Source organism: Mesorhizobium waitakense (genome assembly GCF_056431085.1).
Genome location: NZ_JBWKME010000089.1, coordinates 1 through 55,615 on the forward strand (window position 1 = coordinate 1; position 55,615 = coordinate 55,615).

The 55,615-nt window shown below is 63.0% G+C and carries 53 protein-coding genes and 1 pseudogene (1 of these 54 cut by a window edge); 29 read left to right on the plus strand and 25 right to left on the minus strand.

Going from position 1 to position 55,615, the window contains the following annotated elements:
* Positions 1-141: 141 nt before the first annotated feature.
* Together AC07FD_RS18495 and AC07FD_RS18500 are read right to left on the minus strand one after the other, a co-directional pair.
* Entirely contained in the window at positions 142-1,743 is a 1,602-nt protein-coding gene (locus tag AC07FD_RS18495) for an inorganic phosphate transporter (protein WP_478351022.1), read from the minus strand.
* 128 nt (positions 1,744-1,871) lie between these two features.
* Positions 1,872-3,086, minus strand: a complete 1,215-nt coding sequence (locus tag AC07FD_RS18500; protein WP_478351023.1) for an ROK family protein — start codon at positions 3,084-3,086, stop codon at positions 1,872-1,874.
* A gap of 209 nt (positions 3,087-3,295) precedes the next feature.
* Here AC07FD_RS18500 and AC07FD_RS18505 point away from each other — a divergent pair, with 209 nt between their 5' ends.
* The 6 genes from AC07FD_RS18505 to AC07FD_RS18530 all read left to right on the plus strand — a co-directional run bounded on the left by AC07FD_RS18505 (position 3,296) and on the right by AC07FD_RS18530 (position 9,378).
* Positions 3,296-4,534, plus strand: a complete 1,239-nt coding sequence (locus AC07FD_RS18505) for an extracellular solute-binding protein (RefSeq protein WP_478351024.1) — start codon at positions 3,296-3,298, stop codon at positions 4,532-4,534.
* A gap of 82 nt (positions 4,535-4,616) precedes the next feature.
* A complete protein-coding gene (locus AC07FD_RS18510; protein ID WP_477417350.1) occupies positions 4,617-5,501 on the plus strand; it encodes a carbohydrate ABC transporter permease in 885 nt (294 codons plus the stop codon).
* On the plus strand, positions 5,501-6,346 hold the full coding sequence (locus tag AC07FD_RS18515) for a carbohydrate ABC transporter permease (RefSeq protein WP_478351025.1): 846 nt from the start codon (positions 5,501-5,503) through the stop codon (positions 6,344-6,346). Before AC07FD_RS18510 ends, AC07FD_RS18515 begins: the two co-directional genes overlap by 1 nt.
* Positions 6,343-7,365: an SIS domain-containing protein gene (locus tag AC07FD_RS18520; RefSeq protein ID WP_478351026.1), complete on the plus strand. Its 1,023-nt coding sequence runs from the start codon at positions 6,343-6,345 to the stop codon at positions 7,363-7,365. Before AC07FD_RS18515 ends, AC07FD_RS18520 begins: the two co-directional genes overlap by 4 nt.
* Complete coding sequence (locus AC07FD_RS18525; RefSeq protein ID WP_478351027.1) at positions 7,365-8,303, plus strand: PfkB family carbohydrate kinase; 939 nt, start codon at positions 7,365-7,367, stop codon at positions 8,301-8,303. Before AC07FD_RS18520 ends, AC07FD_RS18525 begins: the two co-directional genes overlap by 1 nt.
* On the plus strand, positions 8,290-9,378 hold the full coding sequence (locus AC07FD_RS18530) for an ABC transporter ATP-binding protein (protein WP_478351028.1): 1,089 nt from the start codon (positions 8,290-8,292) through the stop codon (positions 9,376-9,378). The genes AC07FD_RS18525 and AC07FD_RS18530 overlap by 14 nt, the downstream gene beginning before the upstream one ends.
* On the opposite strand, the gene AC07FD_RS18535 is transcribed toward AC07FD_RS18530, so the two are convergent.
* Positions 9,369-9,935 (minus strand): TetR/AcrR family transcriptional regulator, encoded by a 567-nt coding sequence (locus tag AC07FD_RS18535; RefSeq protein WP_478351029.1) that lies wholly within the window; start codon positions 9,933-9,935, stop codon positions 9,369-9,371. The two genes, AC07FD_RS18530 and AC07FD_RS18535, sit on opposite strands and share 10 nt — an antisense overlap.
* A gap of 145 nt (positions 9,936-10,080) precedes the next feature.
* Between AC07FD_RS18535 and AC07FD_RS18540 the strand changes: the two genes are divergently transcribed.
* A complete protein-coding gene (locus AC07FD_RS18540; RefSeq protein ID WP_478351030.1) occupies positions 10,081-11,409 on the plus strand; it encodes an efflux RND transporter periplasmic adaptor subunit in 1,329 nt (442 codons plus the stop codon).
* Positions 11,406-14,489, plus strand: coding sequence for an efflux RND transporter permease subunit (locus AC07FD_RS18545; protein ID WP_478351031.1), 3,084 nt, complete (start codon positions 11,406-11,408; stop codon positions 14,487-14,489). The genes AC07FD_RS18540 and AC07FD_RS18545 overlap by 4 nt, the downstream gene beginning before the upstream one ends.
* A gap of 264 nt (positions 14,490-14,753) precedes the next feature.
* On the opposite strand, the gene AC07FD_RS18550 is transcribed toward AC07FD_RS18545, so the two are convergent.
* Complete coding sequence (locus tag AC07FD_RS18550; RefSeq protein ID WP_478351032.1) at positions 14,754-15,215, minus strand: L,D-transpeptidase; 462 nt, start codon at positions 15,213-15,215, stop codon at positions 14,754-14,756.
* Between the two features lie 245 nt (positions 15,216-15,460).
* Here AC07FD_RS18550 and AC07FD_RS18555 point away from each other — a divergent pair, with 245 nt between their 5' ends.
* Both AC07FD_RS18555 and AC07FD_RS18560 read left to right on the plus strand, forming a co-directional pair.
* Entirely contained in the window at positions 15,461-15,901 is a 441-nt protein-coding gene (locus AC07FD_RS18555) for a hypothetical protein (RefSeq protein WP_478351033.1), read from the plus strand.
* Positions 15,902-15,936: 35 nt separating this feature from the next.
* The gene (locus tag AC07FD_RS18560) at positions 15,937-16,104 is read left to right on the plus strand and encodes a hypothetical protein (RefSeq protein ID WP_478351034.1); all 168 of its coding nucleotides are present in this window, start codon (positions 15,937-15,939) and stop codon (positions 16,102-16,104) included.
* A 70-nt stretch (positions 16,105-16,174) separates the two neighbouring features.
* On the opposite strand, the gene AC07FD_RS18565 is transcribed toward AC07FD_RS18560, so the two are convergent.
* Positions 16,175-16,861 (minus strand): winged helix-turn-helix domain-containing protein, encoded by a 687-nt coding sequence (locus tag AC07FD_RS18565; RefSeq protein WP_478351035.1) that lies wholly within the window; start codon positions 16,859-16,861, stop codon positions 16,175-16,177.
* A 45-nt stretch (positions 16,862-16,906) separates the two neighbouring features.
* Here AC07FD_RS18565 and AC07FD_RS18570 point away from each other — a divergent pair, with 45 nt between their 5' ends.
* Both AC07FD_RS18570 and AC07FD_RS18575 read left to right on the plus strand, forming a co-directional pair.
* Positions 16,907-17,680 (plus strand): response regulator, encoded by a 774-nt coding sequence (locus tag AC07FD_RS18570; RefSeq protein ID WP_477227782.1) that lies wholly within the window; start codon positions 16,907-16,909, stop codon positions 17,678-17,680.
* 75 nt (positions 17,681-17,755) lie between these two features.
* Positions 17,756-19,843, plus strand: a complete 2,088-nt coding sequence (locus AC07FD_RS18575) for a GAF domain-containing sensor histidine kinase (protein WP_478351036.1) — start codon at positions 17,756-17,758, stop codon at positions 19,841-19,843.
* Between the two features lie 125 nt (positions 19,844-19,968).
* On the opposite strand, the gene AC07FD_RS18580 is transcribed toward AC07FD_RS18575, so the two are convergent.
* On the minus strand, positions 19,969-20,379 hold the full coding sequence (locus tag AC07FD_RS18580) for a hypothetical protein (RefSeq protein WP_477299900.1): 411 nt from the start codon (positions 20,377-20,379) through the stop codon (positions 19,969-19,971).
* 497 nt (positions 20,380-20,876) lie between these two features.
* Here AC07FD_RS18580 and AC07FD_RS18585 point away from each other — a divergent pair, with 497 nt between their 5' ends.
* The gene (locus AC07FD_RS18585; RefSeq protein ID WP_478351037.1) at positions 20,877-22,079 is read left to right on the plus strand and encodes an aromatic ring-hydroxylating oxygenase subunit alpha; all 1,203 of its coding nucleotides are present in this window, start codon (positions 20,877-20,879) and stop codon (positions 22,077-22,079) included.
* Between the two features lie 51 nt (positions 22,080-22,130).
* On the opposite strand, the gene AC07FD_RS18590 is transcribed toward AC07FD_RS18585, so the two are convergent.
* Positions 22,131-23,549: an aminotransferase gene (locus AC07FD_RS18590; RefSeq protein WP_478351038.1), complete on the minus strand. Its 1,419-nt coding sequence runs from the start codon at positions 23,547-23,549 to the stop codon at positions 22,131-22,133.
* A 273-nt stretch (positions 23,550-23,822) separates the two neighbouring features.
* On the opposite strand from AC07FD_RS18590, the gene AC07FD_RS18595 reads away from it, so the two are divergent.
* Genes AC07FD_RS18595 through AC07FD_RS18605 form a run of 3 tightly spaced genes read left to right on the plus strand, consistent with a single transcriptional unit; the run spans position 23,823 to position 26,672 of the window.
* Positions 23,823-24,740: an ABC transporter permease gene (locus tag AC07FD_RS18595; RefSeq protein ID WP_478351039.1), complete on the plus strand. Its 918-nt coding sequence runs from the start codon at positions 23,823-23,825 to the stop codon at positions 24,738-24,740.
* A complete protein-coding gene (locus AC07FD_RS18600) occupies positions 24,737-25,561 on the plus strand; it encodes an ABC transporter permease (RefSeq protein ID WP_478351040.1) in 825 nt (274 codons plus the stop codon). Before AC07FD_RS18595 ends, AC07FD_RS18600 begins: the two co-directional genes overlap by 4 nt.
* Positions 25,562-25,598: 37 nt before the next feature.
* Complete coding sequence (locus tag AC07FD_RS18605) at positions 25,599-26,672, plus strand: ABC transporter ATP-binding protein (RefSeq protein WP_478351076.1); 1,074 nt, start codon at positions 25,599-25,601, stop codon at positions 26,670-26,672.
* Here the strand turns inward: AC07FD_RS18605 and AC07FD_RS18610 are convergent.
* The 5 genes from AC07FD_RS18610 to AC07FD_RS18630 form a co-directional block, all read right to left on the minus strand.
* Complete coding sequence (locus AC07FD_RS18610; RefSeq protein ID WP_478351041.1) at positions 26,636-27,946, minus strand: flavin monoamine oxidase family protein; 1,311 nt, start codon at positions 27,944-27,946, stop codon at positions 26,636-26,638. The two genes, AC07FD_RS18605 and AC07FD_RS18610, sit on opposite strands and share 37 nt — an antisense overlap.
* The gene (locus tag AC07FD_RS18615; protein ID WP_478351042.1) at positions 27,943-29,019 is read right to left on the minus strand and encodes an extracellular solute-binding protein; all 1,077 of its coding nucleotides are present in this window, start codon (positions 29,017-29,019) and stop codon (positions 27,943-27,945) included. Before AC07FD_RS18615 ends, AC07FD_RS18610 begins: the two co-directional genes overlap by 4 nt.
* A gap of 114 nt (positions 29,020-29,133) precedes the next feature.
* Positions 29,134-30,216, minus strand: a complete 1,083-nt coding sequence (locus tag AC07FD_RS18620) for an ABC transporter substrate-binding protein (RefSeq protein ID WP_478351043.1) — start codon at positions 30,214-30,216, stop codon at positions 29,134-29,136.
* Between the two features lie 25 nt (positions 30,217-30,241).
* Positions 30,242-30,934: a transcriptional regulator BetI gene (betI, locus tag AC07FD_RS18625; RefSeq protein ID WP_478351044.1), complete on the minus strand. Its 693-nt coding sequence runs from the start codon at positions 30,932-30,934 to the stop codon at positions 30,242-30,244.
* Positions 30,935-30,961: 27 nt separating this feature from the next.
* A complete protein-coding gene (locus tag AC07FD_RS18630) occupies positions 30,962-32,365 on the minus strand; it encodes a GNAT family N-acetyltransferase (RefSeq protein ID WP_478351045.1) in 1,404 nt (467 codons plus the stop codon).
* 179 nt (positions 32,366-32,544) lie between these two features.
* Between AC07FD_RS18630 and AC07FD_RS18635 the strand changes: the two genes are divergently transcribed.
* The 4 genes from AC07FD_RS18635 to AC07FD_RS18650 are packed head-to-tail and all read left to right on the plus strand — an operon-like array spanning position 32,545 to position 37,227.
* Complete coding sequence (locus tag AC07FD_RS18635) at positions 32,545-34,164, plus strand: phytoene desaturase family protein (protein WP_478351046.1); 1,620 nt, start codon at positions 32,545-32,547, stop codon at positions 34,162-34,164.
* Positions 34,151-35,716, plus strand: a complete 1,566-nt coding sequence (locus AC07FD_RS18640) for a phytoene desaturase family protein (RefSeq protein ID WP_478351047.1) — start codon at positions 34,151-34,153, stop codon at positions 35,714-35,716. The genes AC07FD_RS18635 and AC07FD_RS18640 overlap by 14 nt, the downstream gene beginning before the upstream one ends.
* 3 nt (positions 35,717-35,719) lie before the next feature.
* Positions 35,720-36,979 carry an aminomethyl transferase family protein gene (locus tag AC07FD_RS18645; RefSeq protein WP_478351048.1) on the plus strand — a complete coding sequence of 420 codons (1,260 nt, stop codon included), beginning with the start codon at positions 35,720-35,722 and terminating at the stop codon, positions 36,977-36,979.
* 2 nt (positions 36,980-36,981) lie between these two features.
* Positions 36,982-37,227, plus strand: a complete 246-nt coding sequence (locus AC07FD_RS18650) for a hypothetical protein (protein ID WP_457153546.1) — start codon at positions 36,982-36,984, stop codon at positions 37,225-37,227.
* A 6-nt stretch (positions 37,228-37,233) separates the two neighbouring features.
* Here AC07FD_RS18650 and AC07FD_RS18655 read toward each other — a convergent pair whose 3' ends face one another.
* The 4 genes from AC07FD_RS18655 to AC07FD_RS18670 all read right to left on the minus strand — a co-directional run bounded on the left by AC07FD_RS18655 (position 37,234) and on the right by AC07FD_RS18670 (position 40,305).
* Positions 37,234-38,292: a dipeptidase gene (locus AC07FD_RS18655; protein WP_478351049.1), complete on the minus strand. Its 1,059-nt coding sequence runs from the start codon at positions 38,290-38,292 to the stop codon at positions 37,234-37,236.
* A 153-nt stretch (positions 38,293-38,445) separates the two neighbouring features.
* Positions 38,446-38,745, minus strand: coding sequence for a GNAT family N-acetyltransferase (locus AC07FD_RS18660; protein ID WP_095089283.1), 300 nt, complete (start codon positions 38,743-38,745; stop codon positions 38,446-38,448).
* Positions 38,746-38,747: 2 nt separating this feature from the next.
* A complete protein-coding gene (locus tag AC07FD_RS18665) occupies positions 38,748-39,368 on the minus strand; it encodes an alpha/beta hydrolase (protein WP_478351050.1) in 621 nt (206 codons plus the stop codon).
* A gap of 4 nt (positions 39,369-39,372) precedes the next feature.
* A complete protein-coding gene (locus tag AC07FD_RS18670; protein ID WP_478351051.1) occupies positions 39,373-40,305 on the minus strand; it encodes a VOC family protein in 933 nt (310 codons plus the stop codon).
* A gap of 187 nt (positions 40,306-40,492) precedes the next feature.
* Between AC07FD_RS18670 and AC07FD_RS18675 the strand changes: the two genes are divergently transcribed.
* Positions 40,493-42,100, plus strand: coding sequence for an alkaline phosphatase family protein (locus AC07FD_RS18675; RefSeq protein ID WP_478351052.1), 1,608 nt, complete (start codon positions 40,493-40,495; stop codon positions 42,098-42,100).
* A 66-nt stretch (positions 42,101-42,166) separates the two neighbouring features.
* Here AC07FD_RS18675 and AC07FD_RS18680 read toward each other — a convergent pair whose 3' ends face one another.
* On the minus strand, positions 42,167-43,504 hold the full coding sequence (locus AC07FD_RS18680) for a PRC-barrel domain-containing protein (protein ID WP_478351053.1): 1,338 nt from the start codon (positions 43,502-43,504) through the stop codon (positions 42,167-42,169).
* A 241-nt stretch (positions 43,505-43,745) separates the two neighbouring features.
* Between AC07FD_RS18680 and AC07FD_RS18685 the strand changes: the two genes are divergently transcribed.
* Positions 43,746-44,666, plus strand: coding sequence for a diacylglycerol/lipid kinase family protein (locus tag AC07FD_RS18685; RefSeq protein ID WP_478351054.1), 921 nt, complete (start codon positions 43,746-43,748; stop codon positions 44,664-44,666).
* 29 nt (positions 44,667-44,695) lie between these two features.
* Here AC07FD_RS18685 and AC07FD_RS18690 read toward each other — a convergent pair whose 3' ends face one another.
* Positions 44,696-44,869: a hypothetical protein gene (locus tag AC07FD_RS18690; protein WP_478351055.1), complete on the minus strand. Its 174-nt coding sequence runs from the start codon at positions 44,867-44,869 to the stop codon at positions 44,696-44,698.
* Positions 44,870-45,045: 176 nt separating this feature from the next.
* Here AC07FD_RS18690 and AC07FD_RS18695 point away from each other — a divergent pair.
* A pseudogene (locus AC07FD_RS18695) lies at positions 45,046-46,565 on the plus strand (sensor histidine kinase).
* A 51-nt stretch (positions 46,566-46,616) separates the two neighbouring features.
* Here AC07FD_RS18695 and AC07FD_RS18700 read toward each other — a convergent pair.
* From AC07FD_RS18700 to AC07FD_RS18710, 3 genes are all read right to left on the minus strand, one after another.
* Positions 46,617-47,075: a hypothetical protein gene (locus tag AC07FD_RS18700; protein ID WP_478351056.1), complete on the minus strand. Its 459-nt coding sequence runs from the start codon at positions 47,073-47,075 to the stop codon at positions 46,617-46,619.
* Between the two features lie 11 nt (positions 47,076-47,086).
* A complete protein-coding gene (locus AC07FD_RS18705) occupies positions 47,087-47,413 on the minus strand; it encodes an ElaB/YgaM/YqjD family protein (protein WP_095089295.1) in 327 nt (108 codons plus the stop codon).
* 129 nt (positions 47,414-47,542) lie between these two features.
* Complete coding sequence (locus tag AC07FD_RS18710) at positions 47,543-48,304, minus strand: Crp/Fnr family transcriptional regulator (RefSeq protein WP_478351057.1); 762 nt, start codon at positions 48,302-48,304, stop codon at positions 47,543-47,545.
* A 203-nt stretch (positions 48,305-48,507) separates the two neighbouring features.
* On the opposite strand from AC07FD_RS18710, the gene AC07FD_RS18715 reads away from it, so the two are divergent.
* Positions 48,508-48,828 carry a response regulator gene (locus AC07FD_RS18715; protein WP_478351077.1) on the plus strand — a complete coding sequence of 107 codons (321 nt, stop codon included), beginning with the start codon at positions 48,508-48,510 and terminating at the stop codon, positions 48,826-48,828.
* 42 nt (positions 48,829-48,870) lie between these two features.
* Here AC07FD_RS18715 and AC07FD_RS18720 read toward each other — a convergent pair whose 3' ends face one another.
* Together AC07FD_RS18720 and AC07FD_RS18725 are read right to left on the minus strand one after the other, a co-directional pair.
* The gene (locus tag AC07FD_RS18720) at positions 48,871-49,422 is read right to left on the minus strand and encodes a sigma-70 family RNA polymerase sigma factor (RefSeq protein ID WP_095089299.1); all 552 of its coding nucleotides are present in this window, start codon (positions 49,420-49,422) and stop codon (positions 48,871-48,873) included.
* A 3-nt stretch (positions 49,423-49,425) separates the two neighbouring features.
* Positions 49,426-49,629, minus strand: coding sequence for a NepR family anti-sigma factor (locus tag AC07FD_RS18725; RefSeq protein ID WP_095089301.1), 204 nt, complete (start codon positions 49,627-49,629; stop codon positions 49,426-49,428).
* Between the two features lie 224 nt (positions 49,630-49,853).
* Here AC07FD_RS18725 and AC07FD_RS18730 point away from each other — a divergent pair, with 224 nt between their 5' ends.
* The 5 genes from AC07FD_RS18730 (at position 49,854) to AC07FD_RS18750 (ending at position 53,146) form a co-directional block, all read left to right on the plus strand.
* The gene (locus AC07FD_RS18730; protein ID WP_457154515.1) at positions 49,854-50,648 is read left to right on the plus strand and encodes a response regulator; all 795 of its coding nucleotides are present in this window, start codon (positions 49,854-49,856) and stop codon (positions 50,646-50,648) included.
* 203 nt (positions 50,649-50,851) lie between these two features.
* Positions 50,852-51,016 (plus strand): DUF1328 domain-containing protein, encoded by a 165-nt coding sequence (locus tag AC07FD_RS18735; protein WP_027031438.1) that lies wholly within the window; start codon positions 50,852-50,854, stop codon positions 51,014-51,016.
* A 186-nt stretch (positions 51,017-51,202) separates the two neighbouring features.
* Positions 51,203-52,234 (plus strand): sensor histidine kinase, encoded by a 1,032-nt coding sequence (locus AC07FD_RS18740; protein ID WP_478351058.1) that lies wholly within the window; start codon positions 51,203-51,205, stop codon positions 52,232-52,234.
* A gap of 256 nt (positions 52,235-52,490) precedes the next feature.
* Positions 52,491-52,817, plus strand: a complete 327-nt coding sequence (locus tag AC07FD_RS18745) for a hypothetical protein (RefSeq protein WP_478351059.1) — start codon at positions 52,491-52,493, stop codon at positions 52,815-52,817.
* Between the two features lie 83 nt (positions 52,818-52,900).
* Complete coding sequence (locus AC07FD_RS18750) at positions 52,901-53,146, plus strand: YMGG-like glycine zipper-containing protein (RefSeq protein ID WP_477285106.1); 246 nt, start codon at positions 52,901-52,903, stop codon at positions 53,144-53,146.
* A gap of 74 nt (positions 53,147-53,220) precedes the next feature.
* Here the strand turns inward: AC07FD_RS18750 and AC07FD_RS18755 are convergent, their stop codons facing one another.
* Both AC07FD_RS18755 and AC07FD_RS18760 read right to left on the minus strand, forming a co-directional pair.
* Positions 53,221-54,861, minus strand: coding sequence for a CHASE domain-containing protein (locus AC07FD_RS18755; RefSeq protein WP_478351060.1), 1,641 nt, complete (start codon positions 54,859-54,861; stop codon positions 53,221-53,223).
* Positions 54,862-55,015: 154 nt separating this feature from the next.
* Positions 55,016-55,615 carry the 3' portion of a sigma-70 family RNA polymerase sigma factor gene (locus AC07FD_RS18760; RefSeq protein WP_478351061.1) on the minus strand. The gene runs 258 nt beyond the window's last position, so 600 of the gene's 858 nt are visible here — the last part of the coding sequence; its start codon lies off the right edge, out of view; the stop codon is at positions 55,016-55,018.

Genomic DNA, 55,615 nt, shown 5'->3' on the forward strand with positions numbered 1-55,615 from the left:
CTTCGTCCAGGGTCCGTCGCCTTGCCAAGGCAATGCGGTTCCATCTTCGCCATTGGGCATCAGTCAGCACGAATCGTTCCATCAAAAGCTTGAATCACGATCAAGCCCGAAGTGGAATCCTGAATATCAACAACCCCTAGACTAGAACACCTGGCGGAAGATGATGAACAGCACGAAGGCGAGCGTGATCGAGCACGGCAAGGTCAGCACCCAGGCAAGCAGCAGATTGCGCACCGTCGACCATTGCAGCCCAGAACCGTTGGCGGCCATCGTTCCGGCAACGCCCGACGACAGCACGTGCGTTGTCGACACCGGCAGCCCCAGCCGGTCGGCCATGCCGATGGTCACCATCGCGACAAGCTCTGCGGCGGCACCCTGACCATAGGTCAGATGGCTCTTGCCGATCTTCTCGCCGACCGTGACGACGATGCGCTTCCAGCCGACCATGGTGCCGAGGCCGAGCGCCAGGGCAACGGCGACCTTCACCCAGATCGGGATGAACTTCGTCGCCTTGTCGACGGCCTTGTGATAGTCGGTGACCGCTTTCAGATCGGCGGCCTCCATCGGTAGCAACTTCTTCTTGTCGATCAGCTTGAGTGCCTCGCCGATCAGGTAGATGTCGTTGCGGGCGTTGCTGACCAGATCGGTCGGCACGTTGTCGACAGTCGCATAGGGCTGCAGGCCCGCTGTTGTGTTGTGGATGTAGGTCTGCAGCGCGACCGTCGTCTGGTCGTTCCAGGTCCGGGTGCGCACGGCATCCTGGACGGCTGCCTTGGCGTCGGTGACGGTGATGCCCGGCTTGACATATTTGCCGAGCGCCTGTTCGACGCTGACGGAAGCTGACTTGTAGGCCTCGAGATAGTTGATGTCGGGCGTCCGGTTCAGCGCAAAGGCCGTCGGCACGACACCGATCAGGATCAGCATGATCAGGCCCATGCCTTTCTGTCCGTCATTGGAGCCGTGCGCGAAGCTGACGCCGGTGCAGGTGAAGATCAGCAGCCCGCGGATCCACCATGGCGGTGGCGTGTTGCCTTTCGGTGCTTCGTAGAGGGCCGGATTGCGAACGAGCAGCTTCATCGCATAGAGCAGGATCGCCGCGGCGAAGAAGCCGATGATCGGCGACACCAGCAAGGTGATGCCGACATTCGTCGCCTGCGACCAGTCGACACCGCTGGTGGCACTGCCGGCAGGCGCCATGAACTGGTTGGCGAGGCCGACGCCGATGATCGAGCCAACCATCGTGTGCGAGCTCGACGCCGGCAGGCCGAGGAACCAGGTGCCGAGGTTCCACAGGATCGCGGCAACGAGCAGTGCGAACACCATCGCAAAGCCAGAGGAAGAGCCGACCTGCAGGATCAGTTCGACCGGCAGCAGCGACAGGATGCCGAAAGCGACCGCACCGCTGGAGGTGAGAACCCCGAGGAAATTGAAGGCGCCCGACCACATGACCGCGAATTCGGCCGGCATGGAGCGTGTGTAGATGACCGTCGCCACCGCATTGGCGGTATCATGGAAGCCGTTGACGAACTCGAAGCCGAGCGCGATCAGCAAGGCAATGCCGAGCAGGATCCACGGCACGGTCTTGGCCTCTGCCAGATCCTGGCTGAGCGCATAGCCGACATAGACGACGCCGACGAGCACCAGCACGCCGAAGGCCGGCAGGAACCACTTCGCGCTACCCGAATTGTGCAGCGGATGATCCGGCCTCGGAATGCCCGCCTCACTAGAAACTATGTCCACCATGTCCCACTCCTATTGCATTGCAGCAAAGAACCGGGATGAACGCTATGTCCGCACAATGAACCCTGTGTGACGATATCGGACACAACTTCCGAGGATATTTCAGGCGAAAAGCCTCGCGGTAGACGCTGTCAGGCGCCGCGCGACCGCGTCTTCAGGATCGCCGAAAACCGCGGATCGAAGGCGCGGCTGATCGGCGCCGCGGCGGCACCGAGCGCGATCGACCAGGGATCGGTGGTGCCGAGCTGCAGACGCGGCAAATTCCGCGCCGGCCGATCGGCGATCGACGGCAGCAGCGGATGCATCGCCTCGACCAGCCGGCGGGCCAGCGCTTCCGGCGCTCCGCTGGTCAGGATGACAGTCTGGGGATCGAAGATCGTTTCGATGAGATGCACGCTCCAGCGCAGATCATGCGCTGCACCATCAATCCAGGCAATGATCTTGGGATCCTCGGCCGCGACCAGGCCGTCCATCTGTTGGTAGATGTCGTCGTCGGCCGGATTGAGGCCGAGATGCTGGTAAAGTGAGGCCAGCGACGCGCGATGTTCGAGCGGCGTCGAGCTGGGGCCGGCCGGCGACAGCAGCGCCATGCCGATCTCGCCGGCATTGCCATGGCCGCCGCTGTAGAGCTCGCCGTTCAGGATCAGTCCGGCGCCTATGCCGTAACCGACGTAGAGGCAGACCGCGTGATCGACGCCGTGCGCCGCGCCGACGATGCGCTCCGCCGTCGCGCACGCGGCGGCGTCGTTCTGCAAGCTGACATTCAGGCCTGTGCCTCTCGCCAGCGTGTCCAGAAGCGGAAATTTCTGCCAGGCCGGCATCATCCATTTATCGTCCGAATTCTTTAGCCCGAAAGGACCCGGCATAGCGACGCCGAGGCCGACAAGCCTCTCTTCGGATTGGGCGGACATCTGGGATAGCTCACGCCGGACGCCGCCGACCAGGCCAAGGATCACCTCGACGCCCTTCGATGGCTCATAGAACGGCAGGTTGGCCTCGGCTCGCGCCAGCACGCTGCCGACCAGGTCGACGGCGACCGCCCGCGTCAGGTGGCGATCGATCTGCAGCCCGATGGCGAAGGCGCCCTCGGGAACCAGCCTGTAAGGGGTCGAGGGCTGGCCCCTGCCCTTGCGCACCGCCTCGAGGGCAACGACCAGGCCGTCGCTTTCGAGATCCTCGATGATGTTGGAGACCGCCTGCTTGGTGAGTTGGGTCGCCCGCGCCAGGTCGGCGCGCGACAGGGCGCCATTGAGGCGCAGCGCCTCGATCATGACACGACGGTTGTGCGCGCTCGTGCCTTCCTGGTTGGTGCCGCTCTTGGCGCGGATCGGGCTGATATCGTCCACCGGCGTTTCCCTCTTGACTCCATTAGGATATTGATCGACTAATTAAGTCAAGCGAATTGACTTAATAGCAAACCGACCGCAGAAAAAGACGGCCAGGGCTTTGTGCCGGGCGCCGCCCACGGTCGGGGGACCATTGGGTCACGTGACATCAATCAGGGAAGGCAACGCATATATCGCCCGCCCGCCAACATCGGAAATGGGAGAAGAAGATGCTGAAATCGATCTGTAAGACACTCTTGGGCGCAGTCTTTGTCGGAGGATTACTCGTTCCTCATGCTTTCGCCGAAACGTCCATCAATGCGCTTTTCATGGCGCAGGCCGCCTACAGCGAGGCTGACGTACGCGCCATGACGGACGCCTTCACGAAGGCCAATCCCGACATCAAGGTCAATCTCGAATTCGTCCCCTATGAGGGACTGCACGACAAGACCGTGCTCGCGCAGGGCTCGGGCGGTGGATACGACGTCGTGCTGTTCGACGTCATCTGGCCGGCCGAATACGCCACCAACAAGGTGCTGGTCGATGAGTCGTCGAAGATCACCGACGACATGAAGAAGGGCGTGCTGCCCGGCGCCTGGACCACGGTCCTGTATGAAGGCAAGTACTACGGCATGCCGTGGATCCTCGACACCAAATACCTGTTCTACAACAAGGATATCCTGGAGAAGGCCGGCATCAAGGCGCCGCCGAAGACCTGGGAAGAACTCGGCGAACAGGCCAAGATCATCAAGGACAAGGGCTTGCTGAAGACACCGATCGCCTGGAGCTGGTCGCAGGCCGAGGCCGCGATCTGCGACTACGCCACGCTGGTCAGCGCCTATGGCGGCGACTTCCTCAAGGACGGCAAGCCGGACTTCCAGAATGGTCCCGGCGTCGCGGCGTTGAAATACATGGTCGACAGCTACAAGTCGGGCCTCACCAATCCCAATTCCAAGGAATTCCTGGAAGAGGACGTGCGCAAGGTCTTCGAAAACGGTGACGCCGCCTTCGCGCTGAACTGGACCTACATGTACAACATGGCCAACGATCCGAAGGACAGCAAGGTTGCGGGCAAGGTCGGCGTTGTGCCGGCGCCAGGCGTCAGTGGCACCAGCGAGGTGTCGGCCGTCAACGGCTCGATGGGCCTTGGCGTCACAGCGGTCTCCAAGCATCCGGACGAAGCCTGGAAATACATTGAATTCATGACCTCGCAGGCGACGCAAAACCAGTATGCCAAGCTCTCGCTGCCGATCTGGGCGTCGTCCTATGACGACCCGGCGGTGACCAAGGGCCAGGAAGAGCTGATCGCCGCCGCCAAGCTCGGCCTGGCCGCGATGTATCCGCGCCCGACCACGCCGAAGTACCAGGAACTGTCGACTGCCTTGCAGCAGGCGATCCAGGAATCGCTTCTCGGCCAGTCTTCGCCGGAAGACGCCTTGAAGACCGCCGCGCAAAACAGCGGCCTCTGAGCACTGTTGTCGTTCAACATGGGCGGCCTTGTGCCGCCCATGTTATGTCCAGATCAAAGATGAACGAAGAAAGGCTGCTCCGATGTCGGGCACCTGGATGACAACTCGTGCATGGCTGCTGATGCTGCCGCTGCTCGTGGTCATGGTCGCCGTCATCGGCTGGCCATTGGTCGATACCGTCGGGCTTTCCTTCACCGACGCAAAGCTCGTCGGCACGGGCGGCAATTTCGTCGGCTTCGACAATTATGCGAACATGCTGTCCAGCTCGAATTTTTCGCGCACGCTGGTCACCACGACCCTCTTCGCAGTGATTTCGGTCGCCGCCGAAATGGTGATCGGCGTTCTCGCAGCACTGCTGCTCAATCAGCAGTTTCATGGCCGCGCCATCCTGCGCGCCTTGATGATCCTGCCCTGGGCGCTGCCGACCGTGGTCAACGCCACGCTGTGGCGGCTGATCTACAATCCCGAATATGGCGCGCTCAACGCTGCCCTCACACAAATGCACCTCATCGATGCCTACCGTTCCTGGCTTGGCGAGCCGGGCACCGCGCTGGCGGCGCTGATCGTCGCCGACTGCTGGAAGAACTTTCCGCTGGTGGCGCTGATCGCGCTGGCCGCGCTGCAGGCGGTGCCGCGCGACATCACCGCCGCCTCGCTCGTCGACGGCGCCGGGGCTTTCAACCGCTTCCGCTTCGTCATCCTGCCCTATCTCGCCGGTCCGCTGATGGTGGCGCTGGTGCTGCGCACCATCGAGGCTTTCAAGGTCTTCGACATCATCTGGGTGATGACCCGCGGCGGCCCGGCCAACAGCACGCGCACGCTGTCGATCCTCGTCTACCAGGAGGCCTTCTCCTTCCAGCGCGCCGGATCCGGCGCGTCGCTGGCGCTGATCGTCACCTTGCTCGTCACCGTGCTGGCCGTCGCCTATGCGGCGCTGGTGCGCAAGACCGCCGGGAGTGCCGCCTGATGGAACGCCAGAGCCCTGCCTTCACCATCTTCATCCACGCCTGCGCTTTGCTGCTCGCAGCCGTCATCCTGGCGCCCCTCGCCTGGCTGTTCATCATGAGCATCTCGCCAGCCGCCGACCTTGCCGCCAAGCCGCTGCGCTGGTGGCCGGAAAGTGCTGACTTCTCGCGCTACGGGCAATTGCTGTCGACCGCCGAAAACAGCGCCGGCGCTGCCTTCACCTCCTCGCTGCGCAACAGCCTCGAGATTGCCGGCATGGCGACCATCGCGGCGCTCGCGCTAGCGATCCCGGCCGGCTGGGCCGTCTCGCGCACGCCATCGATCGGCTGGTCGCTGTCGATGGTCATCGCCACCTACATGCTGCCGCCGGTGGCGCTTGCCGTGCCGCTTTATATGGGCCTGTCGTATCTCGGCCTGCTCAACAATGTCTTCGGCCTAGCGCTGGTCTACCTGACCATTCTAGCGCCCTTCACCACCTGGCTGATGAAGTCGGGTTTCGACTCGATCCCGCGCGAAATCGAGGCGGCGGCAATGATCGACGGCGCCGGACTGTTCCAGACGCTGCGCATCATCACGCTGCCGCTGGCCGCACCGGTGATGGCGACATCGGCGCTGTTTGCCGTGCTGCTCGCCTGGGACGAATTCTTCTATGCGCTGCTGTTCACCTCGGACCAGCGCGCCAAGACCCTGACCGTCGCCATCGCCGATTTGGCCGGCGGCCGTGTTTCCGACTATGGATTGATCGCCACGGCCGGCGTGCTGGCAGCCTTGCCGCCGGTGCTGATCGGCCTGGTCATGCAGCGGGCGCTGATCTCGGGCCTGACCAGCGGCGGTGTGAAAGGATGACGATGACCACTGGCAAGAGCCGCCCCGCCGGGCTCATGGCGATCGACCGCGAGATGGCGCGCCAGCATGCCGATGCGATCGCGTCGTTCGAACACAACGCGGCCATTGCGGCAAAGGTCGCTGCCTCGATCCGGCAGAGCGGGCGCCTGTTGCTGCTCGGCATGGGCGGCTCGCATGCCGTCGGCCGCGCCGTCGAGCCGCTCTACCGCGCGCTTGGCATCGATGCGCTGGCACTGCCGCTTTCCGAGCAACTCGGCCAACCATTGCCACTGGCCGGCAGGACGGTGCTCGTCACCTCGCAGTCCGGTGAGAGCGCGGAGGTCGTCAGATGGTTCTCAGAGGCTGGCAGCACCGCCGATGTTTTCGGCCTGACGCTTGAAGGCGCTTCGTTCCTGGCTCGCACCGTGCCTTGCCTGGTCGGCGCCGGCGGCACCGAACTGGCGTTTGCCGCAACCCGCAGCCTGACCGTGACCTTCGCTTTGCATCTGGCGATCCTCGCCGCACTCGGCGAGGATCCGAGTGCCGCGCTTGGCGCCCTGGATCAGCCACAAGACAATGACATAACGTTGGCGCTCGCAGCACTGGCTGGAGTGACGGCCATCGTCACCTCGGGTCGGCGGTTGCAAGGTCTCGCCGAAGCGCTCGCACTTGGCCTTACCGAACTGTCGCGCCTGCCGTGCTTTTCGCTCGAGGGCGGCCAGTTGCGTCACGGGCCGATGGAAATGCTCGGCCCGCACGTCGGCGTCATCCTGTTTCGCGGCAACGACCCGACATCGGATCTGGTGACCGCCATGGCCATGTCCGTGGTCGAGGCCGGCGCACCGCTCGTCGTCTTCGATTCGTCCGGGCAAACGCCTGTCGCAGGAGCCGTGACGCCTTCCTTCAAACCGGCTTCCGGTATGGCCGCGATCTTCGCCATGCTGCCTCCAGCGCAACGCCTGATGGTCGCTTTCGCCGATGCCCGCGTCGACAATGCCGGCACGCCGGTTCGCTCGACCAAGATCACCAGGAGCGAGTGATGCGTCCGCTTGCGGTGATCGGCAACGTCAATGTCGACCTGATTGTCGGTCCGGTAGCGCCGTGGCCTGTCGCCGGAACGGAAACCGTCGTCGACCACGACGAATTGCGCGTCGGCGGCCAGGCCGGCAACAGCGCGCTGGCCTGGGAGGCGCTGGGCGTCGATTTCGCCGTTGCCGCCAATGTCGGCGACGACCAGTTCGGCCGTTGGCTTCGCGAGGCATTTGGCCGCCGCGCCGAGAAATGGCCGGTCCGCCCTGAAGGCACGACGCTGTCCGTCGGCATGACCCACCCGGACGGCGAGCGGACCTTCTTCACCACACGCGGACATCTGCCGCGCTTCGGCCTCGGCGATGTGTTTTCCGTGCTCGACGGCAGGGCGCTCTCGGGCGGCTACGCGCTGTTGTGCGGCTCTTTCCTGACCGACGATCTCACACGCCATTACGACGCGTTTTTTGACTGGGCGGACAGCAACGGCATTGCCGTCGCGCTCGACACCGGCTGGCCGATCGATGGCTGGACCGAGGCCAATTGCACGGCCACCCGCGCATGGCTGTCGCGCTGCGAACTGGCGCTGTTCAACGAGGTCGAGACCGTGACCCTGGCCGGAATGCAGAGCCCTGTGGAGGCAGCCCGCGCGATCCGGTCGAGCATGAGGGAAGGCGCGACCTTCGTCGTCAAGCGCGGCCCGCTGGGCGCCATCGCCATCGGCCCGGACGGCGCACTTGTCGAAGCCGTCGCGCCCGATGTCCGGGTGGTCGACACGATCGGCGCCGGCGATGTCTTCAACGCCGCCTTCCTCGCCGCACTGGCGCAGGAGCAGCCGCTGTCGGCCTGTCTCTCCGCCGCGACGCATGTGGCGTCGCGCGCGATTTCCACCTTGCCCCGCAACTATGGTGGGCCGATGCAGTTCAGGGAATCCACACATGAGCGCGCTTGAAATCCGCGACATCCGCAAGAGCTACGGCAGTGTCGAGACGCTGAAAGGCATCGACATCGCGCTGCAGAGCGGCGAATTCCTGGTGCTGCTCGGCTCCTCGGGCTGCGGAAAATCGACGCTGCTCAACATCATCGCCGGGCTGGCCGAGGCGACCAGCGGCGATGTGCTGATCGGCGGTCGCTCGATCCTTGGCGTTCATCCCAAGAACCGCGATATCGCCATGGTCTTCCAGTCCTATGCGCTCTATCCGAACCTGACTGTTCACCGCAACATCGGCTTCGGATTGGAGATGCGCGGGGTTGACGCGGAAGAGCGCGACAGGGCGGTACACGAAGCGGCGAAGCTGCTGCAGATAGAGACCTTGCTCGACCGCAAGCCGAGCCAGCTTTCTGGCGGCCAGCGCCAGCGCGTCGCCATTGGCCGGGCGCTGGTGCGCAAGCCGCAGGTCTTCCTGTTCGACGAGCCGCTGTCCAATCTCGACGCCAAGCTGCGCCTGGAAATGCGCACCGAACTGAAGCGCCTGCACCAGATGCTGCAGACCACGATCGTCTATGTCACCCATGACCAGATCGAGGCAATGACGCTGGCGACCCGCATCGCGGTGATGCGCGACGGCCGGATCGAGCAACTCGGCACGCCCGAAGATATCTACGACCAGCCGGCGACACTCTATGTCGCGGGCTTTGTCGGCGCACCGTCGATGAACATGCTGCAAGCGGTCGTCGCCGACGGAAAGCTGGCCATTGCCGATACCAACGTGCGGATACCCGTGCCTGCGCGCCATCGAAACTCGGCCCGCGACGGCGCACGGGTCGTCGTCGGCATCAGGCCCGAAGCGCTTCGTGTGGCGACCGGTGCTGCGACGGACTTGTCATTGCCCATGGAGATCGAGGTCGTCGAACTGACCGGACCCGAACTGGTCACCACGGCCCGCATCGGTGCACAGCGGCTGACGGCTTGCTTGCCGCCACGGACCCGGCTTGCCAAGGGCCAAGCATGCAGCTTCGCCTTCGACGAGACAGCGCTTCGCTTGTTTGACCCGGCATCCGGCAAGGCCTTCCTGGATCAGCCCTGATCGATATCCTCGAGGGTATGCGGCGATCCCGCAATCTCAAGTAGGGACGCCACCAGCAACTGTCGCTCGTCTTTCGAAAGGACATCCGCATCGAAGAGGCTCATGCTGCGCAGCCCTTCTATGGCCAGGTAGCAGACCAGCAGCGACTTCAGATCCGGCGTCTCGCCCTTCAGCCGCTCGAAAAGCTGCCGCTTGAACGTCTTTATCGGCGTCATGAAGTCGGGATCCTCGGCGATCGCCGAAAAGATCCAGGATGCCGATGGCTGCTTCTCCTCGCAATCGTTTGCCGACAGCGTGATGTAGACGGCGAGTGGGTTTTTGCCTTTGTCGGCGCTGTTGGCGGATTCGAGCGCTTGCCCGAAGTCACGCAAATAGCCCTCGACCAGTCCCTGCATCAACTTGGCCTTGGTCGGGAAATTGTAGAGCAACCCGCCCTTCGATACGCCGGCACGGCTTGCTACCGCCTCCAGCGACAGGCTGCCGGGCCCGGATTCTCGTGCGACGTCCGCCGCCGCAGCAAGAATCTTCTCGCGCGAATTCGATCTTGGAGCTTTCATGGCCCCTCCCATGGCAAGCTTAGGCCCAATTGACAAGACCGTCCAGACGGTACAGTAAGACCGCCGTTATTTGAAATCGGGACCTGCAGTCGATATGTGTCCCGATGTCCGCGCTTCGCGCCGGATTTCGGCTGAGGGGACTTCCTTGTTCAAGCGCATCCTTCGTATCGTCATCATCGCCCTGGTTCTGCTCGTCCTCTTCGTCGTGGTCGGTGGCATTGTCGGCTTCAACTTCCTGCGCGACAACGGCATCAAGCAGTATTTCGCAACGATGAAGCCGCCGGCGGCGACCGTGTCGACGACCATCGCCAAACCGTCGACCTGGACGCCGGGCGTCGAGGCAATCGGCACGGTCAGGGCTGTGCGCGGTGTCGATCTGACGGTTGAAACCACCGGCATCGTCAAGGAGATCCTGTTTCACGCCAACCAGAAGGTTGCCGAGGGCGCGGTCCTGCTGCAACTCGACGGTGCGGTCGAGCGCGCCGATCTGGAAGCGACGAAGGCGCAAGTCGCGGTCGTCCAGATGGCGCTGACGCGCGCCATTGAACTGCAGAGGCGCGGCGTCAATGCGGACGCTACGCTCGACACGGCGCGGGCAACCGCATCGGCAACCGCCGCGCAAGTGAACAAACTGCAGGCGGTGCTCGACCAAAAGCAGTTGACGGCGCCTTTCAGCGGCACGGTGGGCATTCCGAGAATCGACCTCGGCCAGTACCTGGCGCCTGGCACCGTAGTGGTGACGTTGCAGGATCTGGACACGATGCGGGTCGATTTCTCGGTTCCCGAACAACAGCTCCCGCTGCTCAAGATCGGCCAGACGGTGCGGCTGGGCATCGGCGGCGGCGGGATGCCCTATGCCGGTACCATTCGCGGCATCGACCCGAAAATCGACCCATCCAGCCGGTTGGTGAATATCAGGGCGGAAGTCGCCAATCCTGAAGGCAAGCTGACCCCTGGCCAATTCGTGCAGGTCCGTGTCGAACTGCCCGAAGAGCAGAATGTGCTGGCGCTGCCGCAGACGGCGCTGACCACCAGTCTCTATGGCGACTATATATTCGTCGTGCAGCCGGCGAAGCCCGCCGAAGCGCAGGCAGCCAAGCCGGAAGAAAAGCCCGCCGCGTCGGCAACCGACAAACCGGCGGACGCCCAGCCCGCTGATGCCAAGCCGGCTGACGCGATGAAGCCGGCGGCAGATGCAACCAAGCCTGCCGCCGATGCGGCAAAGCCAGCGGACAAGGCTGCCGATCCGGCCAAGCCGGTGGCGGAAGCCGACAAGCCCGCGCTGGTGCTGTCGCAGGTCTTCGTCAAGCCCGGCCGCCGCAATCAAGGCATGGTTGAGATCGTGGAAGGGCTGAAGGCTGGAGACGAAGTCGTCACCGCCGGTCAGAACCGGCTGTTCAATGGCATGTCCGTCGCCGTCGACAACACCATCGACCCGACCAAATCGGCGAACAAGCAGGCCGACCAGCAATGAGCTTTTCCGATATCTTCATTCGCCGGCCTGTCCTTTCGACGGTCCTTGCCTGCATGATCCTGCTGCTGGGTTTCCAGGGCATCTTCAACCTGTCGATCCGGCAATATCCGAAGGTTGACGAGACGGCGATCACCATCACGACGGCCTATCCAGGCGCCAGCGCCGACCTGATCCAGGGCTTCATTTCCGCCCCGATCGCCCGCGCCGTCGCCTCGACCGAAAACATCGACTACGTCACCTCGTCGAGCCGTCCGTCCTCCAGCACCGTGACGGTGCAGATGAAGCTCGGCTCCAACCCCGACGTGGCACTGACCGAAGTGCTGTCCAAGGTCCAGGGCGTGCGCGGCACCTTGCCGGACGCCTCCAAGGACCCCGTCATCGTCAAGGGCACCGGCCAGCAGTTCGCGATGATGTACATCTCGATGCAGAATCCGAACATGACGAAGGAGCAACTGACGGAGTACATCGAGCGCGTCATCCGGCCACGCATGTCGACGGTCGAAGGCGTCGCCGACGTACAGATCTTCGGCGCCCAGGAATACTCGATGCGCGTCTGGATCGACCCGGTCAAGCTTGCTGCGCGCGGCGTGACGGCCTCCGAGGTTCTGGAGGCCATCAACAATTCCAACTTCCTGTCGGCGCCCGGCAATACACAGAACGAGTATGTCGTCTCGTCGATCACCGTGCGCTCGACGCTGCAGACGCCCGAAGCATTCGCCGCGCTGCCGTTGCGCTCGACCGACGGCAATGTGGTGCGGCTGCGCGACGTGGCTCGCCTCGAACTCGGCGCCGAGAACACGGACACCAGGGTCAGCTTCAACGGCAAGCCCGGCACCTTCCTCGCCATCTTCCCGACACCCGCGGCCAACCCGCTGACCACGGCGGCGGCGCTCACCAAGCTCGTGCCGCAGATTCAGGAAACACTGCCGAAGGGCATGACGATTGAGGTCGTCTACGATGCGACCGGGCAGATCAGTGCCTCGATCGACGAGGTGTTCAAGACCATCGCCGAGGCAGTTGCCATCGTCGTCGTCGTCATCCTTTTGTTCCTTGGCTCTTTCCGTTCGGTGATGATGCCGATCGTCACCATCCCGCTGTCGCTGATCGGCGTCTGCTTCCTTTTGTTTGCGGTGGGCTATTCGATCAATCTTCTGTCTCTGCTGGCCATGGTGCTGGCCATCGGCCTCGTCGTCGATGACGCCATCGTGGTGGTCGAAAACATCCATCGCCACATGGAGGAAGACCATATGTCGCCGATGCAGGCGGCGTTCAGCGGCATGCGCGAGATCGCCTCGGCCATTGTCGCCATGACGATGACGCTGGCAGCCGTGTTCGCGCCGCTGGCCTTCACCGGCGGCCTGACCGGCGCGCTGTTCCGCGAGTTCGCGGTCACGCTCGCCGGCTCGGTTGTGCTGTCAGGTGTCATCGCCGTCACCATCACCCCGATGATGTCGGCGCGCCTCTTGAAGTCCGGCACACCGGGCCGTTTCCAGCGCATTGTCGACGGCACCTTCGCGCGGGTCGAGCACGTCTACGAGAGGGCCGTCACCGGTTCGCTGAACTATCGCCCGCTGACGCTGATCATCGTGCTGGCGCTTGTCGGCGTCACCGGCTTCATGTTCACCAAGACCTCGAGCGAACTGGCGCCGGAAGAGGACCAGGGCTTTCTGCTCTCGATTGTGACAGCGCCACGCTATGCGACCTCCGACTACACCGAGACATACGTCAACCAGATGCTCGGCCTGGTGAGGGATATTCCCGAGACGCGGGCGCAGTTCTCCGCCGTCGCCTTCGGCGGTGAGACAAACAGCGCCTTCGTCGGCTTTGCCTTCAAGGACTGGGCTGAACGCAAACGCAATTCCAAGGAATTGCAGGCCGACATTACGGCCCGTCTAGCCAAGGTGGCGGGTGTACAGGCCTTCGTCTTTGCGCCACCGACGCTGCCAGGCTCCGGCGGCGGCCTGCCCATCGCCATGGTGGTGCGATCGACCGGCGATTCCTCGGAAGTGTACGATGTGGCAGAGAAGATCAAGAACAAGGCGCAGGCCTCCGGTCGCTTCATCGTCGTGCAGAATTCGATGGCCTATGACGCGCCGCAGGTGACGGTGACCATCGATCGCGACCGCGCCGCGGCCCTCAACCTGCCGATCGCCGATATCGGCCGGACGTTGACGCTGCTGGTCGGCGGTGCCGAAGTGGCGCAATTCGATCGCGACTCCAACAGCTACGACATCATCCCGCAGGTGCCGCAGGAGTTCCGCGACAACCCCGAAAAGCTCGGCGAGTACTTCGTGCGCAGCGTGACGGGCGAGATGGTGCCGCTGTCGGCCGTGGTGAAGATCTCCAACAATGCCGCGCCGGCGGCCATCGAGCAGTTCAACCAGCTGAATTCAGCGACGATTTCCGCGCTTCCGCTGCCCGGCGTCACCACCGGCGACGGGCTGAAGGCACTGGAGGACATCGCCAGGGAGAACCTGCCCGATAGCTTCTTCATTGATTACTCCGGCCAGTCCAGGCAGGAGAAAGAACAGGGCAACACCATCCTGATCGCCTTTGCGGCGGCCGTCATCGTCATCTATCTGGTGCTGGCGGCGCAGTTCGAAAGCTTCCGCGACCCGCTGATCATCATGATGGCGGTGCCGCTGTCGATCTTCGGCGCCATCGTGCCGCTCAATCTGGGTCTCGGCACGCTCAACATCTATACGCAGGTCGGCCTGATCACGCTGATCGGCCTGATCACCAAGCACGGCATCCTTCTGGTCGAGTTCGCCAACCAGCAGCGTGAAATCCATGGCATGCGGCGGCGTGACGCCATCATCGCCTCGGCCAAGGTCCGCCTGCGCCCGATCCTGATGACGACGGCGGCGATGGCGCTTGGCGTGGTGCCGCTGATCACGTCCAGCGGTGCGGGCGCCGCGGCGCGCTATTCGATGGGCCTGGTCATCTTCACCGGCATCCTGGTCGGCACCATGTTCACGCTCTTCGTCGTGCCCATGTTCTACACTTTCATCGCCAGCAAGGACCTGCCGCATCTGGCCGAGAAGCCGGATCCCAAGCTGATGCCGGCACTGCCGAACTAGAGCAATTCCAGGAAAAGTGTGAAACGGTTTTCCGTCCGGAATTGCGTCAAAACAAAGAGTTAGAGCAGTTGGCCGTTTCAGAGAAACGGTGAACTGCTCTAAAGCAAAACAGGATGACAACAAAAAAGAGGCCGGAAAATTCCGGCCTCTTTTTTTGGCTGGGCTCGATACCGCCGGTTTGAGCTGTACTCGATACCGCGCAAACTTTCCTGCGGGAGCCTTTGAACGAGGACGCGGCAGTTGGCCTGCCCGTTCCACAGCCTGCTACTTGACGATGACGATGCTGGTGTTGGTCGGCCCGAACATTTCGACGAGCTGATAGAAATCGGCGGCGTTGTCGGGATGCAGCCGCACGCAGCCATGCGAAGCCGGCTGGCCGAGACGCTTGATCGCGTTGGTGGCATGCACCGCATAGCCGCCGCTGAAGAAGACCGAGTGCGGCATCGGCGCATTGTCGTACTTCTTCGAATACCACATCTCATGCATGCGCGTCGGCTTGAACGAGCCGGTCGGCGTCACATGGGCTCCGTCGCCGGTGGAAACCTTCCAGGCGAAGGCTGGCCGGCCGTCGACCGAGACTTCCATGATCTGCTGTGAAAGCGAGACGCGCGCCACGATCTTGTTGGCGGCGTGCGCTGCGCCCGAGCCGGCGCCGAACAGCAGTGCCGCACCGGTCAGGGCGGCGGCGGCGACGTTGATGAGCTTGGCGGAAATGGCGGTGTGCATGATGGTATCCCCTCTCTCTGCCGGGCTTGGCCGGCTCCAATTCGATGGCTGCTTATCCCAATGGCATGTTTCGGGGAGATTTCGTGAAATGCTCGTTTGTGTTTCGAATCTGTTTCCTCTGGTTAACAAGAAACGCCGCTGACGCAGCCGAGAATGGGGGACAGACACTGCTTGCTGACGGGGATCAGATCACAAACATGGGTATTTGCCTCTAAACGAAGGTGCGAATTTCTGTATATGAAACAATGATCTTCGATCTCGAAACCAAGCGGCAACAAAGCGCGACTCCAAGCGGCATGATCCGGATACGGGCCGCAAGCAAAGTTGACGTAACGAAAACAGCCGGTACGAAAATGGAAACGAAATCGAACGCACTGTCCTGGGTTCTCAGGATCAGCATCGCGGCAGTGGTCATCGGCGGCGTCGGCACGGTTGCCGGCAACTCGTTGACAAGTCTCGGCGCGATGACGTCAGGCGAGATTTCGACCATGCATGCGGCACTGTTTTTTGCCACGGTCTGGATTGTTTCCAGCCTGCGCATCGTTCGGCTCAAGGCCCTCTGGCGGGTCGGTCTTAAGCTGACGGGAATGCGCGGCCCCTCCGGCAACTTGCTGCCGAGAGGACCGAAGGCCCGCGCCGCAGCGGGGGGCTCCGTGGGCGGCGCGGGCACTTCGGGAGTATCCTGAAGTGACCTGCAACACACATATGGGGAACTGATACGATGAACACGAAATTCGCCGCTTCGGTGCTTTCTGCACTGCTTTACGCGCAGGGCCTGCTGGGCTTTGCCGCTGTTGCCACCGTGCTGCTCAGGGACCGCGCCCATGCGAGCGAGCTAACCATGGGCAATGACATCCCATCGGGTCCCTCGCTGCTGGTGGTGCGCTGAGCGTCAGGAGCATCGGACCCAGGTGGAAACTCCGATGCTCGAACGAAGAGATGGTGTCAGTGCCCAGCCGTCAGTCGACGAATTGCTGCGGCGGATCGAACCGATAGCCGGCGCCGCGAATGGTGGTGATGGTGTCGGTGTCGAGCTTGCGGCGCAACCGCACGATGCGCGAATCGATCGAGCGATCGAAGGCGTCAGCGTTTTCGGCAGGTGCCGCGGCAATGATATCGTCACGCGTCAGCACCTTGCGCGGACTGGCCAGGAACAGCCTGAGCAGCGCCACCTGACCGGGCGAAAGCTGCTCTTCCGTGCCGGACCGATGCATGACGATGGCCGATCTCAGATCGACGGTCGCGTTCTCCAGCACGATCAGTTCCTGCGTGCCCCTGCCGCGCCGCGAAAGCAGGCCTCCGACACGGGCAGCGAGTTCCCTGACATTGAGTGGGCTCTCGACGACGTCGGCCGCACCAAGCTCGAGCGCCAGCACCTTGTCGACGAGATCTGCCGGCCGGCAGATCAGGATGAAATCCGGTCCGCCCTCGCCACCATGGCGCTTGAGCAGATCCCGCCCCTCCGCCTGGCTGACGCTGTCGCCGATGACGACGACGTCGATGCCCTTTCCCGACAGCAGCGACTCAGCCTCCCATGGCTGCCGCGCCTGATGCACATCGTGGCCACGACGCTCGAGATGGTCGGCGAGTTCGGTCGCGACCACTTCGGCGACCGAAACGAGCGCAATGACGGATCGTGCGGCCATATTTTCCAACCGTTCCCTGGCAACTAGATATGAGTGCTGGACATCATGTTTATACCCAATCTACTTTCCACTGAAAGTGGGAGCGAGAGCATCGTGCGGGCAAGAATTGTCATCGTCGAGGATGAGCCCGATCTGAGGGATGCGGTTGCCGAATATCTGGGCGCCGCCGGCTATGACGTGGTCACCGCAGAAAGTGCGGCCGCTGCGCGCAGCCTTGTTGAAACGCAGTCGTTCCATCTCGCCATCCTCGACATCGCCATGCCCGGCGAGGATGGCCTCTCACTCGGTCGCTGGCTGCGTTCGCGGCTGCCGATCGGTATCATCTACGCGACCGCCGCCGGCACCGCGCTCGACCGCATCGTCGGACTGGAACTCGGCGCCGACGACTACATCGTCAAGCCCTACGAATTGCGCGAAGTTCTGGCAAGGGTCCGCAGCGTGCTGCGCCGGGTTCCTCAGCCGCAGGAGCTTCAGGGCAAGAAGGCCGCGACGGATCGCCGTTCCGTTGCCTTTGGCCCTTTCCAGGCCGATCTCGACGGCAGGCTGGTGACCGGCGCCAATGGCTCGGTGATCGACATGGCCAAGAGCGAGTTCGACGTGCTGGAGGTTTTCCTGACCCGCGCCAACCGGCTGCTGACCCGCGCCGCGATCTCCGAGGCGATCGGCTTCACCGAAGACCCGGACTCGTCGCGCGCGGTCGACATTCGCATCATGCGGCTGCGCAAGAAGATCGAGACGGATCCGGCCAATCCGAAATTTTTGCGCACGGTGCGCGGCGAAGGCTATATCTTCTCGCTGCCGACCGGCGACGGCAACTGAGCATCGAGCCCAAAGAGGGGTCAGGCTCGCAGCCGTCGCCCGCCGATCGAACTGGCCCTGGAATGACGGCAGAAGATGACCGCTGAAGCAGCAAACACGGATATGCAAGGGTTCAGGCAGGGCGCGGCGATGGCGGCCGTGCGCGTCGTTCGCCGGCTGCGCGAGGCCGGCGACTGGCAGCGCGAGATGGAGGGCATCCTCGAAACGCTCTGCCGGGCCATAGAATGCCAGCGCGGCATCCTGTTTCGCTTGCGCGAGCTGCCCGGCCAGGGCTTCGCCCAGTCGGTCGCCGCCTACTGGATCGACCCCGACTTCGGCGGAGAACTGGCATCGCCAACCGTCATCATGCAGTCGGTCGTCAATTCGGATCCGCTGCTGGAGCGGGTGGCCGAGGATGAACGGCAAGGCAAGATCTTCGCCGGTCACACGCGCGATCTCGAAGGCTTCCTGAGAACCGACTTCGAAAAGCAGAACATCAAGTCGTTCCTGTCGGTGTCGGTCTTCGCGCATGGCCATCTATGGGGCACGCTGGCGGTCAACGACTGCGTCGACGAGCGCGACTGGACGGACGAGGAGGAGGCGACGCTGCACATCATCGCGCTCGCCATCGGCGACGCCATCGAACGATCGCCCTCCGACGCCCATGCCAGCGAAGTCATTCGCCGCACCATGCTGCAGGCCTCGCTCGATGCCATCATCGTCATCGACGAGACCGGTTCGATCATTGAGTTCAACCCGGCCGCCGAAAAGATGTTCGGCTTCCTGCGCAGCGATATCCTCGGCAAGGACCTGCTCGACACCGTCGTGCCGGAATACTATCGCAAGGGCTATTCGTCGGGAGCCGAATATATGTCCGGCCGCGGCGCGCCGATGGTCGGCCAACGGCTCGAGACGGTGACCCAGAACGCCGCCGGCGAGGTCTTCCCGATCGAGCTGACGGCAACCGAGATGCGGGTCGCCGACCGCCGCCTGATCTTCGGCTCGATCCGCGACCTGCGCGACAAATTGCGCGCCGAGGAGGAGATCGGTCGCCAGCGCGAGAAGCTGCACCAGAATGAGAAGATGGCGGCGATGGGTTCGTTGCTGGCCGGCGTCTCGCACGAGCTCAACAACCCGCTGGCCGTGGTGGTGGCGCAATCGACGCTGCTGCACGAATTCGCCTCCGATCCGCAGACCAAGGTGCGCGCCGAGAAAGTGCGTGCCGCCGCCGAGCGTTGCGGCCGCATCGTCAAGAGCTTCCTGTCGATGGTCCGCCTTCACCCCGCCGCCCAAGCCGAGACCGATCTCAACCAGGTGATCCGCGCGGCCCTCGAGGTGACCGCCTATGGCGCGCGGTCGAGCGGCATCATCATCGACACCGATTTCGCCGCCGGCCCGCTGCTGGCCATGGCCGACGCCGACCACGTGACGCAGGTGGCGGCCAACTTCCTCATCAACAGCCAGCATGCATTGGCCGGCATTGCCGGCGACCGGCTGATCAAGGTGCGGACGTTCCGCGGCGACCGGGGCAACCCCGGCTTCTCGGTCGCGGACAATGGGCCCGGCGTGCCGGAAGCGATCCGGGGCCGCATCTTCGAATCCTATTTTACCACCAAGCCGGTCGGCGTCGGCACCGGCATCGGCCTGTCGATCTCGAAATCGATCATCGAGCGGCACAATGGCAATGTCTGGTTCGAGGAAGTTGTACCGAGGGGAGCACGCTTCGTGGTCCAGCTGCCGGCCATTGCGGCCGGCGCTGCCAGCGCCGGCGAGAACCAGCCGCGCTCGAGCGGCTTGCGTCATGCCTTGATCATCGACGACGAGCCGGATGTCGCCGGCTCGCTCTCCGACATCCTCGAATTGATGGGCATCAAGTCGCGGATTGCACCCGTCTGGGAATCAGGCCCCATCACCTTGGGCGGCCACATGCCGCCCGATATCGTCTTTTCGGACCTGCGAATGCCCGGCATCAGTGGCATATCGATCTATCGCGAGCTGCTTGCCGAAAGGCCCGACCTGGCGCAGCGTTTCGTGCTGGTCACCGGCGACCTGATCGGCGCGAAAGCCGAAATCGAGGCCTTGCCGGCGCAGCAGCGGCCGCAGATCCTGGAAAAGCCGTTCAGCACTTTGGATGTACGCAGCGTGCTGTCCGCCATTGCCGAACAGGCGGCATTGAAAGGATAAAAAGAGGCCCCCAGCCGGGCTCGTGGCAGGGGGCCGAAGAAGAGCGCGCTGGAGGGAGCGCTCGGGGGAGGTCAGAGCATGATCCCAAAGAGGGAACCGGTTTTGGGATCAGGCTTTGACAAAAATCAGAAAACGTTCGGCGTGCTGGTCAACGGCGCAGCATTGGCGATCATGCGGATCGCGCGGATCTTGTGCGCTCCTGACTGCTCGGCGATGGCGCGCAGGCAATCCATGCTCTCGGCGCCCCAGGCCTGCCCCTTGCAGGCGAAGTCGATCGTCGGCATCGGCAGACGCGCGGTCCTGGTCGTCGTCTGCGCGCCGTCGACAAGGTTGGCTGGCGGATTCAACGAAGCGAAGGCCGGCCCGACTGTCGGCGCGAACGCCATGCCGATGAAGGCGCAAGCAGCCAGCAGAATGAACATCGCCATGGGATGGTCGCTGGCCTGCTGGCGCAGCGCCAGTTTCGGACGGCGGTCATCGCGCTCTGGAGCCTGGAGGAGGTGCTCGCCACGGGTCGTGTTGATTTTCGCATACATCGCCGTTCCCTTCGCTGAGTTTCTTTTTGGTGATGAAACGAACTTAGCCGCACTTTGTAACCGGGCTAAGGTGGCGCAAGTCTGACAATGTAACCGGCCTGAAACAGTGTTTCGGGCAGAATCGGGCAAAACCGGTCACAGCGTTTCGCACATCCTCTCGAAGAATGAGTCTTCACCCGATTCCGGCCCTGATTGCTCTGGCCAAGCGCCGCCGCAGCGCGGCCCAAACCGACGACCGGCAAGCCCGTTCCGGCCCCTGCAAGGTGCTTTGTCCGCCGCTCCGTCCGCCTCGCAAAGTCGTGCCGGGACAGCGTCATTGAAAACGTAACTAACACCCGGATTCTCCGGGATTTTCCGGGCCGACAGCCGCGCAGATTCTGGCTCCAGACGACATCAAGATTCCGCCCCGGAAACCTTCGGATTTTCACAAGCCATTGCATTTCAATGAAAAATATGCTTTTATTGAATGAGTATTCAATAAAAAGAAGAGACGTTTTATGAACCCGCACCTCCGTGACGTGGCGATCCCCAACGATTGGGACCGGCGGGGACTACCGGGCTGGAGTTACCATTCCGACGCCCTTCTCGAACTCGAGAAGGAGCACGTCTTCCGCAACCACTGGCAGATCGTCGGTCATATCTCGGACATCCCGAATGCAGGCGACTACCTGACCATGGACGTGGTCGGCGAACGCGCCTTGATCGTGCGCGGCAAGGACGGCGTCGTGCGCGGCTTCAACAACATGTGCCGCCACCGCGGCAGCCGCGTCGTCGCCGACAGCCAGGGCAATTGCAAGAACGCGCTGGTGTGCCCGTTCCATGGCTGGGTCTACAATCTCGACGGCACGCTGCGCGGTGCCGCGCGCCCGCGCTCCTTCCCCGATCTCGACAAGACCGAATTCGGCTTGATGCCGCTCGATCTGGAAATCTGGATGGGTTTCATCTTCATCCGTTTCCGCAATGGTGGGCCGCAGCCTTCGGTTGCCGAGCTGATGAAGCCGATCGAGCCGGAATTCGCGCATTACAACGCCGCCGACATGGTGCCCTCCTGGGGCATCTGGACCCAGAAGACGCCGGTCAACTGGAAGTCGGTTCGCGATGTCGACAATGAGGGCTATCACGTCGCCATGGCGCATCCCGCGCTGCAGGATCTCTATGGCGCCACCTATTTCGACGAGCCTTTCATCAACGGCGTGTCACGCTCCTTTGCCACCTACAACCCGCATGCCGGCCGCCGCTGGAGCGTCAAGAACTATGTCAAGATCGCGCCCGAGCCAACGCATCTGCCCGACTATCTGAAGAAGGCCTGGGTCTATTACGGCATCTTCCCCAATGCAGTCATTTCAGTGATGCCGGAATCGGTGCAGTTCTATCAGGAATTTCCACTGTCGACCGGGCAGACCCTGCTGCGCGGCGCCATCTACCGCTACCGCGACGAGAGCCGCGAGCAGGCGGCCGCCCGCTACCTCTCCTTCCGCATCGATCGCGACACCATGTCGGAAGACGTCCAGCTTTCGGTATGGTCGAACGAATCCATGCTGTCCGAGGCCTTCGAGGGCTTTTATCTCTCGGACCTCGAATATGGCGTGCGCACCCATCACGACCATCTGCGCAAGATGCTGCCGGTGCTGGGCCTGGAAACCGCGCCCGAGGAGAAGGACATGTGGAATCTGAACGACGCGCTCAGGTCGCGGTCTTAAGGGCAGACGGCCATCAGAGGCCTCTCCCCGTGAAACGGGAGAGGGGAGAATTCACCCCCGCCACACGCCTTCTTTCGTCAGATCATCCATCGTGCGCGAAATGCCCTCGCGCAAGATGCCGACCATGTCGTCGATCTGCTCGCGCGTGATGATCAACGGCGGCGACATCACGCACATGTTGATCAGCGGCCGGACCAGCAGGCCAAGCTCGTGGCAGTGCGCGTCGATGCGCTTGCCGACATTCTTGTCGAGTTGCAGCGGGTCCTTGCTTTCGCGGTCGGCCACGCATTCGACGCAGCCCATCAGCCCGAGGCCACGCACCTCGCCGACCAGCGGCAGCTCTTCCAGTGTCTTCAGTTGCGCCTGGAAATAGGGCGCGACGTCCCGTGTATGGGCAAGCACGCCCTCCTCGAGCAGATCGAGGTTTTTCAGCGCCACGGCGCAGCCGATGGGATGGCTGGTATAAGTCAAGCCGTGGCCGAAGATCGCGTCCGGATGGTTCGACCGGCGCAATTCTTCCAGCAGCCGCTCCGAGATGATGACACCGCCGAGCGGGAAATAGCCCGAGGTGACCCCCTTGGCGAAGGTGATCATGTCGGGAACGATGCCGAACATGTCGCCCGAGGCAAAGACATGGCCAAGCCGGCCGAAGGCAGTCACCACCTCGTCGGAGACATAGAGGATGTCGTTGTCGCGGCAGATCTCGCGGATGCGCTTGAGGTAGCCGTCGGGCGGCACGACGACGCCGCCGGACGCCTGCACCGGCTCGCCGACGAAGGCGCCGATCTTCTCAGCGCCGACTCGGGCGACCGTGTCGCGGAACTGATCGACCAGGAAATCGGTGAAAGCGGCAAGGCTCATCCCTTGCGGGCGGCGGAACGGATCGGGCGAAGACAGCTTGATCACCAGCTCGTCGGCGCCGTCCATCCAGTCGTGGTCGCGCGGTCGGCCATTGAGCGAGGCCGACAGATAGGTCGAGCCATGGTAGGCGCCGCCCCGGCTCAGGATCAGCTTCTTTTCCGGCCGGCCGCGCACATTGTTGTAGAACTGCATGAAGCGCAGCGCCGTCTCGACGGCCGAAGAGCCGCCAGTGGTGTAGAAGACGTGGCTGAGATCGCCTGGCGCATGGCCGGCGATGCGCTTGGCAAGTTCCGCCGACTGCGTGTTCATCGTGTACCACGGCGTGTTGTAGGACAGCGCCATCGCCTGGTCGTACATCACCCTGGCGAGTTCCTCGCGGCGGTGGCCGACATTGACGCACCACATGCCCGCGGGCCCGTCGATCAGCCGCTTGCCGGTGCTGTCGGTGATGTAGATGCCATCGCCTTCGCCGATCAGCGTGCGTGCTTCGGCGCCGACCGAACCGGCATAGGGCCAGGGCTGGATGAGATGGCGCTTGGCCAGCTCGACGGCATCGTCATCGCCGACATCAGCCGTTTCGCTCGCCCTCAAATCTCTCACAGCAGCCACAATCACCTCCACATCATCTCGTCCAATTTTTCTCGGGCATGAAATTCAGCATCAAATGCCGGAAATGGCGGCTTTCTTCACTTCATTTTGAATGTCCGTTCAATCAATATTACAGAAATAGCGCTTGATTTCAATCCGCGGATGCGGGCATGATCAAAGAAAGCCGGCAAGCCAAAATAAAAATTGGGAACGGAGAGCCGGCGTCAGCACAATGGGATACCGCATGGCGGAACAGTCCAGGCCAGCAACCGAAATCACACCCGGAGCCCTGCAATGACGGCGGCGGCGGAAGGCTCGTCCCCGCTACGCATGACGCGGGCCAGACGAAATGCCCTTCTGCAGTCCGAACCCGTACAGGGCTTTGCCCTGATCAGCCCGACCTTTCTCTACGCGCTCATCCTTCTCGTCCTGCCGATCCTGGTGGTCATTGCGCACTCCTTCTGGACGCAGAACTACCTGACCATCGACCGCACTTTCACGCTGGAAAACTACCGCATCGCACTGACCGAGCCGATCTACCGCGATCTGTTGTGGCGTTCGCTCTACATCTCGCTGACGGTCAGCCTGTTCACCGTCGTCCTGGCCTATCCGATCGCCTACTTCATTTCTTTCCACGGCGGTCGCCACAAGAGCTTGTGGCTGTTCCTCATCACCATTCCATTCTGGACCAGCTATCTCTTGCGCGTCATGTCTTGGAAGGTCATCCTCGGCTACAACGGCGTCCTGAATTCCGGCCTGATGGGCCTCGGCATCATCGACGAGCCGTCGACCGCCCTGCTCTACAATTCGAGCGCCGTCATCATCACGCTGACCCATGCCTGGGCGGCCTTCGCGATCCTGCCGATCTTCGTCTCACTGGAAAAGGTCGACCGCACGCTGGTCGAAGCAGCCACCGATCTCGGCGACGGCCCGCTGCGGTCTTTCCTGCGCGTGACATTGCCGCTGTCGGCGCCAGGCGTGATCTCGGCGGCGCTGATCGTCATGATCCCGACCGTCGGCGACTATGTCACGCCGAAGCTTGTCGGCGGCAAGGATGGCGTCATGATCGCCAATGCCATCCAGGCGCAGTTCGGCAAGGCCTCGAACTGGCCGCTGGGCGCGGCCCTGTCCGTGACCACCATGCTGATCGTGACGCTGATGGCGGGCGCCACGGTGCTCATCATCCGCGCTCTGCAGAGGCTGGCACGATGAGGGCGGTGCGGCGCTTCCTGTCGCGCGGCTGGCTGCCGGCCTACGCGTTCCTCTACGTCGTGTTTCTCTACCTGCCGGTCATCTTCCTGCCGATCTTCTCGATCAACACGGCGGCGACACCGAAGTTCCCGCTCTCCGGCTTCACCTTGCATTGGTACGAGGACCTGCCCCGCACCCCGGCTTTGCTCGACGCCGCCTGGAACAGCATGATCGTCGGCGTGTCGGCCGCGATCCTCTCCACCGTGCTTGGCATCCTCGCCGCCCGTTCGATCACCCGCTACCGCTATCCCGGCCGCCGCACCATCAACGGCCTGATCATGGCGCCGCTGGTGCTGCCCGAAGTGATCGTCGCCATCTCGATGCTGCTGGTGATGCTGCAGCTCGGTTTGAGCCTGTCGCTGTTCACCGTCGTGCTCGGCCATGTCCTGGTCTGCATCCCCTATTCGATGACGGTGCTGACCTCCGGCTTCGAAGGCTTCGACCGTAGCCTGGAGGAAGCCTCCGCCGATCTCGGCGAAAGCGCGTTCGGAACGTTCCGGCGGGTGACGCTGCCGATGGTGGCGCCGGCCATCATCTCCAGCCTGCTGGTCTGCTTCACCATCTCGCTGGACGAGTTCATCATCGCCTTCTTCCTCACCGGGACAGAGGCGACGCTGCCGATCTACATCTGGGGCCAGTTGCGTTTCGCAGCGAAATTGCCCGGCGTGCTGGCGCTGGGCACGCTGTTGCTGGTTGCCTCCTTCTTGCTGATGACAATTGCCGAGATCCTGCGTCGCCGCGCCGCCAGACGCACCCAGAACGAGGGAGGCCTCTATGCCTGAGCAGCCGCAGGTCGAGCGCTCCCAGTCCGATAGGCCAATGATCGAGATCCGCAACGTCACCCGCAGCTATGGCGCGTTCAAGGCGCTCGACGACGCCTCATTGACCATCAAAGAGGGCGAATTCTTTTCGCTGCTCGGTCCGTCCGGTTGCGGCAAGACCACGCTGCTGCGCATGATCGCCGGCTTCGACAATCCGACCAGCGGCTCGATCGCGGTCGGCGGCCAGTCGATGGAAGGCATCCCGGCCAATCGCCGGCCGACTAATATGGTCTTCCAGAGCTATGCGATCTTCCCGCATCTCAATGTCGAGCAGAACGTTGCCTATGGGCTGAAGCGGCTCAAGCTGCAGGGCGGCGAGGAGAAACGCCGCGTCGAGGAAGCGCTGGCGCAGGTGTCGCTGACCGGCCTCGGCAAGCGTCTGGCAACCGAGCTTTCCGGCGGTCAGCGGCAGCGCGTGGCGCTCGCCCGTGCGCTGGTCATGCGGCCCAAGGTGCTGTTGCTCGACGAACCGCTGTCTGCGCTCGACAAGAAACTGCGCGAGCAGATGCAGGTCGAGCTGCGCCGCCTGCAGCAGGCCGTCGGCATCACCTTCGTGCTGGTCACCCACGACCAGTATGAGGCGCTCGCCATGTCCGACCGCATCGCCGTGATGTTCGGCGGCAAAATCGCGCAGGTCGCCTCGCCCAAGGAAATCTACCAGCGGCCGGTCAATCGCCAGGTCGCCGACTTCCTCGGCGGCATGAACTTCGTCAAGGCTGAGATCGTCGAGGAGAATGGCGCCTCATTGGTTGTCGACACGCTGGGCTTCGGCCGCGTCAAGACCGACAAGCCCAAGGCCTTCGTGCGGAATGGTGGCGCAGCCACGCTCGGCATCCGGCCGGAACGCCTGCGCGTGCTGTGGGACAACGCGACGGCCAAGTTCGAGGTCGCAGGCAAAGTCGTTGAACGCCACTATTTCGGCGAGATCACCCATTTGATCGTCGAGATACCGGGCCTGGAAAAGCCGCTGTCAGTGACCGAGACCAACGATTTCGGCGCCGACGACATCCCCGTCGGCACCTCGATCCGCCTTGCCTACGATCCCGAGGCGCTGGTGGCGATGGCCGATTGAAGATCGGCCATGATCTTGCGCGCCGCGATGCGCCCGGCAACGATGGCGCCTTCGACATAGCCCGGAAATGACGGCGACAGTTCTGAACTGGCGAAATACACCGGCGCAGCGCCAGTGAGAAGCGCGCGCTCGGCGTCGGTTGCCGTCGCATTGATGATGAGATCGCTGTAGGCGCCGCCGCTCCAGCGGTCATCCGTCCAGTCGCGATAGCTGAGATCGAGGATGCCGGCCGCCTCGGGCCCCAAGGCCTCCACCAGTCTTTTCGCTATTTCGGCGCGTAGTGCCCCATCGCCGAATTCGCGCCAGCGCAAGGCGAGCGGCCCGCCGACGAAGACGACCAGCGCCGCGTCATCGTCGTCCTTGCTGACATCACAGGCAAAAAGCCCCGGCAGGTCGCGCCACATCACCATGCCGCTCAGGCCGCGGTCGCGCCAGAAGGCGGTGGGAAAGCGAACCAGCACCTTGATCACCGCGCCGCTTTGCCAGACCGCCAGGGCTCTTTGCAGGCTAGCCGGCAACGGCGGCGCAAAATCCAGTTTCGCGGCCATCGTCGGCGGTACGGCGATCAACACCGTCCGCGCCTCGATGGTGCCCGCCGCCGATGCGAGACGGACCCTTCCCGGCCCATGTTCGATCCCCGTAACCGCTCTGCTCAACCGCAGCCGGTCGCCGAGATCGCGAGCCAGATCGTCGGCCAGCGAATGCATGGTATCGCGCACGAAATACTGCAGCTCCGTCACCTCGTTGGTGATGCGCCGGTCATTGTCGATCAGGTGCCACAACGGCAGCTTTTCCAGAGCCTGACACCACAGGCCTTCGATCATCGAGCGGAACACCGCCTTGGTGTCGTCAGGATCGTTCTGGCTAGCGAGCCATGTGGCTACGGTCAGGCCGGCAATTGCCGGATCATCAGGCGAGATCGCATTCATGCGGTCGCGGATCGCCATCGAGCCGGCATATGTTCGTTCCGCCTCCCTCGCAGACATCGCCGGTTGGGCGACGAAGTCGCCATCCAGATAAGTCTCGACCAGCGTCTTGCCGCGCGCCGCGACGAGGGCCATCAGCTCCGGCATGTCCTCGCACAGGAACTGACCGCCGCTGTCGACGCGCTCGCCAAGCCCATTCTGCCTGGACTCGACGCGCCCGCCGACGCGGTCACGCGCTTCGAGCAGCCGGAAGTCGATGCCGACCGCCTTCAGCTCGAGCGCTGCCGACAGGCCGGTGAAGCCGGCACCGACGATGACGACGTCGGTTCTTTCCGGTTCGCTCGTCAATAGCCGGCCTTGATCTTCTCGAACTCGGCGACCATGCGCTGCTTGAGCTCCGGCGCCACCGGCTGCTGGAACAGCGTCTTGTCGAGGAATTTGTCGAGATTGTCGAAGCCGCGGTCGACCAGCACCTTGTGGTCGATCGCCGCCATGCCGGCGCCATTGCCATGGCCATACCCGAAGGTCTTGACCAAGTAGTCCGACACGGCGGGTGCATTGACGGAGTTCAAGAAATCATAGGCTTCGTCGAGCTTGCCCGGCGCATCCTTCATCAGCACATAGCCGCACACCCAGGTCGAAATGCCTTCCTTGGTGTCGCGGTTCATGGCGATCGGCATGCCTTGCCCCTTCAGCGTCACGAAGGTCTCGTTCCAGCCCCAGACGAGGTCGACCTCGTTGCCGATAAAGGCCTGGTTGAGGTCGGTGTCGTCGGTCCAGTAGAAGCGGATGTTCTTGTGCACGTCGCGCAGGAAGGCGGATGCCTCCTGGAACTGTGCATCGGTCATCTTGGTCCAGTCCTTGAGGCCGATGACGAGGCTCGCCAGCGCATAGGCGTCGTCGACATTGTCGCCGATGGTGACGCGGCCCCTATACTTGGGATCGGCAAAAATCCTGAGCGACTGCGCCTGTTCAGCCGTCACCTTGTCGGTGCGGTAGAGCAGCGAGGTGTTGCCCCAGTCGAACGGCATGAACCAGGCCTTGCCGTCGGCGGTGGTGGCGAGATCCTTCATCGCCATGATGCCGGGATTGAGGTCCTTCCAGCCGGCAATCCTGGAGGTGTCGAGCGGCTGCAGCATGCCGGCCTCGCGCCACTTGACCACGCTTTGCGAACAGGGGTGGGCAATGTCGGCCTTGAAGCCTGCCCGCATCTTCTCGAAGGCTTCGTCCTCGTCACCAAAGAAAGCGAAGGTCGGTTCGGCGCCGTATTTGGCAGCGTAGGTGGGGTGCAGCAGCGGATCTTCATAGCCCGACCAGTCGAACACCACGAGGTCGCCACCACCCTCCGCCAAGGCATGGACGGAGCCTGCGCCGATCAAACACGCGGCGGCAAGGGCAAGGCGGCGTAGCACTGACTTCATGGCTCGAAAACTCCCCCGTCGCGAAAAAGAGGCTGTGAGGTTAGGAGAATTCGGCTTCTTTGGCGAGCCCGCCCGCCCGCCTTGTCGACGGGCGGACGGACCGGCGAGACAGGCTCAATAGCCGGCTTTGATCTTCTCGAATTCGGCGATCATCTTGAGCTTGAGTTCGGAAGGAACCGGCGACTGGAACAGCGTCTTGTCGACGAATTTCTGCACGTCGTCATAGCCCTTTTCCTTCAGCACCGCCTGATCGACGCCAGCCATGCCCTTGGCATTAGCCTGGCCATAGCCCCAGTCCTTGACAAGCACCTTGGCGGTCTCCGGATCGTTGACGGCGTTCAGATAGTCATAGGCCTTGTCGATATTGCCGGGTGCGTCCTTGAACAGCACGTAGCCGCAGACCCAGGTAGAGATGCCTTCGTCGGTGTCCTTCTTGGATTTGATCGGCACACCGGCGGCCACCGACTGTACCGTCGCGTCATTCCATGCCCAGGCGAGGTCGACCTCGCCACCGCTCAGCAACTGCACGACGTCGGTGGTGTCGGTCCAGTAGGAGCGCACGTTCTTGTGCACCTGGCGCAGGAAATCCGAAGCCTGCTTGAACTGGTCGTCGGTCATCTTGGTCCAGTCCTTGAGGCCGATGGCCAGACTGGCCAGCGCGTAGGCGTCGTCGACATTGTCGCCGATCGACACCCTGCCTTTGAACCTGGGGTCGGCGAAGGCCTTCAGCGACTGCACGTCCTTGGCGTCGATCTTGGAGGTGTTGTAGGTGAGTTGGGTGTTGCCCCAATCCCAAGGCATGAACCACGCCTTGCCGTCCGGCGTGGTGGCAAGGTCCTTCATCGCCATGATGCCGGGATTGAGGTCCTTCCAGCCCGTGATCTTCGACGTATCGAGCGGCTGCAAGAGGCCCGCCTCGCGCCATTTCACCACGCTCTGCGAGCAGGGATGGCCGAGGTCGGCCTTGAAGCCGGAGCGAACCTTCTCGAACGCCTCGTCTTCGTCGCCGAAGAAGGCGAAGGTCGGCGAGTCGCCGTTCTTCTCGACATATTTCGGGTGGAAGCTGGGGTCTTCGTAGCCGGACCAGTCGAACACGATCAAGTCCTTGTCGGAGGCGACCGCAAGTGCGGCGGCCGACGCCGCCAGCGTTCCGGCCAGCACCAGGGTCAGTGTCAGGCGTCTTGTCAGTGTCTTCATTGCTGTTCCATCCTCTGTGGTTTTCTTATGGTCTCGCCGCGCCGGCCGCCTTCCACGGATAGTGTTTGGGGAATGCCGCCGACAGGAATTCATTGGCCGCCTGCAAGGCGGTTTCGCGGGTGGTGTCCTCGGTGCCCATCATCAACCGCAGCCACAACCCTTCGGTCATGGCACTGAGTGCCAGCGCCATGACCTGCGGCTCATAGGCATAGTCGCCGCTCTGCTTCAGCGCCGCGCAAAGGTCGATGAAGATGTTTTGGTAGACGGCGTCGCGGGCACTGCTCAGCGCCTGATAGGTCGGCCGCGACTTGGCCTCGCCCCAGAAGGCGCACCAGGCGGCGAGCTTGCGCTTGTTACAGACCGAGCGATCGAAATCGGCCGCGACCAGCGCCTGGAGTTGCCGGGCGGGATCATCGCCGGCCTTCTGCAGGGCATTGCGCCAATGCGCCGAGTACTCGTCATACATATGCTGCAAGGTCGCGATGAGCAGCTTTTCCTTGCTCTCGAAATGGAAATTGACGATGCCGCGCGACAGGCCCGCGCCATCGGCGACATCGGCCATCGTCGTCTCCGAATAGCCGCGCTTGGCCAGTGAATCGATCGTCGCCTCGATGAGCTGAAGCTGCCTGACCTCCTTCGAGGCCTTGCGTCCGCGCTTCTCGGATTCAGCTTTCCGCATTGGTTCAAGGAGGGTGTCCCTGGCGTCTGCCGTCTTCATGGGTCTGATGGTCTCCAGCATCGCCGGCTATCCAACCGGCTTCCGACCGCGAAGATGAGTGGGACGGTGTTCGCCACTGTCAAGCACCTTCTGCATGGCTTCCCAGGTTCGTATGTTCTTGTCGACATAGGCGGCGCCGACCACGGCCGCGACCATCGGATAGAGCGGTCCTTTAAGCCTTTCCAACTCGCCACGCGCGACATCGCGATACCATGGATTGCGGTCCCGGACGGTGACATCGGCAAAGCCGGCCCGGTGCATCGCCTGCGCATAGCGGGAGGGCGATGCCATGGCGAAGGACAGGCCCTCCGCAGCGACGTAGGCCTTCATCTCGGGCGACGGTTCGCCGTCATGCGAGATCATCCAGTTGGAGGCGGCAAAGACACCGCCCGGCTTCAGTACGCGGAAGATTTCGGCGAACAGGGCATCCTTGTCGGGCACATGCAGCAGCGCATCCTTGGAGAAGACGACATCGAAGGAATGGTCGGCGAAAGGCAGTGAGCCCGGTGGCGCCTGGATGAAGCTGACACGATCCGCGAGCCCACGCGCGGCGGCGCGGCGCCGAGCTGTCTCGATCACCGGCTGTTCGACATCGAAGCCGGTGGCGTGGGCAGCGCCATGGCGCTCGACCAGATGCAGCGTGATGCCGCCCGAGCCGCAGCCGATGTCGAGGATCGTCTTGCCTTTGAGCGAAAGCCCTTCGACCACCCGGTCGACCTCGTCCGGCCCACCGGGCGACAGGTAGCCATCACCCCACAGCGCCTCGAGGAAGCGGATGGCGGTGTCGTCATACTCGGCTTCGTCATGGGGCATGGGCGGGCTTTTGCTGCGCAGAGGGGGAGTTTTCGGAAGCGAAGGTGTACCTGTCAGTCGATCGAATTCCATGACATGGCCGAACTCCCTGCCGTCGCCCCATTCGAATTCCATCCTACCGGTCTTCCTGAAGCCCTGCTTGACGTAGAAAGCGATGGCGCGGTCGTTGCGATGCCAGACATTAAGCCAGACGCGGCGGGCAGCGAGCCTGCCGGCTGCGCCGAGGACCTCGTCCAGCAGAGCTTTCGCCAGGCCCGTCCCCTGCCAGATCCGGTCGACATAGATGCGCTGCAGCTCAACCAATTCCCCTTCCTCGTCCTCTCGATGATGCGCGAAGCCGACGATCGGATGCTGTCCGCCGGCCTCGATCGGAGCGGATCGGTCCTCGGCCAGCAGGATGGTCGTCCGGTGATCGGCGATCTCGGCCGCCTGCAACCCGGGACCGTAGGATTCGTCGACATAGCGATCCATGTCCTCGACCGTCGCCGTGTGGGCGAAGGTGTCGCGGAAGACACGCGCTGCGAAGGTGGCGAGCCGGTCCGCATCCATCCCCTCGGCCTTGCGGTATCTTACCTTCGCCAGCGGCCGCTCGGCCACGGCCCCTCTTCGGCCTGACACGAAATTCAACTCCCAATTCCCTGCAAAGCGTAGCTCAACATGGTGAAATTGCAACCTCATTTGTTGAACATTCATTCAGAATATCTGGACAGATTGGCCTTTGCCATGCCAAATTCCGCGCATTCGGGAACAGATCACGCAAAAATGAAGAGCGGGTCGCACGGGAAGACTGGGCCAAAATGAAAGCTTGGGATGCGATCATCATCGGCGGCGGACACAACGGCCTGGTCAACGCCTGCTATCTGCAGCGCGCCGGCCTCGACGTGCTGGTGATCGAGAAGAACGACTGGGTCGGCGGTGCCGCCACCAGCCGGGAATTGACGCCGGGCTTCCTCTATTCCAACTGCTCCTATGTCTGCTCGCTTTTTCGCCCCGAGATCATGCGCGACCTCGAACTGCCGCGCTTCGGCCTGCAGGTCATCTCCTATGAGGGCGGCGCGGTGTTCACGCGTGACGGTGACTACCTCGCCAACTACCGCGTCCACGATGCCCACCGGCGCGAATTCGCCCGCTTCTCGAAGCGCGATGCCGAAGCCTATGACCGCTACGCCCGCGACGTGACGCGGCAGTGCCGCTTCATCCAGCCGCTTCTGATGCGCACCGCACCCGATCCGACCAGCCTGCGGCCGCGCGACCTCGGGGAACTGCTCTATCTCGGCAAGAAATTCGCCGGCCAGTCGGCCCAGGAAATGGCGCTGACGCTGCGCTTCTGGACCATGTCGATCTCGGAGTTCCTCGACGAATATTTCGAGACCGACGTCATCAAGGCGAACTTCGCTTTGTCCGGCATTATCGGCACCGCGCTCGGGCCGATGTCGCCAGGCACCGCCTACGTGCTGCTGCATCACTATATGGGCGAGGTCGATGGCTCGGTCGGCGCCTGGGGTTATGCGCGCGGCGGCATGGGCGCGGTCACCAAGGCGCTGGCCGCGTCGTTCAAGGCGTCGGGCGGCACCATCCGCACCGGTGCCGAGGTCGACCATGTGCTGGTCGGCAGAGGCAAGGCCAAGGGCGTTGTGCTGGCCGGCGGCGAGGAGATTTATGGCAAGCTCGTCGTCTCCAATGCCGACGTGAAGCGCACCTTCCTGAAGCTGGTCGAGGAAAAGGAACTGCCCGATGTCTTCCTGCGCCGGGTCAGGAACTTCAAGATCCGCGGCTCGTCCGGCAAGGTCAATATCGCCCTCGACTCGCTGCCGGAATTCCCGGCGCTGCCGAAGGATTCGCCGGTCTATCGCGGCGACATGCATTTCACCGATTCGATGGAACGCATGGAGCGCGCCTATGACGACTGGAAGGCCGGGCGCTGGTCGGCCGATCCGTTCCTCGACATGGTCATTCCAACGACCCTCGACCCGACCATGGCGCCGCCCGGCAAGCACTTCATGAGCTGCTTCGTGCAATACGCGCCCCCCAAGATCGCAGGAGCCGAGTGGACCGATGCCGACCGCGACGGCTTTGCCGAGAGCGTGATTTCGCAGATCGCGGAATATTCACCGGGCTTTCGCGATCGCATCGTTCACATGGAAGTGCGCACGCCGCGCGAGATCGAAGCCGAGGTCGGCCTCACCGAAGGCAACATCTTCCAGGGTGAACTGACCTTCGACCAGCTTTTGTTCAACCGGCCCGTGCCGGGTTACGCGCAGTACCGCTCACCGGTCGGCGGCCTCTATATGTGCGGCTCCTCGACCCATCCCGGCGGCGGCGTCATGGGTGCGCCCGGCCGCAATGCCGCGGCGGAAATCTTGCGCGACCTCGCCAAATCGACCTCGCACATGAGCGCTGCCCATGACGTCATCTGACACAATCGTCATTGGCGGCGGCCACAACGGCCTCGTCGCCGCGGCCGCGCTGGCGAAAGCCGGCCGCAAGGTGCTGGTGCTGGAAGCCGGAAGCGAAGTCGGCGGCGCCGCGCGCACCGAGGAATTCGCGCCGGGCTTTCGTGTCTCGTCAATCGCCCATCTGCTGAACCGGCTGCATCCCGATGTGGTCAAGGCGCTGGACCTGGACAAGCACGGGCTGCAATTCGCGCGCGCCGACTTCATGCCGTCGGTTGCGCTGTCGAGGGACGGCCCGCCGCTTGTCCTGAATGGCGCCTATGGCGAGGTGCTGACAGGCGCCAGCTCGTCCGAGCAGTCGGCCTGGAAGGAGCTGCGCGCGCAGCTGCTGCGCTATGCCGGTATATTGAAGCCGTTCCTCTCCCGGCGCCCGCCCGATCTCGCCGGCATGTCACTGATCGAGACCGCGTCCCTCGGCCAGGCCGCGCTGGCGCTGAAGAAGCTCGGCAAGGAAGACATGCGCGACTTCCTGCGCGTGCTGCTGATGAATGTTGCCGACCTGCTCGACGAGCAGTTGGCTGACGACCGGCTAAAAGGCCTGCTCGCTTTCGATGCGACGCTGGGCAGCCATCTCGGCCCCCGCTCGCCGACCTCATTGCTCGGCCTCTACTACCGGCTGGCCGGCGAGACCGGCGGCAAGGCAGGCGCGCAGATACTGCCGCAAGGCGGCATGGGCGCGGTTGTCGCTGCCATCCAAGCCGCGGCGGAAAAGGCCGGCGTCACCATCCGCACGTCGACGCCGGTGGCGAAGATCATCGTCGAGAACGGCCGCGCCGTCGGTGTCGCGCTCGACAATGGCGAGGTGCTGCGTGCCAGGACGATCGTCTCGGCCATCAATCCCGCGACCACCTTCCTCGACCTTGTCGGGCCGCGCCAGATCGATACCGGCTTTGTGCGCAAGGTGAAGAACATTCGCATGAAAGGCGATGCGGCCAAGCTCAATCTGGCGCTCGACCGGCCACCACAATTCACAGGCGTTGATGCCGCCGGCCACAAGGGCCGCCTGGTGATCGCGCCCTCGCCCGACCATGTCGAGCGCGCCTTCAACCCATCCAAGTATGGCGAGTTCTCGCCCGAGCCGGTGATGGAGATAACGCTGCCCAGCCTTCCCGACCCGTCGCTCGCGCCGAGCGGCGCCTGTGTGCTGTCGGCGGTGGTGCAATACGCGCCCTACGCCCTGAAAGAGGGTTGGGATGCCGGCAAGCCGAAATTCCTAAAGGCGATCATGGCCCGGCTCGAAGCCTATGCGCTTGGCATCGGCAAAAGCGTGGTGCACGCCGAGCTTTTGACGCCGGCCGACATCGAAACGCGCTACCGCATGCCGGGCGGCCACTGGCACCACGGCGAGTTGCAGGCCGACCAGATGCTGATCTCGCGACCGGTGTCCGGCTGGTCGGGCTATGACACACCGCTCGAAGGGCTGTTCCTGGCCGGAGCCGGCTCTCATCCCGGCGGTGGCGTCTCCGGCGCTCCCGGCCTCAACGCCGCGCGGCGCATCATTGCGATGAAGGGGTAAGCCATGGCCCAGGCAATCAGGAAGAAGCCCGTCTCGAAGACAGTCAACGCGGCTGTTTCCGCCCGCATCGCCGCGCAGGACCATTTCCGCACGCTGCGGCTTGGCACGCCGTTCCAGCCGCGCATCGACGCGCTGGCCAAAACCCAGGACTGGTACAATTGGGCCGGCTACCGCGCGCCACATTCGCTGTGGGACGAGGAACTCGAATACTTCGCCATCCGCAGCCAGGCCGCCCTGTTCGACATTTCGCCGATGACCAAATACCGGATCGAGGGACCGGACGCCGAAGCCTTCCTCGACCGCGTCACCTTGCGCGATGTCACCAAGCTGAAACCGGGCCGTGTCCACTACACGGCGTGGTGCGACGACGAGGGCTTCGTCCTCGATGACGGCACGTTGTTCCGGTTGTCGCCGACACGCTTCCGGCTGTGCTCGCAGGAGCGGCATCTGCCATGGCTGCTCGACAGCGCGATTGGCTTCGGTGTCACCGTCGCGGAGGAAACGGAGGCTGTAGCCGGGCTCTCGCTGCAAGGGCCGACCTCGTTTGCGGTGCTGCGTGATGCCGGCTTCAGCGGCGTCGAGAAGCTGAAAATATTCGACCTCGCCGATTTCCAGCATGATGGCGGAACCGTCGGCATTTCTCGCACCGGCTTCACCGGCGATCTCGGCTACGAGCTGTTCGTCTCGTCCGACAGGGCGCTCAGCCTGTGGGACCGTTTGATGACGGCCGGCCAACTGCGCGGTATCCGCGCCATCGGCTACACCGCGCTCAATCGCGCCCGGCTCGAAGCCGGGTTGATCGTCGCCAATGCGGATTTCACCACCGCCGAGCACGCCATCCGCGCCGATCGCCTGCGCATGCCGGACGAGATCGGCCTCGGCTTCATGATCGATCTGGAGAAAGGTCATTTCAACGGGCGCCGCGCCATCCTCGAGGCTCGCGCCAGACGCAAGCTGCGCCATGTGCTGGTCGGGCTGGAGATCGAAGGCAACATCCCCGCCGAACACGCCATCGTCTACCACAAGAAAAGCCAGGAGGTCGGCCTGGTCAGCGCCGCCATGTGGTCGCCAATGGCCAAGCGCAACATCGCCATCGCCTCGCTGGCGCGGCCGTATGGTGACACCATGGTCGAGGACCTCTGGGTCGAGATCTACGCCATGCGCGAGCTGCAGTATCAGAAGCTGATGAAGCGGGCCAAGGTGGTGGCGCGGCCCTTCATCAAGCTCGACCGCCGCACTGCCAATCCGCCGGCGGATTTCTGACCATGACCGACGAAGCCGAACTCGAAGCCGCCGAGCAATGGGAGCTGGTCAACACGCCGCTCGGCGAGAAATGGTCGGGCCGCACGCGCTATGCCGCCGCCATGTTCTTCTACAAGGGCGGCGAGATGAGCGCCGAGACGCTCGAAGTCTACCGCATCTGCGCGCGGCTCGATTCGGAAGATCCGCTGCCGATCATCCGCGATCGCGGTGTCGGCAAGGACTGGCTCAAGCGCATGGGTTTCGAATAGGTCTTTCTACCCGATGGTTCTCTCCAGCATGCTGAGCCAGTTGCGATAGGCGATCTTTTCGATCAGCGCGCGGCCGAAACCGCGCGCCGCCAATGCATCGATCAGCTTCGGTAGGCCGGCGACATCGCCGATGACGGCTGGGATCATGGCGCCGTCGAAATCCGAGCCAAGGCCGACACCGTCCTCGCCCAGCGCCTGCAGCAGCGAATCGACATGGCGCACCATGATGTCGAGGCTGGTGTCGGCATTCATCCGGCCGTCCTCACGCAGGAATCCGGTGGCGAAGTTCAGCCCGACCATGCCGCCGGATTCGCGGATCGCGCCGAGCTGCCAGTCAGTGAGGTTGCGCGAATGGCCGCAGATCGCGTGGACGTTGGAATGAGTGGCGACCAGCGGGGCGTGGCTAAGCGCGGCGACATCGCGAAAGCCCTTCTCGTTGAGATGCGACAGGTCGATCATGATCTTCAGCTGGTTGCAGGCCTTGACCAGCGCCTTGCCGGCATCGGTCAGCCCGGGGCCGGTGTCGGGCGAGGACGGAAAGCGGAACGGCACGCCGTGGCCGAAGGCGTTCGGCCGGCTCCAGACGATGCCGAGCGAGCGCAGGCCGGCGGCATGCAACACGTCGAGCATTGTGAGCTCGGGATCGATCGCCTCAACCCCTTCGATGTGGAACACCGCCGCGATCGAGCCTTGCGCCATGGCGTTGCGGACATCGCCGGCACTGCGGCAGACGGTGAGCCCTCCGGCTCGCTCCAGCCTGAACAGGATCGAGGCCATGGCTATCGTCGAGGTCAACGCATCGGCGCGTGGGACCTCGGGCGGCAGCGGCTCGGCATCGCTCGGCGCCAACGGCACGGCGCTGCGCCTGGTTTTCTCGACAGGCGGCGGAAAGATGGCGAACATGCCGCCGGCAAAGCCACCGGCTTTCGCGCGCGGCAGGTCGATATGACCGCCCGATTTCCCCTCGATGAACAGCTTTTCGACGTCCGTGTCTTTTGACTGGTAGAGTCTGAGCAACGTGTCGTTGTGGCCGTCGAAGACGGGAACGAGGTCGGTTTCGGTCATTGGGGGATCATTCGGTTCGTTTGTCGGCGCGGTGGCTGCGATAGATCATATCCACTTAGGCAAGATGCGCTACCCGTGCAAATGCCAAAGCCATCGAAGCGGGACGACAGCCTGATGTCGCGCCCGTTCCGATCGACGAAATGCCGGCCGATCCTACTGCTTCAGCACGTCTGCCCACTCGTGGTGGCGGCGGAACTGGGCGTTCGCGAACGGGCAAAGCGGGATGATCTTCTTGCCCGCCGCGCGCGCATCCTCGACGGCGCGGGTGACGAGCCGAAGCCCGGCACCCTGGCCGCGGAAGACGTCCGGCACTTCCGTATGGTCGATGATGATCTGGTGCTCGCCGATCTTGGTGAAGGTCATCTCCGCCTCGGCGCCGTCTGGCCCGCGCAGGACGTAGCGACCCTTGGAACCGCGATCTTCCAGTTCGATTTCAGGCAGTTGGTCCGGCATCGCTATACTCCCTGGATGGCGCCGGCAAAGACATGCCGTGCCGCCTCGATTTCGTTTGGCCGCACCTCGTGCCCGCCTTCATGCCACGCCACTGTGACATCGGCACCGTCGGCACGCAAATAGGCTTCAAGCCGCGTGGTCAGGTTCGGCGGACAGATTGGATCACGCCTGCCGGCGGTCACGAGAATGTGACGGCCGGCGAGACTGCCGTTGATCTCGGGTTCGAACGGGATCAGCGGATGCATCAGCGCCGTGGCATCGAACATCGCCGGCGCGGCAAACACCACCGAGGCCAGGATGTTGGCGCCGTTGGAATAGCCGAGGCCGAACACGGATGACGGCTTCGCCGCCTCGATATGGGCCTTGATGAAGCCGGCCATCTTGTCCGTTGCCCGCGCCAAATCGTCCATATCGTAGACGCCCTCGCCGGTGCGGCGGAAGAAGCGCGCCGCACCATGTTCCGCCACATCGCCGCGCGGCGAGATGATGGTTGCCTGGGGCGAGAGATCGCGCCCCAGCGATAGAAGCTGGTTTTCATCGCCCCCCGTGCCGTGGAAGACGAAGAGCAGCGGACCGCCCAGCGAACCGGGGAGCACCTTGTAAGTGTAAGTGTCCTTGCTCATGGTCTCAGCCTTCCAGCTTCTGCAAATGCTGTTCGAGATAGGGCCGCAGGTGCTGGTGCTGCGTCGGCAGCTTCAGCGCCTCACCGAGATGAGCGGTATCCTCATCGCGATCGAAACCCGGTTCGTTGGTGGCGACTTCGAACAGCACGCCACCCGGCGTGCGGAAATAGATCGCCCAGAAATAATCGCGGTCGATCACCGGCGTCACCTGATAGCCGGTGTCCATCAGCGCCTTGCGCACTTCGAGCTGCTTGGCGCGGTTCTCGACGGCGAAGGCGACATGGTGGACGGAGCCCGCGCCGAGATCGGCGAAAGCGGCACCCGGCAGCGATTCGATGTCGACGACGTCGGCGCCATTGCCGTTCTTCACCGCCAGCCGCCGGACATTTCCGGACTTGTCGATCTCCTCGTAGCCCATGAACTTCAGCAGCTCCTCGGTGGCGCCGCCATCCTTCAGCCTGAGCGACACGGAGTGAAAGCCGCGGATCGCCTCATCGGTGGGGATGCCGCCTTTCGCCCATGGCTTTCTGGCGTCGGCCTTGTCCTCGACCAGGGCGAAACCATCGCCGTCCGGTCCGGCAAAGGCCAGGCGCTTCTCGCCGAATGTCTCGTCGCGCGACACGCCGGAGACGCCTTCATCGGCAAAGCGCTTTTCCCAATAGGCGAGCGTGCCTTCCGGCACGGAGTAGACCGTGGTGCCGACTTCGCCGACGCCATGACGGCCCTTGCCAATGTTGGGAAACGGAAAATAGGTCATCACCGAACCCGGCGTGCCGGCCTCGTCGCCATAGTAGAGATGGTAAACGTCAGGCGCGTCGAAATTGACGGTCTTCTTGACCCGGCGCTGGCCGAGTTTCCTGGTGAAGAACTCGTTGTTCTGGCGGGCATCCCTGGCCATCGAAGTGACGTGATGCAGGCCCTTGATCTGATCGAGCATTGTCTTGCTCCTTCCCTTGGTGCTTGTGCGGCCCTTGCCGCTGTCCACGCCTATATGAGGGCTCCATAGTCTGCGGCAAAGGCGGCAAACACAGAATGGACTGTGCTTTAAAAGTGAACAATACAAATAACTTCGTTCACCAATTGACGACCGTGTCAGGCTTGCGCCATCGCCGGAATTCGGTTCCATGAGCGGCATTCGACCATACAGGATAAGGGTATCGCGAGTGACCGGAAAAGCCAGGCGCCCGAATGTTCTTCTGATCACATGCGACCAGTGGCGCGGCGATTGCCTGTCGGCTGCCGGCCATCCGGTTGTCAAGACGCCGAATGCCGACGCGCTGGCCGCCGAGGGTGTGCTGTTCAAGCGGCACTATGGTGGCGCGGCACCCTGCTCGCCGGCCCGCGCCTGCCTCTACACCGGCCTCTACCAGATGAACAACCGCGTCTGCCGCAACGGCACGCCGCTCGACGCCCGTCACGGCAACATCGCGCTGCATGCCCGCAGCCTCGGCTATGATCCGACGCTGTTCGGCTACACCGACGTATCGCTCGACCCACGCCTGCTGGCGCCGGGCGACCCGCGGCTGCAAAGCTATGAAGGCGTGCTGCCTGGATTCACGGTGCGCCAGTTGCTGCCCGAGCATCAGAAGCAATGGCTGTCCTGGCTCAAGCAGCGAGGCATCGATACCGGCGCCGGATCGCCGGATATCCATCGCCCGGTGAGCAACGGCGGCAAGGCCGAGGCCGTCGTCAGCAACGCACCGCCCGTTTACTCGAAGGATGAAACCCCGGCAGCCTTCCTGACCGGCGAATTCACGCGTTGGCTCGGCGAGCAGGAGAACGATGCGCCATGGTTTGCCCATCTTTCCTTCATCAGCCCGCACCCGCCCTTCATCGCGCCCGAGCCATACAACAATTTGTATGATCCGGCTGCCGGTCCTGCCTTCCACCGTGCAGCGAACTGGCAAGCAGAAGCGGAGAGCCACCCCTATCTCGCCTATGATCTCGGCCGGCAGAAGCAGGCCAAGTTCCGTCCCGAGGCCATTGGCAAGGTGCATGATTGGAGCGGCGACGATTTTCGTCGCATCTGCGCGATCTACTACGGCATGATCTCGGAGGTCGACGCGCAGCTCGGCCGTATCTGGCAAGCGGTCAAGGCCGCAGGCGCGTGGGACGACACCATCATCGTGCTGACCTCGGACCACGCCGAGATGATGGGCGACCATTTCATGTTGGGCAAGGGCGGCTATTTCGACGGCAGCTACCACATTCCGCTGATCATCCGCGACCCGCGTCGCGGCGAGGCTGCCGGCAGCAGCGTCGATTTGTTCACCGAAGCGGTGGACATCTTGCCGACGCTTCTCGACCTGCTCGGCGAAGCCCCACAACCGCATCTCGACGGATGCTCGCTGAAGCCGTTCCTGAGCGGCGGGAGCCCTGCAGCCTGGCGCGATGCCGCGCATTGGGAGTTCGATTTCCGCTCGATTGCCGAGGGCGAAGCCGAACGGCATTTCGGCGTCGCCTCACGCCAATGCAATCTCGCCGTCATCCGCACAGAAAAATTCAAATATGTGCATTTCGGCGGTAACTTGCCGCCGCTGCTGTTCGACCTGGAAAGCGATCCGGGCGAATTGAACAACCTCGCCGCCGATCCGGCCCACCTGGCCGTGCGGCTGGAGTTCGCCGAAAGGCTGCTTGCCTGGCGGGCTGAACATCTCGACCAGTCGTTGGCATTGGCCGAACTGACCGAGCATGGCGTTGCCGGCCATGTTAGCAGGGGATCAAGGCAGTAGAGCGGTAGGCCTGGATGCGCCGCACCCTACTGCCCTACTGCCCTACTGCCCTACTGCCCTACTATCCTACTGCACGATCATGCGCTGCTGGTCACGCTTCTCCGTATAGCTGCCCTTGTCGTAAGCAGTTTGAGCCTCGAGCTGTTCCTTGGTGAAGGTCGTGTACAGGTACTTCCTGCCATCCTTGTCGGTCATGAATTTGAGATTATCCATGCCGACCGCGACTTCCTTCTCGCCAATGCCGAGGAAGCCGCCGACGTCGACGATCACAGCGTCGGTCTTGTTGTCGGGCGCCAGCACGACGTCACCGATTTCGCCGACCTTGGCATCATTGGCGCCGTAGACGGTCGTGCCCTTCAGGTCGTCGGCGCGAATCTCACCGACAGGCATCTCGGTCAAGGTCGACTTGTCGATTGCCGCCGTCTGGGTCTGGTCGGGTGCCGAGGCATCGGGTGTCGAAGCAGCAGGAGCCTCAGCCGTCTTGTCAGCCGGTGCGACGGCAGGAGCCGTGGCATCGGACGGTGCAGCAGCCGGTGCGGTTGCAGCCGGCTCATTGGAAGCCGTCGTTGCCGGTGCCGGATCATAGGCCTTGCGGTTGAAATCCGGCTGCGCCTGAAGTTCCTCCTTGGTGGTCTGGGCCACCAGCCAGCGGTCGCCGTTTTTCTCCGCCCACTGGGCCTTGCCGAAGTCATAGGTGACATTCTTGGCGCCAAGGCCGAGGAACCCGCCGACGCCGATGACAAGCGACTCGGCCTTGCCTTCCTTCGTCAGCACGATGTCGTTGACGCTGCCGATGTTCTGCGCGTCATCGCCGGTGCCGTTGTAGACGGTTTCGCCAATGATGTTGGTGGCGAGATTGCCGTCGGCGCGCTTCACCGGTTCGGCCGGCGCAGCATTCATGTCGACGGGTGTCTGCGCGGTGTCAGCCGGCGCGGATGCAGCCGGAGCTTTTGCATCCGTCGATGCGACCGGCGCCGTAGCAGGCGCATAAGGCTTGCTGTCGAACTCCGGCTGCGCCGTCAGTTCATCCTTGGTCGTCTGGGCAACCAGCCAGCGGTCGCCGTTCCTTTCGGCCCATTGCAGCTTGTCGTAATCGAAGGCGACATTCTTCGCTCCGACACCCAGAAAACCGCCAACGCCGATGACGACGGACTTGGCCTGGCCATCCTTGTCGAAGACGACATCGCTGACCTTGCCGATGTTCTCGGCATCGTCGCCGGTGCCGTTGTAGACGGTTTCACCGATGATGTTGGTGACGATGCTGCCTTCGGTGCGCACCGGAGCGGCGGCTGGCTCCTGAACAGCGGGGGTCTGGGCGGGCGCCGGGGATGTCGCATTCTGCGCATAGGCCCCGGTCACGACCAGCGCTGCGAGTGCGGTCGTGGCTAAGAGGTTGCGGGTCATGATGATCTCTCCTCGTGGGTGATTTCGTACGGGCCGCGCCCGGTTGAAGACCGGACGCGGCATCTTCTTCACAACGTCGTGACCATGCTGTTGTTCCGACAAAACATTTCGCGTTTGTGGCGAAGCCAAGAAGCGGGGAAGCACGGCGATTTCTCAAAACGGAACCTTTCCCGCTTCGTCGCGTTTCAGCCTGTGGCTGGGTCTATCCCGGCCGTATCGTGATGGAATGGCGGAGCGGGGCATGAGATTTGCTGCGGTGCTGAACCGGGACGGCGGCACCTTGCGCACAACGGACCTTGCCGCCTTTTCCGACAGGATGCGCCAGACGCTGGAGACGGCAGGTCACTCCCTCAGCATTGATGTCGTTGCCGGCAAGGACGTGGTGGAGACGCTCGACAGCGCTGCATCGCGACGCTCTGTCGATGTCGTGCTGGCCGGCGGCGGTGATGGAACCATTTCCGCCGCGGCCGCTCGACTGATGGGCACCAGGAAGGCGCTTGCCATATTGCCGGCCGGCACGATGAACCTGTTCGCACGCGGACTGGGTATCCCGCAGTCCCTCGATGCCGCGCTGAAATCCTTCGCCGACGGCGAAATCATCGCCGTCGACATAGCCACGGCCAACGGCCGGCCCTTCGTTCATCAGTTCTCGATCGGCATGCATGCCAAGATGGTGCAACTGCGCCAAAAAATGGAATTCGGGTCGCGCCTGGGAAAGATCCGCGCCTCGGCCAAGGCAGCCTGGGCGACGATCAACAATCCACCGGCAATGAACGTGACGCTCAGCATCGGCAACGCCGAGATGGCGGCCCGCATCACCGGCATCGGCATCACCAACAATCTGTTCGGCGAAGGCCACCTGCCCTACGCCGACAACCCGGCGGGCGGCGTGCTTGGCGTCTATGTCACGGTGGCGCAGCAGCGTGCCGAACTGGTCAAATTCTTCTTCAACATGGCACGGGGCAAATGGCGCGACAACGAACACGTGGAAATCCATCAGGCGGACCGAACGGTCTTGAAAATCCATTCGGGCAGCAGCAAGTTCCGCGCCGTCATCGACGGTGAACTGGTCAGGCTCGACCGGGAGACGACGATCGAAATCCGGCCTGGCGCGCTCAATGTCCTGGTACCGGCCAGCATCGCAGAGGCGATGGCTGCCTGATGCGATCTCGAACGAAGAAGGCCGAAAATCTAGCCGCTTGGCGCGCTTCCTTGCTCTGTCGCCGGTGTCTTGGCCATTTCACCGTAGATTTCGGCGATGCCCCAGGCCGCGAAGGCCAGAAGCAGCGCGGCAATCAGGATACGCAAGCCGTGCCAGCCCCACCGCCCCTGACGCGCTTTGTTTTCGGGGATGATCTTGGTCATGATCGGTCCTTGTCTCGTTTTACGCCAACTGGCGCGGTCGGCGAAACACGGTCGGGTAACGGTTCCTCGCTAGGATGGTTCCGGGGACGCCGGCTGGTCATGAGCCGGCAGATGCGTGAAGCGGCGCAGGCCGGGACGGGCCATTGGGGACTTGAGTGAACAGCAAGGCGGAAACAGTGCCAGATCTGCCGGCCGCAGTCGCGCGCGCGGTCAAGGACGAGGACCGGCTGGCCGTGCTGCATGGGCTGGAGGCATTGGATACGGCGGCCGATCCGGATTTCGACCGCATAAGCACCCTTGCCGCGGCGACGATGCAGGTTCCGATCGCCTTGGTGACGCTCGTCGACCATAAGCGCCAGTGGTTCAAATCCTGTGTCGGGCTGGACGAGACAGAGACCGCGACCGACATCTCCTTCTGCGCCCATGCGATTGCCGCCGGCGACGAGCCGATGGTTGTGGCGGATGCCACGACGGACCCACGCTTCAAGACCAACCCGCTGGTCACCGGCAAGCATCATCTCCGCTTCTACGCCGGCGCGCCGATGATCGTGGCAGGCGCCCGCATCGGCACGCTGTGCGTGCTCGATCGCAAGCCGCATGCCTATCCGACCGACGCCATGCTGGAGCAGTTGAAGGCGCTCGCCGGCCTCGCCGGCAGCCTGTTCACCTTGAAGGATGCGACCCGGAGCGGCGCCCTCGCCGAGGCAGCGCTGGTGCGAGAGGAAAAGCGGCGCGCCATCGCGCTCGATGCGGCTTCGCTCGCCAGCTGGGCATGGGACATCCGCACCGACATCATCGAATGCGATACCTTGCTGTCGGAGCTGTTCAACCTGCCGCGATCGAACCGGCTGCGGGCGCGCGACATCCTTACCGCCATCGATCTCGCGACGTCTACCAGACCGAAACCCGCTTTCGCGATGCCTTGACCGGCAGCGACGATTATTTCGGCGAATACCGGGTGAAGGGCTTTCATCCACCGCGCTGGCTCGCCACGCGTGGTCGCGTCATCGAGCGCGACGGCGACGGCAAGCCGACCCTGATCTTCGGCGTCAACTACGACATAACCGAGCGCAAGCTTGGCGACGAGCGGCAACGTCTGCTGCTGCGCGAGCTCAACCACCGGGTCAAGAACACGCTGGCGACCGTCCAGGCGCTGGCGACGCAGACCGTGCGGCATGCCCGCCAGCCGAGCGAATTCCTCGAAGCCTTTGGTGCACGGCTTCAGGCCCTGGGCATCGCGCACAATCTGTTGTCCGACCGCGAGTGGCGCGGCATCGGCATCCGCGAACTCGTCCAGATCGAGGTCAGGCCTTTCGACACCGCCGACCAGCCGCGCATGACGATCTCTGGCGACGATTTGTTGCTGTCGCCAGACCAGGCTGTCGGGCTTGGCCTGATCCTGCATGAGCTGGCCAGCAATGCGCTGCAATATGGCTCGCTGTCGGTGGCATCCGGCAAGGTTGATCTCGGCTGGAGAACGCAAGGCAGAAAGGGTGCCCGGCGCCTTGTGCTGACCTGGCGCGAAAGCGGCGGCCCGCAAGTGGCTCCGCCGGAGCGACACGGCTTCGGCTCGATCCTCATCCGCCGCAGCCTTGCCAAGGTCATTTCAAGCGGAGTGACCCATGAGTTCCGGCCGGAAGGCGTGTTTGCCGAAATATCGATGCCGCTGGAAGATCTGCCGAGTGAAAAGCCATGATGCCGAACCAAAAGGCCGCGACGCAAAGTTGAAGCCGGTTTACGGAAGAGATCATTTCCGCTCGTCTTCTTCCGGATCGTCGGGCCTCACGTTTTCGCGGTAGATGGCGTAGGCGGCCAGCGCCACGGCCGGACCCAGAATGACGCCGAGACCGCCTTTGCCCTTGAGCAGCGCCGGCAGCACGGCAAGCGCCGCGGTGATGCCGATCGCTTTCATGTCGGCATTGCGCTGTTGTGCCCGGCGCCGGGCACGTGAGCCGGCGGATATCCGGAAAATCAGCAGGATCAGCCCGGCAAGCAGCAGGAAACCGGCGCCAAAGCCCAGCGCGGCGGCAAGCGATCCGTAGCGACTTGCCGTCCAGATATAGGCCGCCCCGACGAGAAAGCCGAGGCCGCAGAGCGCCACTGATATGGCGAGCCCATAGACGATTGCCGCCGTGCGCGCCCGGCGCATGGCGGCAGCGGTTTCGCCCGATGCCAGACCTGCAATCAGGGATGCGAGCATTCCCATCTGGAATGCGACTAGCGACGCGCGAGGAGCGCGAAGAGGAAGCCGACGCCGGCGGCGATCGCCAGTGACGTCACCGGCTTTTCGCGCACGCTCGCCATCAACTGCGCTTCGATATCCTTGGCATTGCCGCGCAGGCTGTCAAAGGCGGCTTCGCCCTGCGCACGCAACTGCTCGACCCCTTCTGTGGCAGCACGGCGCGCGGTGCCATAGCCATGCTCGCCGGTCTTGGCCAACTGCTTGGTAAGCTTGTCGATATCCGCCTTCAATTGCCTGATATCGGCTTCGAGATCTGAATTCGACGGGCCTTCGGTTGCGGTCTTTCCTGCGGCAGTTGCCATTGCTTAACTCCTTGTGATTGCTTGATTTCAAACGCGCCGCATGTCTCAAGGTTCCGGCATCAGGGACAAAGTAGCCGAAAACGCGTGCGTGTGCACCCGATCCGCTGGCGCTGACAAAAAGCCACTTCGTCAGATCAGTGGCCGTCGCGCCTCGCCCAGCCCTTCCCAGCCGGCGAGTTGCTTGAGTCCTTCATTATCGGTGACCTCGCAACCGCCGTCGCGCCAGACAATCAGCTTGCGGTCCATCAGCTTGCGGATCGTCTTGTTGGTATGGACCAGCGACAGGCCGAGCGTGTCGGCGATGTGCTGTTGGGTGATCGGTATCTGGACCGATTGCTTGCCGTTCAGCCCAACGACCTTTGCCCGGCTGCCGATGAAGGCGATAAGATAGGCGGCACGCTCGATGGCGCTGCGACGCCCGAGGCTGAGCAGATTCTCGTCCAGCATGCGCTCTTCGCGCGACGCGATCCAGGTGATGTCATAGGCCAGGCCGGGATGGTTGCGGTAGAGTTCGTGGAGAGACTCGCGTTCGAAAACGCACAGCAGCATCGGCGACAGGGCCTCGACGGAATGCTGCATTTCGCCCATCACGCTGCCCTGCAGGCCGATCAGATCGCCGGGCATGAGATAGTTGAGGATCTGGCGGCGCCCATCTAGTAACAGCTTATAGCGGAACGCCCAGCCGGAGAGCACGGTGTAGAGATGGGCGCTGTGGCTCCCCTCCACCAGGACCGTGGCGCCCTTGTCGACGGCGAGTTCGCCCTTCTTGAATTTGCTGATGAAGGCCAGTTCCTGCTTTTCGAAGTCGCGGAAAACCGGCAACGGCCGCAACGGGCAGTTCTCGCAAGGGTACTGGCGACTGGAGAAAGCACGACCGCTCTGGCCCGACATTTCGACCCCTCTTCGAAAGCCCGCACAAGGCTGCCTCCCAACGCGTCGCGCGGATCGAGGTTCCGCGCGGGCACATGTCTTTTTTAAATGACAGCTTGCCAAATAGCGATCATGACTCCATCCGTTACAAGGAGCCCTTGCCTGTGTCCCCTTTGCTTGATGGATTGCGGATTCTGGTCCTGGAGGATGAGTTTCTCATCGCCATGGATGTCGAGCAGCTTTGCCGCGATCATGGTGCGGGCGAGGTGGTGATCGCCCGCGATCTGGCCGAGATCGACGATCGACAAATCGCCACGCACTTCGACGCCGCCATTGTCGACCTTATGCTGGGTGGCGCCTCGACACTCGATTTCGCCTCAGGGCTGCGCGCGGCGGGCGTGCCGTTCGTGTTTGCCTCGGGCTATTCGGATCCCGATGAAATCAGGACATCGTTTCCGGGCGTCAGGCTGGTCGGCAAGCCCTATTCGGGTGAGGACCTCATGCAAGCGGTGGCGGCGGCCTGCGGGCGGGGTTCCCCCGGCTGAGACGCGATCCAACTTCTGCGGATCGCACCTTGCGATCGCAGCTCAGTTGGCCGGTGAGCCCGTGACCTGGGTCGAAATCGCATCCGGACCATACTCGTCTTCGCCGGATATCTTCAGGATCTCCTGCAATCGCGTGCGGGCCCGGCTGACCCGGCTCTTGATCGTCCCGACCGCGCAACCGCAGATTTCGGCCGCCTCCTCGTAGGAGAAGCCCGACGCACCGATGAGGATGATGGCTTCGCGCTGATCCTCCGGCAATTGTTCGAGGGCACCGCGAAAATCCTTCAGGTCGAGCTGGCCATGCTGGGCCGGATGAACGGCCAGCCTGGCCGTCATGATACCGTCGCTGTCTTGCACCTCGCGCCCGCGCTTGCGCATCTGCGAATAGAATTCATTGCGCAGGATGGTGAACAGCCACGCCTTGAGATTGGTGCCGGGCTGGAAGCTCTCATGCTTGTCCCAGGCCTTGACCAGTGTTTCCTGGACGAGATCGTCCGCTTTGTCGGCATTTTGCGTCAGCGACACGGCAAAGGCGCGCAAGCTCGGGATTGCCCCAAGCAGATCGGTCTTGAAGCCTTGGGAGACCGCTGCCATGCTTCAGTCCTTCTTCTGTGCGGGTTCGGCCTGTTCCAGTTGACTGAGCAACTGTGCAAAGCGATCCGGCACATCGTCAGAGACCAGCTCATCGTAATATTGTTTGAGTTTGCGTCCGATTTCGGAATTCGGCCCGAGTGCGTCACTGGACCCGTTCCGGCGCCTGCCCGCGACGCCAGCCAGAATATCTTTCGTCATATCCTTCATTTTGCCCTTGTATTCCCAGCGCCCAAGCCGCTCTTAACACTACTCAACACAACGCAAGCGGCCCCCTCGTCTGGTTGCCCGTCCGAACTTCAAACGCCGTCCCGGCGCGTTAGTTCCATCAAGGTCGGAACTTTTTCTCAAGACCCGCGTTGTTTGACCGGGGCTTGCAATCAGCTTGACCTGCACTCTATGCAACCACGTCATTCTGAGGGAGACGTCTTACCATGAGCTTATCAGCCACCATCGCTCCACATCTGCCGTTCCTGCGCCGCTTCTCGCGGGCCGTTTCCGGATCGCAGGAAAGTGGCGACGCGCTGGTCGCCGCGATGCTGGAAGCCATCATCGCCGATATCGATATCTTTCCCGAGGCCTCGAGCGACCGCATCGCGCTTTACAAGGTGTTCGCCAAGCTGTTCACGTCGGTCGCCATCCGCGTCCCGCAGGAGCAGGCGCAGTCGCCATGGGAACAGCGCGCCGCCGCCAATCTGAACGCGATTGCGCCGCGTCCCCGCCAGGCCTTCCTGCTGGTAGCCGTCGAAGGTTTCAGTGAAGACGAGGCGGCCGAGATCCTCGATGCCGGCGACCAGGAGTTTTCAGAGCTGCTTGCCCAGGCAAGCAACGAAATATCCCGCCAGGTGGCAACGGACGTGCTGATCATCGAGGATGAACCGCTGATCGCCATGGACATAGAAGAAATGGTCGAGAGCCTCGGTCACCGCGTCGTCGGAACGGCGCGCACGCATGCCGAGGCGGTGACGATGTTCGGCAAGACGCGGCCCAAGATGGTGCTTGCCGACATCCAGCTTGCCGATGGCAGCTCGGGCATCGAGGCCGTGAACGAGATCCTGTCGTCGACATCGGTGCCGGTGATCTTCATCACCGCCTTCCCCGAGCGTCTCTTGACCGGCGAACGCCCCGAGCCGGCATTCCTGGTCACCAAGCCGTTCAACCCCGACATGGTCAAGGCTCTGATCAGCCAGGCGCTGTTCTTCGATCGCCAGGCGAAAGCCGCCGCGTAGGGGCAGCGGCAGGCACGACGCGATATCAAAAGGCCGTCTGATGCGATGCATCAGGCGGCCTTTGACATGCCGGGACCCCGTCATCAGCGAATTCCGGGCGCCACCCTGTCTGGAACGATTGGCAAGCATCGTCTTTTTCGGCAAATGGTGGAACAAACCGCATCTACCCACGTTTTCATCACACCATTCGAAGGAGATGGATCATGCTTTACTGGGCGCTCGTATTTCTCGTCGTGGCAATCATAGCCGGCGCGCTTGGTTTCGGCGGCATCGCCGGCACGTCTGCCGGCATAGCGCAGATATTGTTTTTCATCTTTCTCGCTTTCCTGGTCATTTCGCTTCTTGCCGGCCTGTTCAAACGGGCGTGAGGACCAAACGATCATCCGAGCGAACACTGGAAGCCGCACCCCTCAAACGGTTTCCAGCCACCGCCGGGCGGGATCCTTCAACGGATACCGCTCGGCGGACCGCTTTTGGAGGCGGGTTTTCGGGAAGCCCTCTGGAACCCATTCCGCGGTGAGCCGTTCAGCCTGAGTTGGGTGGACAGATTGGCGATGCGTTCCAGGGCCGGAGATAGGAAAGACGACGTGCCAAGCGATGAAGTCATCGCCCTGCATCCCGCCGAAAGTGGCATGCAACTTGGCCGGGCTCTTCTCCACGCGCTGCACAATGCCGGCATTTCCGTTCTCTATCAGGATCGCGAGCTGAAAACGGTATGGGCGCGCAATATGCGTGCGCCCTGGGTTTCCGACACCGCGGACGGCAACGGCATCCTGCCAGCTGCGCAGGTCGACCGCATCGGCGCGGCAAAGCGCGACGTCATCGCATCCGGCAATCCGCAACGCCTCGAAATCAGTGTCCCCGCCGAGGACGGCTTTCGCTGGTTTCAGGTTTGGGTCGACGCCGACCATGGCGATGGTGGCACGGTGCAAGGTGTCGTCACCACCATGGTCGAAACGACCGATCAGAAGCGCCGTGAGCAGACCCTGACGACGCTGTTGCGCGAAGTCAGCCATCGCTCGAAGAACCTCCTGGCAATCATTCAAAGCATAGCCACCCAGACCGGGCGCTATTCCGATGGCATCGCTGATTTCCTGACGCGCTTTCGAGGTCGGCTGCAATCACTGGCCTCGTCCCAGGATCTGGTGACCTCCTCAAACTGGCGCGGCGCCGCACTTCGCGAGCTAGTGTCGGGCCAGGTCGGTCGCAACGGGGTGGACCCGTCGCACGGCCTGCGTTTTCGCGGCGCAAACCCCTATCTCAATCCCAACGCCGCGCTGCACATCGGCCTTGCCATGCATGAACTCGCCGTCAATTCGGTCAGCTATGGCGCCCTTTCACGTGCGGACGGCTTCGTTGACGTTACGGCCGATCTCGACGCCGCTGCCGGCGGTCTCGCGCTGTCGCTGACATGGGCCGAAGCGATACCGGCGAGCGACGTCGAGCACAGCGAGAAGCGCTTCGGCAGTGTCGCTCTCGAGCGGGTCGTGCCCGCCTCCCTGAACGGAACGGCGACCCTGGAGCTAATGCCCGGTCGCCTTGAATACCGCCTTGTCGTTCCGCACGGCAATTTCGAGATCGAGTGAGCGCCCGCGCCCTCTCCTAGGATCATCCTTAACCGGCTATTCACCATAAAAGCGGATTCTGTTTTTCCCAGATCCCGCTGGAACCTGCCGCGCCGAGTGCCGCGTCCTGTTGCAGCTGGTCTCCTGACGTCCGCCGCACTGCGGCTGCAGCCGGAAGCCGGAATTGTCCGTTGCGCCGCGTTATTTCACTGGTTGACCGGCGGCCCAGGAACTTTGGTGACTACAGATCGTTACTATGGCGAGAGGACATGTCGCCATGGAACACATCGCTGCATTGTTGCTGGTCATCGGTTGCTCGAACACGATGGCCGACTGCCGTGAATTGCAGGTGCCGGTTAGCGTTTTCGAGACCGCCGATCAATGCGTCGCCGAACGGCCATTCGCGCTGGGCGACGTGCAGGGGCAGGCTCAGCACATCGTCGCCAAGTGCCTTGCCGTTGATCCGGCGCTGGAAGACGACTATGACCAGATCGTCTGGAACGTTCGCCCGGACGGCACGCTCGACGCTTCCCTGGCAATCTCCAACGCGGTGATGGCATCGAACGCCGCGCGCCCAGAAAAAGACTATCTTCGCCAACAATAGATTGCAGCAGCAAAGGCCGTCATTTCATGCTAAATGGCTGTTGGAGCTTACCAAAGTGTGGACACAAAGTGAGGAGTGACTCTATGCGGAAGATGATTATTGCCATGATTGCGGTGGCTGCCCTCAGCGGCTGCACCAGCACCGAGAAGGACGTGGTTGGCGGCGGCTTGATTGGCGCCGGTGTCGGCGGCCTGGTGGGCGGCGGTAAGGGCGCGCTGATCGGTGCGGCAGTCGGTGCCGGTTCCGGCCTGCTGGTTCGCAACCTGCGCAACGGCTATTGCCAGTATCGCGATCATCACGGCCGGATCTACACGGCTCGCTGCAACTAGTTCGGCGATAATCGAAACGTCGATCCGGAGACCGGCCCGCCGGCCTCCGGATTTTTGACGTCTGGACGCAGCGTTTAGCCGGTTAGCGGAATCCTGATCTCCACATTCAACCCATCATCGCGATAATCGCGGTTGATCGTGCCGCCCAATTCGCGCGTGACGTTGAGGTCGATCAGCTTGGTGCCGAATCCGGTCTTGGCCGGTGCTTCGAGTTTCTTCTGCCCGGTTTCGCGCCAGTTGAGAACCAGCACCCTGTCGCGCCCGCGTCCTTCGAGCGACCAGTCGACCTTGAGCGCCCAATCCCCCTTGAGAGAACTGGCTGAATTGCCGGCTTCGCCATACTTCAATGCATTCGTCGCCAGTTCGTGGAACGTCAGGCCGAGCGCCTGTGTCGTGGTTTCGTCGAGCAGGACCTCCGGCCCCGACAAAAGCTCCTCGGGCAGCTCCTTGCCGAACACCTGGCCGAGCTCGATGCGCAGGAGATCGCCAAGATCGGCCTTTTGCCAGCGCGAGCGCGTCAGCATGTCCTGGGACGCCGCCATCGCCTGCAGCCTGGCCGAGAAGGACGAGGAAAATTCGTTGACGTCAGTGGCCCGCGAGGCCGTCTGGCGCGCGATCGCCAGCACTCGGGTGATCGAATTCTTGATGCGATGCTTCATCTCCTGCAGCATCAGGTCTTTTTCGAGCAGGCTCTTTTCCGTCGTCTCGTGCAAGCGCGACGCCGCCTCATAGGCCCGCTCCTGATAGCGCGCCACCAGAGCGATGGCGCCCGCCAGCAGCAAGCCGAACAGCCCCAGCATCACCGGAATGGCGCGCGACGACGGCTGCGAGAAGGCGCTTGTCGGCCGAAACAGGACCGTCCACGGTTGGCCGGCGACCATGATCTTGCGGGTGACCAGCAGCCTGTCCCCGAAGGATGACACTGGCGGCGTCTCCGACCGGAACAAGAGATTGTCGCCACCCACAGCGCCGTCATAGATTTCCGTGTTGACCGGCAGCAGCGGCGACCGGCTGAGCGCTATCTGGAAGAGGTCCCGTGCCCGAAAAGCCGCGTAGAGAAAGCCGGCCGTGGAGGACCTGGACACATTGATGACATCGGGAGCCGTTTCGACATTGAGCCGCACGAAGACCAGGAAGCCCGGGAACGTCTGCGCGGCACCCGTGCTCTGGCCGAGCTGCACCAGCGCGCTGGCGTGCTGCTCATCGTCGGACATTGCCTTTTCGATGGCCACGCGTCGCACCGGTTCGCTGAACATGTCGTAGCCGATGGCGGCCTGGTTGGATGGATCCAGCGGCTCGAACATCACGATGGGCGCGCGCCAGGGTTGCGTGGTGTCCGGATAGATCGGATGGCTGACACCAAGGTCGTGCAGCATGTCGCGTTCGACCGCCGCCTCGTCCCCCGTCTTCACCAGCCTGAGAAAGCCGATACCGCGCAAGCCGGCGAAATTGTTGTCGACATCGAGCGCGTTGAAGAAGGCCTTGAACTCGTTCTGCGAGATATCGCCGTTGCGGGCATCGAACAGGGCCTGCGTCGACCGCAGCAGCGACAGATGCAGGTCGATGCGGCTCTCGATCCGGTTGAGCGCGTCGTCGGCCGTCGCTTCGAATTTGATACGGGCAGCTTCCTGCGTGGCGAAATAGGCAAACCCCGCCATCATCATGCTGATCAGCGCAACGGCGATGAACGCGACGATTGGAAAAAGCTTCTTCAACGGATGATGCGGTCCATGGGCAATGTCGGACCTTTATGGGCAAGTCGATGTGCCAACACAATGGCTAGGCCAAGCCATCATGACAGCTGGCACATCACATGACCGGCAACCAGCGGCCGGGCACGGCTCGTCCGGCCAAGTGGTACTGTAGACGCTAGTCCAGCCGCACCCAATCTGTGGCTTCGAGCACATAGGGAGCGAACAAGAAATCCCGGATCTCGATGATCCGGCTTTCCGACCAGTCGACCAGGACAAAATGCGCGGGTCTTTCCATCGGGCCGGTGCTGTCGAAGACCAGCATGGCCGGCTGACCTTCGACCGCGCCGAGGGCGAATCGCCATTTCGTCTCTTGCGCATAGCGCGTGAAATAGAGGCCGATCTTGTCGCGCCCTTCCAGCTGGAGCCGGTTCACCAGATCGAGCTTCACGTCGTCGGCGAGCATGGCGCGGATTGCGTCGAAATCGCCGCTCCGGAACAGATGGACATAAGCCGCGATCTTGCACCGGTCCGAATCGGACATCAACGGCAGCCTTGTGTCTTCAGGCGCCTGCGCGAAAAGCCGCAGCGCAGCGCGCCCGCGCTGAAGCGCCGATTTGGCGGCTGTCGGAGAGCACCCGGCGATGCTTGCGATCTCGTCGACCGAATGGCCCAGAACATCCTTGAGGATCACCGCGCAGCGCTGAAGTTCAGGGAGCCGTAGAAACGTCTGAAAGCTGATGGCGACGATGTCCGCCTCGGCCATGGGCGCAGCTTC

Excerpts from the sequence above, each read along its gene's own strand:
- AC07FD_RS18510 (WP_477417350.1), top strand. The coding sequence starts at position 4,617 with ATGTCGGGCACCTGGATGACAACTCGTGCATGGCTGCTGATGCTGCCG.
- AC07FD_RS18740 (WP_478351058.1), top strand. The coding sequence starts at position 51,203 with ATGCGTTCCAGGGCCGGAGATAGGAAAGACGACGTGCCAAGCGATGAA.
- AC07FD_RS18685 (WP_478351054.1), top strand. The coding sequence starts at position 43,746 with ATGAGATTTGCTGCGGTGCTGAACCGGGACGGCGGCACCTTGCGCACA.
- AC07FD_RS18660 (WP_095089283.1), bottom strand. The coding sequence starts at position 38,745 with ATGCCGGACCAACTGCCTGAAATCGAACTGGAAGATCGCGGTTCCAAG.
- AC07FD_RS18640 (WP_478351047.1), top strand. The coding sequence starts at position 34,151 with ATGACGTCATCTGACACAATCGTCATTGGCGGCGGCCACAACGGCCTC.
- AC07FD_RS18750 (WP_477285106.1), top strand. The coding sequence starts at position 52,901 with ATGCGGAAGATGATTATTGCCATGATTGCGGTGGCTGCCCTCAGCGGC.
- AC07FD_RS18635 (WP_478351046.1), top strand. The coding sequence starts at position 32,545 with ATGAAAGCTTGGGATGCGATCATCATCGGCGGCGGACACAACGGCCTG.
- AC07FD_RS18745 (WP_478351059.1), top strand. The coding sequence starts at position 52,491 with ATGGAACACATCGCTGCATTGTTGCTGGTCATCGGTTGCTCGAACACG.
- AC07FD_RS18525 (WP_478351027.1), top strand. The coding sequence starts at position 7,365 with ATGCGTCCGCTTGCGGTGATCGGCAACGTCAATGTCGACCTGATTGTC.
- AC07FD_RS18605 (WP_478351076.1), top strand. The coding sequence starts at position 25,599 with ATGATCGAGATCCGCAACGTCACCCGCAGCTATGGCGCGTTCAAGGCG.
- AC07FD_RS18585 (WP_478351037.1), top strand. The coding sequence starts at position 20,877 with ATGAACCCGCACCTCCGTGACGTGGCGATCCCCAACGATTGGGACCGG.
- AC07FD_RS18530 (WP_478351028.1), top strand. The coding sequence starts at position 8,290 with ATGAGCGCGCTTGAAATCCGCGACATCCGCAAGAGCTACGGCAGTGTC.
- AC07FD_RS18645 (WP_478351048.1), top strand. The coding sequence starts at position 35,720 with ATGGCCCAGGCAATCAGGAAGAAGCCCGTCTCGAAGACAGTCAACGCG.
- AC07FD_RS18715 (WP_478351077.1), top strand. The coding sequence starts at position 48,508 with ATGGATGTCGAGCAGCTTTGCCGCGATCATGGTGCGGGCGAGGTGGTG.
- AC07FD_RS18550 (WP_478351032.1), bottom strand. The coding sequence starts at position 15,215 with ATGCACACCGCCATTTCCGCCAAGCTCATCAACGTCGCCGCCGCCGCC.
- AC07FD_RS18560 (WP_478351034.1), top strand. The coding sequence starts at position 15,937 with ATGAACACGAAATTCGCCGCTTCGGTGCTTTCTGCACTGCTTTACGCG.
- AC07FD_RS18555 (WP_478351033.1), top strand. The coding sequence starts at position 15,461 with ATGATCTTCGATCTCGAAACCAAGCGGCAACAAAGCGCGACTCCAAGC.
- AC07FD_RS18735 (WP_027031438.1), top strand. The coding sequence starts at position 50,852 with ATGCTTTACTGGGCGCTCGTATTTCTCGTCGTGGCAATCATAGCCGGC.
- AC07FD_RS18505 (WP_478351024.1), top strand. The coding sequence starts at position 3,296 with ATGCTGAAATCGATCTGTAAGACACTCTTGGGCGCAGTCTTTGTCGGA.
- AC07FD_RS18725 (WP_095089301.1), bottom strand. The coding sequence starts at position 49,629 with ATGAAGGATATGACGAAAGATATTCTGGCTGGCGTCGCGGGCAGGCGC.
- AC07FD_RS18650 (WP_457153546.1), top strand. The coding sequence starts at position 36,982 with ATGACCGACGAAGCCGAACTCGAAGCCGCCGAGCAATGGGAGCTGGTC.
- AC07FD_RS18720 (WP_095089299.1), bottom strand. The coding sequence starts at position 49,422 with ATGGCAGCGGTCTCCCAAGGCTTCAAGACCGATCTGCTTGGGGCAATC.
- AC07FD_RS18545 (WP_478351031.1), top strand. The coding sequence starts at position 11,406 with ATGAGCTTTTCCGATATCTTCATTCGCCGGCCTGTCCTTTCGACGGTC.
- AC07FD_RS18535 (WP_478351029.1), bottom strand. The coding sequence starts at position 9,935 with ATGAAAGCTCCAAGATCGAATTCGCGCGAGAAGATTCTTGCTGCGGCG.
- betI (WP_478351044.1), bottom strand. The coding sequence starts at position 30,934 with ATGAAGACGGCAGACGCCAGGGACACCCTCCTTGAACCAATGCGGAAA.
- AC07FD_RS18575 (WP_478351036.1), top strand. The coding sequence starts at position 17,756 with ATGACCGCTGAAGCAGCAAACACGGATATGCAAGGGTTCAGGCAGGGC.
- AC07FD_RS18705 (WP_095089295.1), bottom strand. The coding sequence starts at position 47,413 with ATGGCAACTGCCGCAGGAAAGACCGCAACCGAAGGCCCGTCGAATTCA.
- AC07FD_RS18680 (WP_478351053.1), bottom strand. The coding sequence starts at position 43,504 with ATGACCCGCAACCTCTTAGCCACGACCGCACTCGCAGCGCTGGTCGTG.
- AC07FD_RS18620 (WP_478351043.1), bottom strand. The coding sequence starts at position 30,216 with ATGAAGACACTGACAAGACGCCTGACACTGACCCTGGTGCTGGCCGGA.
- AC07FD_RS18565 (WP_478351035.1), bottom strand. The coding sequence starts at position 16,861 with ATGGCCGCACGATCCGTCATTGCGCTCGTTTCGGTCGCCGAAGTGGTC.
- AC07FD_RS18580 (WP_477299900.1), bottom strand. The coding sequence starts at position 20,379 with ATGTATGCGAAAATCAACACGACCCGTGGCGAGCACCTCCTCCAGGCT.
- AC07FD_RS18730 (WP_457154515.1), top strand. The coding sequence starts at position 49,854 with ATGAGCTTATCAGCCACCATCGCTCCACATCTGCCGTTCCTGCGCCGC.
- AC07FD_RS18690 (WP_478351055.1), bottom strand. The coding sequence starts at position 44,869 with ATGACCAAGATCATCCCCGAAAACAAAGCGCGTCAGGGGCGGTGGGGC.
- AC07FD_RS18515 (WP_478351025.1), top strand. The coding sequence starts at position 5,501 with ATGGAACGCCAGAGCCCTGCCTTCACCATCTTCATCCACGCCTGCGCT.
- AC07FD_RS18520 (WP_478351026.1), top strand. The coding sequence starts at position 6,343 with ATGACGATGACCACTGGCAAGAGCCGCCCCGCCGGGCTCATGGCGATC.
- AC07FD_RS18675 (WP_478351052.1), top strand. The coding sequence starts at position 40,493 with ATGAGCGGCATTCGACCATACAGGATAAGGGTATCGCGAGTGACCGGA.
- AC07FD_RS18710 (WP_478351057.1), bottom strand. The coding sequence starts at position 48,304 with ATGTCGGGCCAGAGCGGTCGTGCTTTCTCCAGTCGCCAGTACCCTTGC.
- AC07FD_RS18495 (WP_478351022.1), bottom strand. The coding sequence starts at position 1,743 with ATGGTGGACATAGTTTCTAGTGAGGCGGGCATTCCGAGGCCGGATCAT.
- AC07FD_RS18655 (WP_478351049.1), bottom strand. The coding sequence starts at position 38,292 with ATGACCGAAACCGACCTCGTTCCCGTCTTCGACGGCCACAACGACACG.
- AC07FD_RS18670 (WP_478351051.1), bottom strand. The coding sequence starts at position 40,305 with ATGCTCGATCAGATCAAGGGCCTGCATCACGTCACTTCGATGGCCAGG.
- AC07FD_RS18595 (WP_478351039.1), top strand. The coding sequence starts at position 23,823 with ATGACGGCGGCGGCGGAAGGCTCGTCCCCGCTACGCATGACGCGGGCC.
- AC07FD_RS18600 (WP_478351040.1), top strand. The coding sequence starts at position 24,737 with ATGAGGGCGGTGCGGCGCTTCCTGTCGCGCGGCTGGCTGCCGGCCTAC.
- AC07FD_RS18615 (WP_478351042.1), bottom strand. The coding sequence starts at position 29,019 with ATGAAGTCAGTGCTACGCCGCCTTGCCCTTGCCGCCGCGTGTTTGATC.
- AC07FD_RS18700 (WP_478351056.1), bottom strand. The coding sequence starts at position 47,075 with ATGGGAATGCTCGCATCCCTGATTGCAGGTCTGGCATCGGGCGAAACC.
- AC07FD_RS18665 (WP_478351050.1), bottom strand. The coding sequence starts at position 39,368 with ATGAGCAAGGACACTTACACTTACAAGGTGCTCCCCGGTTCGCTGGGC.
- AC07FD_RS18570 (WP_477227782.1), top strand. The coding sequence starts at position 16,907 with ATGTTTATACCCAATCTACTTTCCACTGAAAGTGGGAGCGAGAGCATC.